Raw genomic sequence first — 57,671 nt, 5'->3', positions numbered from 1 at the left:
GCGTCGTCGCCGACCACCTGCGCGCCGGCACCTTCCTCATGGCCGATGGCGTGCTGCCCTCGAACGAGGGCCGCGGCTACGTGCTTCGCCGCATCCTCCGCCGCGCCATGCGCCACGCCCATATGATGGGCTCGCGCGAGCCGCTGCTGCATCGCCTGGTCCCGGCGCTGATCCGCCAGATGGGCGGCGCCTATCCCGAGATCATCCGCGCCGAGGCGCTGGTGACCGAAACCTTCAAGCTGGAGGAGACCCGCTTCCGCAGCCTGCTGGAACGCGGCCTCGGCCTGCTGGCGGAGGAGACGGCGAAGCTCGGCGACCGCGCCACCCTGCCGGGCGACGTCGCCTTCCGCCTCTATGACACCTACGGCTTCCCGCTCGACCTGACGCAGGATGCGCTCCGCGCCGAGGGCCGCGCCGTCGATACCGCGGGCTTCGACGCCGCCATGGCCGAGCAGAAGCGCCGCGCCCGCTCCGCCTGGGCCGGCAGCGGCGAGGCGGCGACCGATGCCGTCTGGTTCGACCTGAAGGAGAAGCTCGGCGCCACCGAATTCCTCGGCTACAGCACCGAGACGGCGGAGGGCGAGATCCTCGCCATCATCCGCGATGGCCAGGCCGTGGACAGCGCCCCGGTCGGCGCCGAGGTCGCCGTCATCCTCAACCAGACGCCCTTCTACGCCGAAAGCGGCGGCCAGGTCGGCGATGCCGGGCAGATCTCGGCCGGCGACGCCTGCCGCATCACGGTCCGCGACACGCAGAAGAAGCTGGGCGACCTCTTCGTCCATTTCGGCACCGTCGCGCATGGCGAGGCGAAGCTCGGCATGGCCGTCCAGGCCGAGGTCGACCACATCCGCCGCGGCGCCATCCGCGCCCATCACAGCGCCACCCACCTGCTGCATGAGGCGCTGCGCCGCCGCCTCGGCACCCATGTGGCACAGAAGGGCTCGCTGAACGCCCCGGACCGGCTGCGCTTCGACGTCTCCCAGCCGACGCCGATGACCGAGGCCGACCTCGCCTGGACCGAGTCCGAGGTGAATGCCCGCATCCGCGAGAATGCCGAGGTCACCACCCGGCTGATGACCCCGGAACAGGCGGTCGGCGTCGGCGCCATGGCCCTGTTCGGCGAGAAATACGGCGACGAGGTCCGGGTCATCGGCATGGGCCACGACCCCTCGGCCACCGAGAAGCACGGCGTCTATTCGCTGGAGCTCTGCGGCGGCACCCATGTCCGCCGCACCGGCGACATCGGCCTGTTCAAGATCGTCTCGGAAGGCGCCGTCTCCGCCGGCGTCCGCCGGGTCGAGGCGGTCACCGGCGAGGCCGCCCTGGCGCTCATCGAGGACCAGGCCCGCCGCCTGACCGAAGCCGCGCTCATCCTCCGCAGCCCCGCCGCCGAGGTCCCGGCCCGCGTCACCGCGCTGCTGGAGGACCGCCGCCGGCTGGAACGCGAGGTGACCGAGCTGCGCAAGAAGCTGGCGACCGGCGGCGCCGCCACAGAATCCGAGGTCATCGGCGCCTGGCGCGTGGCGCTGCGCAACCTCGGCGACATGCCGCCGCGCGACCTGAAGGGCGTGGCCGAGGCCATCCTGAAGGGCGGCGCCACCGATGTCGTCGCGCTGGTCTCCACCGCGGAGGGCAAGGCCAGCATCGTCGTCGGCATCGGCGAGGCCGCCCGCGGCAAGGTCGATGCCGTGCCGCTGGTGCGCGCCGCCAGCGCCGCGGCCGGCGGCAAGGGCGGCGGCGGCCGGCCGGAGATGGCCCAGGCCGGCGGCCCGGATGCCGCCCTGGCCGATGCCGCGCTGGATGCGGTCCGGGGCGCCCTGGCCGGCTGAGTGCCGGCCAGGTTCTTCCTCCTCTTGGCCGGCTGAATGCCGGCCAGGGCCTTCCCTCAGATCACGAAATCCTCGGCGGTCACCGAGGCGCGCTCGACCCCGATGAGATAGACGTAGTCGAGCCCGTCGCCGAGGATGAAGTAACTGTTGCCCTGGCCGTCATCCACGCCGCGCGCCAGGACCTCCTCGGCCGAGGCATAGTGGAAGTTCGTGACATCGATCCGGTCGTGCCCGGTCTCGAACTCGAAGATGATGTCGTAGGAGAAGGCACCGGTCGTCCGCGGATCGACGATGATGGTGTTGCAGCCATTGGCGACATAGCCATCGGAATCCGGCACGCCCAGGGTCGAGAGCGAGATGTAGTCGATCCCGTCGCCGGCCCGGTAGGTATCCGAGCCGCCCCGGCCAAACAGGATGTTCGTGCCGGAGTTGCCGATCATCATGTTGTCGAAGATCGAGCCGATGGCGGTCGTGCCGGCACCCTCCGGATCGGCGGCGCCCTCGGCGATCACCATCCGCTCGGCGACCGAGTAGACGTCCCAGAACCAGTTGGCGGTGGAGACGATGGTATCGGCGCCGCCGGCGGCCTCGATCACCAGGTCGTAGGTGCTGTCGACATGGTAGGTGTCGTTGCCGGCCCCGCCATACATCGTATCCGCGCCGCCGCGGCCGGCCAGGATGTCGTCATGGTCGCCGCCGATCAGCACCTCGTCCGTCGCACCGCCGACGATCAGCTGCGGTGAGTCCGGCGTCTCGGGCGCCGCATCCGGGGCATGGCGCTCGTAGTAGGTGAACATGTCGCCCTGCAGGTACTGCGTATCCGTGGTGCGCAGGATGATGTCGCTCAGGCTGGTATGCTCGATCTGGTCCAGCGTCTTCGCATCGAAACCCTGGTTCTGGTACCAGAAGCGGTCGCCGTCGCGCAGCGCCTCGAACTGGTCGCCGACGATGCGGGAGAAGGTCTCGCCGAGGAAGGAATTCCCCTTCGCCTGCTCCGCCAGCCCGCCGGTCCAGAGATCGACCTCGGCGACCGAGGCATAGGCCGCCCGCAGCCCGGCCAGCGTCCCGGGATCCGAGGTGATCTGGGCGAAATCGGTATAGGCCTCGAGGCCCAGCGATTCCCGCGTCTGGTTCAGCGTCCCGAGCCCGAGGTCGCGGCCGCGCTGGATGTTGATCGCCGCCAGGTCCTGGCCGACCGGCGGATCAAAGAGGAAGCTGCGCAGGTCCTCGACGATGCGGGCATCCATCGCCTGCGACCGGTCGGAGCCGAGATGCCGCAGGAAGCCATCCGCGCCGCCATCCGCGGCGAAGGCCTCCGGCGTCAGGAAGAAGGTGTCGCGCAGGGTCAGCGCCGGGCCGGTGACATTGCCCTGCTCGTCCTTGCGCTCGGTCTCGGCCGAGACGGTGGAATGGCCCCAGCGATAGGCGGCGCCGGTGAACTCCACGCTGAGCGTCGCATCCACCGTTTCGTCGTAGCCGGCATAGGCGGGCAGGGCATCGGCCCCGAGCAGCTTCGGCAGGAACTCGTTGTAGGTGATATGCGCGATCTCGGCGGTGACGATGGCCCGCGCCAGGTCATAGAGCTGGTCGCCGGTCAGCGAGGGATCCGCCGCGGCCAGGCGGTCCACTTGGTAATTGTGCTCGCGCACGAAGATGGTCTGCAGCGCGGTCAGCGAGGGATTCTCCATCACCCGCACGTCGCCGGCGAAGGAGCCGCCGTTGACCATCGGCAGGTTGGCCCCCTCCGAGGTCGCCATGTGCCCATCCGCCAGCCGCAGCGCCGCGGCGACGGTCGTGGTCGAGCCATAGACCATGGAGCCGTCGAGCCAGCCGGTGTTGGCATTCACGGCGATGGCCGGGGTCCCGGTCCCGGCACCGGTCGTCGGGTCCTGGATCGCCCGGGTGAGGGGGATGAAGGTGCCGTCGGCATAGATCGGGTCGCCGTTCGGCACCGTGATGCTGATGGAATTCTTGCCGTCGCCGGTCGAGCGCGTCAGGTCGTGGTCGATGAACTGGCCCCAGGCATACATCATGCCCGAGAGCCCCGCGGTATTGGCAACCACCGCATCGCCCTCGCCGACGACGAGGTTGCTGATGGTGCGCGGATTGGGCCCGCCGAGCGGGACCGAGATGCCGTCGGCATAATGGGCCTCGCCGATCCGGATGAAATCCGTCCCGGCCATGTTGGTGCCCGGGTCGGCCAGGTTGTTGCCTGACCCGTCGATCGATCGGAACTCCATCAGCGCGCGTCCTTACTGCAACCGATTATCAGTAGCAGACTGGTACCTGATCGTTCGGTGACGGGAAAGTAACTTACCTGAGAATTTTTCAATAACGGATCGGTGAATTCAAGTATAGAAGGCATCAATGAATAGCTGTTCAATCGAGCAGGTCTCGTTTCCGTATCAATATCAGTGCGGGAAATCCGTTGCGATCAATCAACTCTGCAGCGCATCCCGCACCACGGAGCGGAATTCGCGCCGGTACAACTCGCGCAATACCAGCAGGCTCGCCAGGACGAGGGCCAGCGGATGGAGGATCCAGGCCAGGGCGGCCAGCCCGAAGTAGTAGGCGCGCAGCCCGCTGTTGAAATGCCCGGCCGCCCGGTTGGCCACCTTGGCGGCGATCTCGGCATGCGCCTCGCGGCCCGCCGCCGTTGGGTCGTGCGAGATGCCGCCCATCACGATGGAGCAGTAGTTGAACTGGCGCAGCGCCCAGGTCAGCTCGAAGAAGGCCCGCACGAAGATCAGCAGCAGCAGTGCGATCTTCATCTCCCACAGCGCCAGCCCCGGCGGGGTGGCGAAGGGCAGGGCGCCGAAGACCCGCGCCCCCAGTTCCGGGCTGCCCAGCATCGCCACCAGGCCGCCCAGGATGAAGATGGCGGTATTGGCCAGGAAGGAAGTGCTGTTCATCAGGTTGCCGATGATCTGCGTATCCATGATGCGGTTGTCCCGCGTCACCATGGTCTGCATCCAGCGCCGCCGGTGCTCGTCCATCGCGGCGATGACGCTGCGCCGGTGCAGCGCCGGGAGCCGGTCGACCAGCGTCGAGTAGCCGATCCAGCAGCCGGCGAAGACGCCCAGCGCGATCCAGTCGAAAAGGGAGAGCGATTCCATGGCAGCCGCCTGACATAAAAAAGGGGCGGGCCCCGAAGGACCCGCCCCGTGTCTCTGCCGCAGTCGGATGGCTCAGGCCATCGCCTTCTGCAGGTTCTCGTCCAGCTTCGCCAGGAAGGCCTGGGTGCTGAGGTAGGGCTGGTCCTTGGCGATCAGGATCGCCAGGTCCTTGGTCATCGAGCCGCTCTCGACGGTCTCGACGCAGACCTTCTCCAGCGCCTCGGCGAAGGCGGTGACGTCCGGGGTATTGTCGAACTTGCCCCGGTAGGCCAGGCCGCGGGTCCAGGCGAAGATCGAGGCGATCGGGTTGGTCGAGGTCTCCCGCCCTTTCTGGTGCTCGCGGTAGTGCCGGGTCACGGTGCCATGCGCCGCTTCCGACTCGACCGTGTTGCCATCCGGGGAGAGCAGCACCGAGGTCATCAGGCCGAGCGAGCCGAAGCCCTGCGCCACGATGTCGGACTGCACGTCGCCGTCGTAGTTCTTGCAGGCCCAGATGTAGCCGCCTTCCCACTTCAGGGCGGAGGCGACCATGTCGTCGATCAGCCGGTCCTCGTAGACCAGGCCCTTCGCCTTGAAGCGGTCGGCGAATTCGGCGTCGAAGATGGACTTGAAGATGTCCTTGAAGTTGCCGTCGTAGGCCTTGAGGATGGTGTTCTTGTGGCTGAAGTACACGGAATAGCCGCGGGCCAGGCCGTAGTTGAAGCTGGCGCGGGCGAAGCCCTCGATGCTGGCGTTCAGGTTGTGCTGGCCCATGAAGGCGCCGGCGCCCTTGAAGGTGAAGTCGCCGATCTCGACCGGCGCGCCATTCTCCGGCGTGAAGGTCATGGTCACCTTGCCGGCGCCCGGCACCTTCATCTCGACCGCGCGGTAGATGTCGCCATAGGCATGGCGGCCGACCACGATCGGCTTCGACCAATGCGGCACCAGGCGCGGCACGTTGCTGCAGATGATCGGCTCACGGAAGATCGTTCCGTCGAGGATGTTGCGGATCGTGCCGTTCGGGCTCCGCCACATCTTCTTCAGGCCGAATTCGGCGACGCGCGCCTCATCCGGGGTGATGGTCGCGCATTTCACGCCGACGCCATACTGCTTGATGGCATTGGCGGCATCGACGGTCACCTGATCGTCGGTCTGGTCGCGGTATTCGATGCCAAGGTCGTAGTATTTCAGGTCCACGTCCAGGTAGGGGAGGATGAGCTTCTCCTTGATGAACCCCCAGATGATGCGGGTCATCTCGTCTCCGTCGAGCTCGACGACGGGAGTCTTTACCTGGATCTTTGCCATGCCGGTCCTCGTGGTCTCCCGCCGCCGGGCGCTGCGGAGGCGCTGCGCGGGCGCGGAGGGTGGTTTTGGGGCGGGCGGAACATCGCACCCGGCACCCCTGCGGGCAAGGGGTGGGGCGGCCACCCGCGGCGGGGCATGACGTTGCGATTGCGGTACACTTGCCGGTAGTGGCCCCGATGTGTTTAATCGCGTCGCACGTGTTGACGCTTGGTGACTGCTGCGGGAATGTGCCATGGTTTGGGTCGTGATTTCCCGTATCCATCATGACCCCGCCTGATCACTCGCTGCCGTGGTGTGGTCGTGGCAGCCATTGCCAGCCAGGCGCCGCATGGGGCCATCCAGGGAGCTTTCGATGCTTGAGGGTGCAGCGAACCAGGGTGGGGCGAACCAGGGCGATTTCCGTCGCAGCCCGGATCCGGCCATGACCCAGGATTCGCGCGCCTATCTCGCCCGGCGCCATGGGCCGGCGCTGGCGGCGCTCTGCGCGGACGAGCTCCGTGAACGCCATCCCCGGATCGCCGCCGCCGCCGCATCCGGCGACTTCGAGACCCTGAAGGCCGAGGCGCATGCCCTCCGCGGCGTTGCCGCCAATTTCGGCCTCGGCGTCCTGGCCGAGCAACTGCTGGCGGTCGAATCCGCTGCCCGCCGCCAGGATCCCACCGGCCTGACCGGCGCCCTCCGCCTCCTGCCGGCGGAGGTGGCCCAGGCCCTGGTCGCCCTCGGCCAGGGCGACAGCTGACCATCGACAGACCGGGTCAGTAGACCAGGATCTGGGTCAGCCCGTGCCGCGCCGCGGCCCGGGCCAGGGTGCCATCCGCCTTGGCGGCGGTGACGAAGGCATTCACCTCGGTCAGCCAGGCGGTGTCACCCCGCGCGACGGCATAGCCATAGAGCGTATCCCCGAACCGCCCCGGCGGGTCGATCACCCGGGCCCAGTCGTGCATCAGCACCATCCGCCGGGTATAGGGAAAGTCGCTCATGAAGACATCGGCCCGGCCGGACTGGACCTCCGCCTCCCGGGTCCGCGGCGGCCGCACCACCAGCAGCTCGGCCTGCTTCAGCACCTGCCGCATCAGCGGCTCCATCAGCGTCCCCGCCGCCACCGCCACCACCGTGCCGACCGAGTCGATGTCCCGCCAGCCGCCGATCCGCGTGCTCTCCCGCGTCGTCACCGCATAGACCGCGCTGGACAGGTAGGGCTTGGTGAAGGCCAGCCGCTCCTGCCGTGACGGCAGGATGCCGACGCCCATCATGGCCAGGTCGCAGGCGCCGCTCTCCACCCGGTCGGCGAACTCGGCGAAATTGGTCTCGACGAAGCGCAGCGTGACCGAAAGCCGGTTCGCCAGCGCCCGGGCCATGTCGATGTCGATCCCCTCCAGCTCGCTGTTGCGCGGGTTGCGGTAGCTGATGGCGAAGTATTCCGGCCAGATGCAGACCGCCAGCTCGCCGCGGGCGCGGATCGCCGTCAGCCGCTCCGGTGTTGGCGGCGGCGCCGGGGGAGGGGGCGGCAGCTCCACCACGGCCGCCGGCACCTCCGCCGGCGCTGCAGCAACCGGCGGCGTGGCCGGCATGGGCTGGGCCGGCTGGCTGGCGGCCGGGCGACCGGGCGGCTGGCTCCGCCCCGATTGCCCCCAGGCCGGACCTGCAATGATCTCGAAAATAATAACCAATGGTGCAATAAGGAACGCTGCCATGCACCCTCTCGCCAAGCTGGACGCCGCCATCCGCCGTTCCCTCCGCCTTGGCGCGCCCAGGCCGGCGGAGCCGCGCCCCTGGCTGCTGTTCGGGGCGGCGGTCGGGCTGGTCGCGGCCTGTCTCGCGATCATTTACGGTATAGTCCTGGAACGAGGCCAGCGGGATGCCCTGGCCGATGCCGAGAAGCTCACCCAGAGCGTCGCCGCCGCCCTGGCCGACCAGCTCACCCGCGCCACCCAGACCGTCGACCTCGTGCTGAACGACCTGGCCGAGGGCCTGCCCGACCGCACCACCCCCGCCGGTTTCGCCGACCAGATGGCCAACCGCATCCGCGACATCGCCCAGATCCGCGCCCTGCTGGTCACCGATGCCGCCGGCCGGGTCAGCCGGGCGACGGTCGACAGCCTGCGCGACCTCTCGGTGGGGGAGCGCGACTGGTTCCGCGTGCTGCGCTTCGGCGGCCAGCCGCTCCGGCTCGGCGCGCCGGAGGCCGGGCGCTTCCTCGGCAATGGCGGCCGCAGCATCGCCGAGACCCGGCTCTGGTCCATCCCGCTCGCCCGCGCCATCCGCAACCCGCGCGGCGAATTCGAGGGCGCCGCCGTCGCCCTGCTGAACCCGGACTACTTCGTGGGCGTGACCCGCCGCTATGCCGAGGCCTTCGGCGTCACCGTCCGGCTGCATTCCTTCAACGGCCAATTGCTGGGCCGGTCCGACGGCAGCCTCGACGGCATCGGCCAGCTCCATTCCGGCTCCTGGCTCTTCCGGGATTTCCTGCCGCGGCGGGAAGGCGGCACCTTCCAGGGCACCGACGAGGCCGGCACCGAGGTCATCGCCAGCTTCGCCGTGACCCGCCAGGGCACCTTCGTGGTGGAGGTCGCCCGGTCCCGCCAGGATGCCTTCGAGGCCCTGCGCAGCCTGGGCTTCATCCTCGGCGGCGGCGTCGGCGCCGCGGCCGTCGCCACCCTGTTCGCGCTCTGGATGCTGGTCCGCCTGGCCGAGAAGCTGCAGCGCCAGGGCACCCGGCTGGCAATCAGCGAGCAGGAGGCGGTCGCCGCCGGCCGTGCCAAGGAGGATTTCCTGGCGGCGATGAGCCACGAGATCCGCACCCCGATGAACGGCGTCATCGGCATGTCCGGCCTGCTGCTGGATACCGAGCTGGACACCCTCCAGCGCCGCTATGCCGAGACCATCCAGGGCTCGGCCGAGCATCTGCTGATGGTCCTGAACGACATCCTCGACTTCTCCAAGCTCGAGGCCGGGATGGTCGAGCGCGAGGAGGTCGCCTTCGGCATCGAATCCGAGATCTCGACCATCGTCGAACTCTTCGCCCCCAAGGCCGCCGCCAATGGGGTGGAACTCGTCGTCTCCCTCTCCCCCACCATGCCGTCCCGGGTCGTCGGCGACCCCGGCCGGTTCCGCCAGCTGCTTTTCAACCTCGTCGGCAATGCGGTGAAATTCACCGAAAGCGGCTGGATCGAACTCGGCCTCTCGGCCGAGCGGGACGGGGCGGACTGGCGCCTGACCTGCCGCGTCAGCGATACCGGCATCGGCCTCGACCCCGCCAAGATCCCGCTGCTGTTCGAACGCTTCACCCAGGCGGATGCCTCGATCAGCCGGAAATACGGCGGCACCGGCCTCGGCCTCGCCATCTGCCGCAAGCTGGTGGAGGGCATGGGCGGCTCCATCGGCGCCGCCGCCCGGCCCGGCGGCGGCAGCATCTTCCGCTTCGACCTGCTGGTCGGTGCGGCCGCGGAGGCCCCGGAGGCCCGACCGCTGGATCCGCGGCCGCTGACCGGCAGGCGGGTGCTGGTGGTGGACGACCTGGCCCTGAACCGGGAAATCCTGACCCGCCAGCTCATGGTCCTGGGGGCCGAGCCGATGGCCGCCGAGGGCGCCGAGGATGCGCTGGCCGCCCTGCAGGAAGCCCGCGCCGCCGGCCGCCCCTTCGCCGCCGTGGTGCTCGATGCCATACTGCCCGGCCTGGATGGCCAGGAAGCCGCCCGCCGCATCCGGGCCGAGCCGGCCAGCGACCGGCCGGCGATCGTGCTCTGCTCCACCGGTGCCGCGGCGATGCGGGAGCCGCCGGCGCCCGGGCTGGTCGATGCCGTGCTGCTCAAGCCGGCGCTTCCCACCCGCTTCCGCGATGCCGTGCTCCAGGCGCTGGGCGGCGGCGGCCAGGAGGCCCGCCCCACGGCCCCGGCCCCAGCCACGGTCACGGTCCCGGCGGCGGCCCCGGGGGCGGAATTCGCCGAGGGTGCCCGTCTCCGCATCCTGCTGGTCGAGGACAATGCGACCAACCAGCTGGTGATGCGCACCATCCTCCAGCGCGCCGGCTGCCAGGTGGATGTCGCGGCCGATGGCTCGGAGGCGGTCTCCGCCGCCCGCCGCTTCGGCTACGACACCATCCTGATGGACCTGCAGATGCCGGTGATGGACGGGCTGGAGGCCACCCGCCAGATCCGCCGCAGCACCGGCCCCAACCGCCGCACCCGGATCATCGGCCTCACCGCCGCGGTGGGCCCGGTCTTCGAGCAGCAATGCCGGGCCGCCGGCATGGACGAGTACCTCGGCAAGCCGGTGCAGCGTGCGGCGCTGATGCGGATGCTCGGCGTCGTCGAGCCGGCCCGGCCGGCCTGAACCGGACCGGGCCGCCGCCCACTACCCCCGGGCGATCCAGGGCATCTTCGCCGCGGTGATGGTGATGAACTGGATATTCGCATCCAGCGGCAGGTTCGCCATCATCACCACGCTGTTGCCGACATGCGCCACGTCGAAGGTCGGCTCGACCTTCATCTCGCCGGTCGCCTGCTTGACGCCCTTCGCCATGCGCGCGGTCATCGGCGTCGCCGCATTGCCGATATCCACCTGGCCGCTGACGATGTCGTATTTGCGGCCATCCAGCGCCAGGGTCTTGGTCAGCCCGGTGATGGCATGCTTGGTGCTCGTATAGGCGACGCTGTCCGGCCGCGGCACATGCGCGCTGATGCTGCCGTTGTTGACGATGCGGCCGCCCTGCGGATCCTGTTCCTTCATGATGCGGAAGGCCGCCTGGGCACACAGGAAGCTGCCGGTCAGGTTCACCTGCACGACCCGCGCCCAATCCTCGTACTTGAGGTCCTCGATCGGCCCGGCCGGGACATTGCCCCCGGCATTGTTGAACAGGAAGTCGAGCCGGCCCCATTCGGACTTGATCTGCGCGAAGAGCGCATTCACCGCCTCCGGATTGCCGACATCGGTCGAGACCGGCATCGCCCGCGGCCCGGCATTGCCGGCCATGGTCACGGTCTCGGCCAGCGCATCGGCCCGGCGCCCGGCCAGCGCCACGCTCCAGCCATCCGCCAGCAGCGCCAGGGCGGCAGCCCGGCCGACGCCCGATCCGGCGCCGGTCACCACGGCATATTTCGTCGTCATGTCTTGGACTCTCCTAGCTGTTCGGCCCACGGCCCATGCCGACCGGCTGCCAGCGGCGCAAGGCGGTATTCTGCAAGACCGCCGGGTTGACGCAAGACATCGGCCACTTGCCGGACAGCACCAGCGCCAGCTCATTGCCCACGCGACGCTTCCGCGCCTCATCGAACCGGGCGGAGGCGGAGGCGACATGCGCCGTCAGGGTGACGTTTTCCATCCGCAGCAGCGGGTTGTTGTGCGACGGCGGCTCGGTCTCCAGCACGTCGAGCGCCGCATGGGCGATCCAGCCCTCCTGCAGCGCCTTGATCAGCGCCTCCTCCTGCACCGTCGGGCCGCGGCCGGTATTGATGAAGACCGCGCCAGGCTTCATCTGCCGGAAGTGCTCCTCCCGCAGCATGTGATGCACCTCCGGCCGGGCCGGGGCATGCATGGAGAGGAAGTCTGACTGGCTCAGCACCTCGTTCAGGGTCGCCGGTAGCACGCCGGCATCGGAGATCGTCATCTCCTCGATGAAGGGGTCATAGGCCATCATCCTGAGGCCGAAGGGCGCCGCCCGCTTGGCAACCGCCCGCGCCACCCGGCCGAAGGAGATGAAGCCCAGCGTCTGCCCCATCAGCCGGGGGATCTTCAGCAGCGCCGGCCGGCCTTCTTTCCAGCGGCCTTCCCGCACCATCCGGTCCTGCTCCAGCAGCCGGCGGAAGCCGGCGAGCAGCAGCATCATCGCGTGGTCGGCGACTTCCTCGATGAAGGTATCGGGGATGTTGGTCACCGGGATGCCGCGGGCGGTCGCCGCCTTCACGTCGACGCTGTCGACGCCGACGCTGCCGAGGGTGATCACCTTGCAATTCTGCAGCGCATCGATGATCGCCTTCGTGATCGGCATGCCCTTGCCGTAGATCGCATCGGCATCCCGGGCGGCGGCGATGAAGCCGGCCTCGTCCATCGGCGCCTCGACGATCTCGGCATCGAGCCCCGCCAGCGCCTCGTTCTCCAGCGCATAGCCGACCTGGGCGAAGGCCGGCGTGACGATCCTGTACTTGGCCATATCCTAATTCTCCCTACTTCGGCGCCCGCGCGCGGATCGCCGCCTCATTCACCTCGACACCCCAGCCCGGCCCCTTCGGCAGCAGCAGCTCGCCATTCTCGATGACCGGTGCCGGGGTGAATTCGTCGCGCCAGGAGACGCTGTCGATATCGATCTCCATCACCCGGAAATTCGGGATGGTCGCGCTGAAATGCGCGCTGATCATGCTGCACAGGTTGCCGTAGAAATTATGCGGCGCGCAGTTCACCTCATACACATCGCACAGCGAGGCGATCTTCATCGATTCCGCCAGTCCGTTCCAGATGACGTCGACGATGCCGACATCCATGGAATAGGCTTCGAGATACGGCCGGAATTCCCGCCGCCCATGCAGCGTCTCGGCGCTGGCGATGGGGCAGGGGGCCATCCGCTTGATGCTGGCCAGCGCCGGCGCATCATGGATATCGATCTCGAGCCAGGTGAGGTCAAATTCCGCCACCGCCTCCGCCACCCGCTGAAAGCCCTCAGTGCGGAAGTGGAAATTGGTATCGAGGTGGAGGTTGAACTCCGGCCCCACCGCATCGCGGATCACCCGCAAATGTTGCTTGAGCAGCGACAGGGTTCTGTTGTCCCAATTCAGCTCCGGCCAGCCCGCGTGGCGGCCGAAGCCGGGCGAATACTGGAACAGCTTGCCGTCCTCGCCGGGGATCAGGATATTGGTCTTGAGGCCGCGGAAGCCGAGCGCCTTCACCTCCGCCGCATGCCGCCCGACCTCGTCCCAGTCGAGGCAGGCCGGCGTGCCCATGAATTTCGAGTTCCGCACCCGGTAGCTGCCGAAGTGGGACCAGTAGACCGGGATCCGCTCCCGTATCGGCCCGCCGAACAGCGCATAGACCGGGATGTTGCGGGCCCGCGCCGCGATATCGAGCAGCGCATTCTCGATCGCCGCGATCGCCTGCTGGTTCAGCCCGCCGCGCGACTGCCGCGTCATCACATGCAGCCAGGCCGTCACCTCCTCCCACCGGGTCGGGTCGCGGCCGATGATCAGCGGCGACAGCCCCTCGATGACGGCGGACAGGCCCGTGCTGCCGAAGCTCTCGTTGTACTCGGACCAGCCAATCAGGCCGTCGTCCGTGGTGACCTTGAGGAAGGAGAACAGCCGCCAGCCGGCATCCGCGCGCAAGGTCTCGACCCGGGCGATCTTCATCGCTTGCTCCATTTCATCCCTTGGCCGGAGCGAAGCATGGGGAGGGCGCCTCCACAAGACGGCCCCGGGGGGCTAGCCTGCCCCGATCACGCAAGGGGAGGGGTTCCGATGGGCAAGCTCGAGGGCAAGATCGCCTGGGTCACCGGCAGCGGCAGCGGTATTGGCGAGGCGGCCGCCTATGCGCTCGCCGAGGAAGGCGCGACCCTGGTCCTGACCGGCCGCCGGCGCGAGCCGCTGGAGGATGTCGCCGCCCGCATCCGTGCCAAGGGCGGCACCGCCAATGTCGAGCCCTGCGACCTCCGCAACGCCGCCGCGGTGGAGGCGACCGTCGCCCGCATCGTGGCCCAGCACGGCCGGCTCGACATCATGGTGAGCAATGCCGGCGTCAACATCACCGAGCGGAGCTGGAAGGCGATCTCGCCCGAGGGCATCGACGAGCTGATCCAGGGCAACCTTTCCTCCGCCTTCTACTGCGCCCGCGCGGTGCTGCCGCAGATGCGCGCCCAGGGCGGCGGCCAGATGATTCACACCGCCTCCATGGCCGGCCGCAACGTGAGCATCATGAGCGGCCCCGGCTATGGCGCCGCCAAGCACGCGGTGGTGGCGATGAGCCACACCATCAACATGGAGGAATGCGTCAACGGCATCCGCAGCACCGCCTTCTGCCCGGGCGAGGTCAACACCCCGATCATGAAGAAGCGGCCGAACCCGCTGAGCGCCGAGGACCTCGGCCGGATGCTACAGCCCGAGGATTGCGGCGACCTGATCCGCTACGTCGCCTGCTTGCCGCCGAGCGTCACCATGAACGAGATCTGGCTGACGCCGACCCACAACCGCGGCTACGTCGCGGCCCTCGGCCGCAAGCTGTAGTCGCAATTGCGGGGCGGTCTATTCCTTGACCGCCCCGGTCAGCGAGGAGACGTAGTAGTCGACGAAGAAGGAATAAAAGATGGCGACGGGCAGCGAACCCAGCAGCGACCCCGCCATCAGCGCGCCCCACTGGTACACGTCGCCCGAGACCAGCTCCGTCAGGATCGCCACCGGCACCGTCTTCTTCTCGCTGCTCTGGATGAAGGCCAGCGAGTAGATGAACTCGTTCCAGGACAGCGTGAAGCTGAAGATCCCCGCCGAGATCAGCCCCGGCACCGCCAGCGGCAGGGTGATCTGCCGCAGGATCTGCAGCCGGGTCGCGCCGTCGATCAGCGCGCATTCCTCCAGCTCGTAGGGGATCGACTTGAAGTAGCCGATCAGCAGCCAGGTGCAGAAGGGCACCAGGAAGGTCGGATAGACCAGGATCAAGGCCAGCGGGCTGTCGAACAACCCGAGCTGGTAGACCATGGTCGCCAGCGGGATGAAGAGGATGGAGGGCGGCACGAGATAGGCAAGGTAGATCGCCAGCCCGACATACTGGCTGCCCTTGAACCGCAGCCGCTGGATCGCATAGGCCGCCAGGGTGCTGGAGAACAGCGACAGGAAGGTCGAGCAGACGGCGATGGTCATCGTCGTCAGCAGCCACTTCGGATAGGCGGTGTTGAACAGCAGATGCTTAATATGATCGAGCGTCGGCGAGCCGATCCAGAAGGGATTGTACTGCTTGTAGTCGAAGAGCTCGGCATTCGGTTTGAAGGCGGTGATCGTCATCCAGTAGAAGGGGAACAGCAGGATGATGACGAAGCAGGCCAGCGGCACATAGAGCGTGACCGTCCGCCGCGCCCGGCTGTCCCAGGCCATGGTCTCGGCCTGGGCGGTGGAAACATTCGTCTGACCGGGGGTTTCCTGGGGCAGTGCGGCGGCCTCAGTCATTGCCTTCTCCTTGCTGCCACTTGCGCCGCGCCAGGCCGAAGTAGCTGAACAGCGTTGCGAAGACGAGGAACGGGATCATCGAGACCGCGATGGCCGCACCCTCGCCGAGCTGGCCGCCGGGGATGCCGCGCTGGAAGGCCAGGGTCGCCAGAAGATGCGTGGAGTTCACCGGCCCGCCGCGGGTGATGGCATAGACCAGCTGGAAGTCGGTGAAGGTGAAGATGATGCTGAAGGTCATGACGATCGCCAGGATCGGCAGCAGCATCGGGAAGGTGATGAAGCGGAACCGCTGCCAGGCTGAGGACCCGTCCAGCAAGGCCGCCTCATACAATGAAGGCGAGATCGTCTGCAGCCCCGCCAGCAGGGAGATGGCGACGAAGGGAATCCCCCGCCAGATATTCGCCGCGATCAACGAGAACCGCGCCGGCCAGGCACTGCCGAGGAAGTCGATATTCGTCGTCCGCACCCCGAGCACATCCACCGCGAGGTAGGAGATGATCGAGAATTGCGGATCGTAGATCCACCAGAAGGCAATGGCCGAGAGCACCGTCGGCACGATCCAGGGCAGCAGGATGATCGCCCGCAGCAGCGACTTCAGCGGCAGGTTGTTGTTCAGCAGCAGCGCCAGCCAGAGGCCGAGGGCGAATTTCCCGAAGGTCGCCACCCCCGTGTAGAAGACGCTGTAGAAGACCGCGTTCCACCACAGCGGATCCTCCAGCAGGTACTCGAAATTCTCGAGCCCCACCCACTGCCCGCTGCGGCCGATGGTGGTGTCGGTGAAGGCGAGGAAGATGCCGAGGCCCAGCGGATAGGTCAGGAAGACCATCAGCAGCGCCACCGCCGGAAAGAGGCAGGCGAGCACCAGCACCGCCTTGATCTCGAAGACCCGGGCAAGCCAGCCAGGCTCCTGGCGGACCCGGTTCCAGGCCGGGGCAGTCGTCGTCGCGGACATGGCCGGCCCCTCCGCTCAGCGGCGGAAGTAGCGGCGGGCGCGGCGCTCGGCCTCGCGCGCCGCGGCTTCCGGCGTGGACTGGCCGGAGGCGACCGCGGCGCACATCTGCACCATGACGTAATCCGCCGTCGCCGCGCCGGTCGCCTCGCTGAGCGGCCCCTTGTAGCCGTTCCAGAACTCGCTCTTCATCGTGTCGCGGAAGATCTCGACCTTGGGGTCGCTGCTCCAGACCGCGCTGGTCGCGTAATTCGCCAGCGGATGCGCCCAGTAGCCGAGGTTGGCATTCAGCCAGGGATCATACTGCTCGTGCTCCAGCATGAACTGCAGGAAGGCCTTGGAGGCATTGGGATAGCGGCTGTGCTTGAACAGCATGGCATTCAGGGTCAGCCCCGCCATCGGCGCGCTGCTCGCCACGCCCTTCGGCAGCAGCTGATGCTCGGTATCCGCCGCGATCGGCGCCGTCGCCGGGTCGTTCTTCAGCGAGAAATACAGCGAGACGCCGTTCGAGGTCATCCAGCACTCGCTCGCTGCATAGGCGCGGTTGTTGCTGATGTCGCCCCAGGCCAGCGTGCCCTGGGCGAAGGTCGGGTAGAGCTCCTTCAGGTAGTTGAGGGAGGCGATCGTTTCCTTGCTGTTGATGGCGACCTTGCCGTCCCCGTCCACCAAGTAGCCGCCATGCGACCAGACCAGCCAATTGGCGAAGCCGTTGCCGTCGCCGACCGCATTGCCCAGCGCATAGCCGGCCGGCTTGTTCGCCGCCTTCAGCTTCTTGCAGAGATCGAGGAAGCCGGCATGGTCCTCGGGGATGGCGTTGAAGCCCGCCGCATTGACCGCGGATTTCCGATAGACCGTCGGGCCGGAGGAGGCGCCGAAGGGCAGGCCGATCCAGTTGTTGGTGCCGTGCCGCTTGCCGTATTTCTGCGCCAGCGCCAGCCAGCCGCCATAGCGCTGGCCGAGGTAGTCGGCGACATCCGTGGTCTCCACCAGCTTGTCCGCGTAGATATGCGGCGCATCGCCGAAGCCGATGATCATGTCCGGCCCGGCGCCGGTATTCGCCGTCACCGCGGTCTGCTGGGTGATGTCCTCCCAGCCGACGAAGTCGATCCGCACCTGCACGCCGGTCTTCTGGGTGAATTTCGCCGCATTGGCGCGGAACACCTCCTCGTCCGGCTGCACGAAGCGCACCGGCCGCAGCATCCGCAGGGTGGCGCCGCTCTCGATCGGCAGGGTCGGCGCGGTGGCGCTGGCGGCCGCGATCGGCGCCTGCGCCGAGGCCTGGGTCGCGGCCAGCGCCGCGGCGGAAAGCCCGAGCTGGAGCGCCGACCGGCGCGTGATGATGTGCATGTCCTGGATCTCCCCGTGGTTTCTTATTTTATGCGGCGAGGCGACGGCCGGAGCCTTCCTCGAACAGATGCACCAGGCCCATCTCCGGCATGATGTGGATGGTCTCGCCCGGCCGCGCGACCACCCGCTCGCGGAAGGCGCAGGTCAGCGACGTCTCGCCGATGCGCGCGATCACCTGGGTCTCCGAGCCGGTCGGCTCCACCAGCATGACGGTCGCGGGAATGCCGTCCGGGCGCAGCTGGATATGCTCGGGGCGGATGCCATAGACGCCGGCCTTGGCGCTGGCGCCCTGCGGCAGCGGCAGCACCGCGCCGCCCTCGGCGGTGAAGCCGCCGCCGCCGACGCCGCCCTTCACCAGGTTCATCGCCGGCGAGCCGATGAAGCCCGCGACGAACAGGTTCGCCGGCCGGTCGTAGAGCTCGAGCGGCGGCCCCGCCTGCTCCACGTTGCCGCTGTTCATCACCACGATCTTGTCGGCCATGGTCATGGCCTCGATCTGGTCGTGCGTCACATAGACGGTGGTGACCTTCAGGCGCTGGTGTAGCTCCTTGATCTCCGCCCGCATCTGCACCCGCAGCTTGGCGTCGAGGTTGGACAGCGGCTCGTCAAACAGGAAGACCTGCGGGTTGCGCACGATGGCCCGCCCCATCGCCACCCGCTGCCGCTGCCCGCCGGACAACTGCCGCGGATAGCGCTGCAGCAGCGCCTCCAGCCCGAGGATCTTGGCGGCCCGGCCGACCTCCTGCTCCATCACCTCGCGCGGCGCCTTGGCCAGCTTCATCGAGAAGGCCATGTTCTCGAAGACGGTCATATGCGGATAGAGCGCGTAGTTCTGGAACACCATGGCGATGTCCCGGTCCTTCGGCGGCACGTTGTTCACCACGCGCGGGCCGATCGCGATCTCCCCGGCGGTGATGTTCTCGAGCCCCGCCAGCATCCGCAGCAGCGTGGATTTCCCGCAGCCGGAAGGGCCGACCAGCACGACGAACTCGCCATCCGCGATATCGACGCTGACACCGTGCAACACCTTCACGGCGCCGAAGGCTTTCATGACATTGCGGATATCGACGGTCGCCATTGTGTCTCCCTCATCGGCCTCTGACGGGCCTTATTGATCTGGCAGGCTGTCTGGTCAGGCGAAGCGGGAAACGTTGGTCTCCTTCGAGGTGATGAACTCGAGCAGCACCGGAATCCCCTGCTGGGTTTTCTCGATCCCCCGCTTGATCGCCGGGATGATCTCGGCCGGGTCCGTCACCCTTTCGCCATAGCCGCCGAAGGCCCGGGCCATGGCGGCATAGTCGCCCGAGATATCCGTGCTGCGGTACTTCTCCGTGCTGACCGGCATCACCTTCAGCTCGATCGCCATGGAGAAATTGTTCAGCAGGATGGACATGATCGGGATGCGCTCGCGCACGCAGGTCTCGAAGTCCATGCCCGTGAAGCCGATCGCCGCATCGCCCCAGACATTGATGCAGAGCTTGTCGGGCGCCGCCAGCTTCGCCCCCATCGCCAGCCCGAGCCCGTAGCCCAACTGCGTCGTCTTGCCCCAGCCAAGGTAGGAGAGGGGCGTCGTCGACTTCCAGAAGGGCGAGAGCTGGTCGCGCGGGCTGCCGGCATCATGGGTGATGATGGTGTTGTCGCGGTCCACCGTATGCTGCAGGTCCCAGAGCACGCGGTAGGGATTGAGCGGCGCATCCGGGTGCGTCAGCTTCGGCATCCACTCGGCCAGCCAGGGTTCCCGCTGCGCCTGGATCTCCGCCTGCACCGGCGCCGGGTCGCGCGGCGCGGTCACCAGGCCGCGCAGCTCCTCCAGCAGCGCATCCAGCATCAGCCCGGCATCGCCGATCAGCCCGATATCCGCCCGCAGGTCCTTGTTGAGATGCATGGGATCGAGCGTCGCATGGATGTACTTCGGCCCTTTCGGCATCCGCACGCCGAAATTGGTCTCGGTGAAGGAACAGCCGATGCCGAAGATCACGTCGGCATTGTCGAGGAAATGCCGCACCGGCTTCGGCACCGCAAGGCCGCCCGAGCCGAGGCTCAGCGGATGATCCTCGTTGAAGCTCGACTTGCCGCCGAGGCTGCTGGTCACCGGCGCCGCCAGCAGCTCCGCCAGCGCCTTCAGCTGCGGCCAGGCCTGCGCCCAATGCACGCCGGTCCCGGCATAGAGCACCGGCCGCTTCGCCGCCGCCAGCATCGCCGCGGCCTTCCGCACCTCGGCCGGGTCGGGGCCGTAGCGGGTCACCAGCGCCGGCTGGTAGTCCAGCGGCTCCGGCACCTCCTCGTTCCACATGTCGGTCGGGATCTCGACCAGCACCGGCCCGCCGCGCCCGTTCCGCAGCCGGGTGAAGGCGCGGCGCAGGATGTTCGGCACCTCGGCGGCCAGGGTGATCGGCTCGGCGCTTTTGGTGATGCCGCGCATCGCACTGGTCGAGTTGAAGTTCGGGTCCACATGCGCCAGCCGCCGGGCATAGCCCATCGGCATCACCAGGATCGGCACGCTCTCGCCGTAAGCCTGGGCCACGCCGCCATAGGCATTCTCCGAGCCCGGCCCATGCTGCATGCAGAAGGCGCCGATCTTGCGGCCCGAGGTGACGCGGGAGATCGCATCCGCCATGTGCAGCCCGATCCGCTCCTGGCGGACCATCACCGGCCGGATATCCTTGGCCGCCGCATATTCGATGAGGTGATTGACCGGATAGCCCGTGAGGATCTCGATCCCCTCGCGCTTCATGATCTCCGCAATGGCCTCGCCGAGCTTCATGGCCGACTCTCCCGATCCGGGCTTGTGCCCTTGTCGCGCGCCGGCAGCCCGGCCACGCATCCGTTTCCCAGGTGAGCCTAGCCCCCGCCGCCCGCCGGGCGCAACCGCCAGCGCCGACCGTCCCGTGGGAGGTTCACGCGAAGGCGAAACCCGCCATACTGCACCGCAGCCATCCGTCGCCCGGGGGATTCCGCGATGCCGCCGACCATGACCGAGACCGAGTTCGAGGCGCTGCTGGCCCGCGCCGGCATACCCCTCAGCGCCGCCCAGAAGGCCGGCATTTATCCCGCGCTGGGCGGGCTGGAGGCGATGCAGGCCCTGATCCGCACCCCCTTGCCCGAGGCCGCCGCCGAGCCCGCCAATACCTTTTCCGCGGAGCCCGGCCGATGATCCCGAGCATCGCCGAAGCCGCGGCCCTCATCGCCGCCCGCAAGCTCTCCCCGGTCGAGCTGACGCAGGCCTGCCTCGCCCGCATCGAGGCGATGGACGGCACCCTGCACGCCTTCATCCGGCTGGAGGCGGATAGCGCCCTGGCCACCGCCCGCGCCGCCGAGGCCCGCATCACGGCCTCCGGCCCGCGCGGCCCGCTGGACGGCATCCCCTTCGCCCACAAGGACATCTACTGCACCGCCGGCATCCCGACGACGGCGCATTCCAAGGTGCTGCAGGACCATGTCCCGGCGGCCGATGCGACAACCGTGGCGAAGCTGGCCGCGGCCGGCGTGGTCATGCTGGGCAAGCTCGCCACCCATGAATTCGCCTTCGGCGGCCCGAGCTTCGACCTGCCCTGGCCGCCCGTCCGCAATCCCTGGAACCCGGACCACTTCACCGCCGGCTCCTCCTCCGGCACCGGCGCCGCCGTTGCCGCGGGGATGATCCTCGGCGGCACGGGGTCCGATACCGGCGGCTCCATCCGCGGCCCGGCGGCGCTCTGCGGCATCACCGGCATCAAGCCGACCTATGGGCTCTGCTCCCGCGCCGGCATCCTGCCGCTGGCCCAGTCGCTGGACCACGCGGGCCCGATGGCCTGGACGGTGGAGGATTGCGCCATCCTCCTCCAGGCCATGGCCGGCTACGACGCCGCCGACCCGGCCAGCGCCAACCGCCCGGTGCCCGACTTCCGTGCCGAACTGGGGAAGGGCGTGAAGGGCCTCCGCATCGGCCTGATCCGCCACTTCCACGAAACCGACCACCCCGTCAGCCCCGCGACCCTGGCCGGCATCGACGCCGCCGCCGATTTCTTCCGCGCCGAGGGTGCCACGGTCCGCGACGTCACCATCCCCTCGCTCGCCGCCTTCAACGCCTGCGGCTGGATCATCCTGCTGGCCGAGGCCTTCGCCGTGCACGAGACCTGGATGCGCCGCGACCCCAACCTCTACGGCGAGCTGATGCGGGACCGCCTGGTGCTCGGCGGGTTGCTCTCCGCCGCCGATGTCATGCAGGCGCAGAAGCAGCGCCGCGCGCTGATCGCCGCGACCGAGGCCGCGACCGCCGATTGCGACATCCTGCTGACCGCCGCCCAGCCCGGCGAGGCCCCGCGCATCGACGCCGTCCCCAAATGGGGCTTCCTCGAGAAGCCCAATTTCACCATCCCCTTCAACGTCACCGGCTGGCCCGGCATCACGGTGCCGACCGGCCATGGCGAGGGCGGCCTGCCCGTCGCCATGCAACTCGTCGCCAGGCCCTTCGCCGAGCCGACCCTGTTCCGCGCGGCGGATGCCTATGAGAAGGCCCATGCTTGGCGGGCCAGGCGCCCCTCGATGGTGCCGGCATGAGCCCGCTGCTCGCCGCCCCCGCGGCCCGCCCCCCGGCCCTGATGGCCGGCGGCCGCATGCCCGTGCTGGGCGCCGCCCCCTTCCTCCGCGGCGAGGCCGGCGCGCTGGAGGCGCTCGCCGCCGAGCTGCGCTTCGCGCTGGAGAACGTCGGCTTCTACCTGCTGACGGGCCATGGCATCGAGCCCGCTCTCATCCAGCGGACCTATGCCGCCGCCGAGCGTTTCCATGCCCAGCCGCTCGAGGCCAAGCTGGCGGTGAAGATCAACGAGCACAACCTCGGCTATATGCCGATGAAGGGCTCGCTGAACCGCACCAGCATCTACAACACCAATGCCAAGCCCAGCGTGAACGAGGCCTTCTTCCTCCGCCGCCAGCGCGCCCCGGACGATCCCGACGTCCTCGCCAACAAGCCACTGCGCGGCCTCAACCAATGGCCGGCCGACCTGCCCGGCTTCCGCGAGGATGCCCTGGCCTACATGGATAGGATGAAGGCGCTCGGGCAGGGCCTGGCCCCGGTCTATGCCCGCGCCCTCGGCCTGGTGCCCGACTACTTCGAACAGGCCTTCGCCACCCCCAACCTCATCCTCCGCCTGACCCACTACCCCGCGGTCGAGGGCTTCGAGGAGGGCGAGTTCAGCATCGCGCCCCATACCGACAGCGGCTTCCTGACCATGCTGCCGCCCAATCCGGTCGATGGCCTCTCGGTCCGGCTGCCGGACGGCACCTGGTTCGACGTGCCCCAGGTCCCCGGCGCCTTCACCGTGAACAGCGGCGACATGCTCGCCCGCTGGACCAACGAGGTCTTCCTCTCGACCCCGCACCGGGTCCGCAACCTCTCGCCGGCCGCCCGCTACGCCATCCCCTTCTTCTTCGACCCGCATCCGGACACGATGATCGAGGCGCTGCCGAGCTGCACCGGCCCCGAGCGGCCGGCGAAGCACCCGCCCATCCTCTTCGACGACTACATCATCTGGTTCGCGCGCAAGAACTACGTCCACCAGAAGAAGGACGCCGCCGCCTGACCCTCGCCGCGCCTCCATGACCCGGATCGAAGGCGAATGGGAGGGCTGGATGGCCGCCGCCCAGGCCGGCGATGCCCGCGCCTATGACCGGCTGCTGCGCGCCGCCCTGCCCATGCTGCGCGCCATCGCCCGCCGCCGCATCCAGAATGCGGCGGAGGCCGAGGATGCGGTGCAGGACGCGCTGCTGACCATCCATACCCTGCGCCATACCTACGAGCCCGACCGCCCCATCCGCCCCTGGCTGGTGGCGATCTGCGAGCGCCGGGCCATCGACCGCCTCCGCCGCCACGGCCGGCGCGGCGGCCGCGAGACGCCGATCGACGATTTCCGCGAAACCTTGGCGGCCCCTGGAGCGAACCAGGGGGAGGCGAAGGTGGCATCCGCCGAGTTGCGGGCCGCAGTCGCCGAATTGTCGGAGGCCCAGCGCACCGCGCTCGGCCTGGCGAAGCTGCAGGACCTGCCGCTGGCGGAGGCCAGCGCCCGGTCCGGCATGTCCGTCGGCGCTCTCAAGGTGGCGACCCATCGGGCCATGAAGGCGCTGCGCAAGCGCCTGGGGGCGGAGGACTAGAGGTGCGGAACGAGGAGCTGATCGCCCAATTGGCCACCGGGCTGAAGCCGGTGCCGCGCATGGCCCGGCCGGGCCGGCAGGCGGCGCTCTGGCTCGGCCTCGCCGTGGCCGCCATCGGCATCGCGGTCCTGGCGCATGGGCTCCGCCACGACATGCACGAGCGGATGCTGCTGCCGCAGGAGGTCGCGCAGTGGCTGGCCTCCATCGCCGCCGGCGGCACCGCGGCGCTGGCCGCCGCCATGCTGGCCCGGCCGGACCGCTCCTGGCGCTGGGCGCTGCTGCCGCTGCCGCCGCTGGTGCTCTGGCTCGGCAGCCTCGGCTGGGGCTGCATGGCGGACCTGCAGCGGCTGGGGCCGATGTCCGACCAGCTCGGCACCAGCTGGGGCTGCCTGAAATTCATCCTCGGCCTCGGCATCCCGCTCGCCGCGGCGCAATTCTGGCTGCTGCGGCATGCCGGCCCGGTGCGGCCCGGGCCGGTGCTGCTGCTGGGCGGCCTCGCCTCGGCGGCGCTCTGCTCCGCCGGGCTCAGCCTGTTCCATCACCTGGATGCGGCGGTGATGATCCTGCTCTGGCACGGCGGCGGCGTCGCCCTGCTGATGCTGCTGGGCTGGCTGCTCGGCCGGCCCTTCATGCGCCGGCGCCCCATCCGGTAGCGCCGGCCGCCGCGGGCCTCCCCTCAGGCAGACAGCCCCTCAGGCGAACAGGAAGTCCGCCGCCGTCAGGCCGGCCTTCGCCACCCCGTTGAGCAGCACCAGGTCGCCGAGCCCCAGGTCGATGGTCGTCGTCCCGGCCGCCTCGGTCATATGCGCCTGGACATCGGCGAAGCTGGCGAAGCCCAGCCCCTGCAGCCGGATATGGTCGATGCCGGCCTGGAAGTCGCCGATCACGTCGCTGCCGGTGCCGCGCCCGAAGACGAAGGTATCCGCCCCCGCCTCGCCGAAGAGCTGGTCATTGCCCTCCTTGCCGTTCAGCGTGTCATTGCCGGCTCCGCCCAGCAGCCAGTTGGCCTGCGCATTGCCGGTCAGCTGGTTGTCCAGCGCATTGCCCACGCCGAAGGGCGTGATGCCGCGCAGGACCAGGTTCTCCAGGTTCGCCCCGAGGGTATAGCCCGAGCCGAAATCGACCACGACGGTATCGATGCCGCCGGTCGCCGATTCGAAGATCAGGTCGGCGAGGCTGTCGACGACATAGGTATCGCGGCCGTTGCCGCCGTCCATCAGGTCGCTCTCGCCGAAGCCGGAGGCGCCGTCGAGGGTATCGTTGCCCTCGCCGCCCATCAGGATGTCGCCGGCCGCGCCCGCACCGCCTTCCAGGCTGTCGTCGCCGTCGCCACCCTGCAGCGAGTCGGCGCCCGACCCGCCGTTCAGCGTGTCGTTGCCGGCGTCGCCGTTGAGGGTATCGGCCCCGGCATCGCCGTTGAGGCTGTCGTTCCCCTCCATGCCGAAGATGATGTCGTTGCCGCCGCCGCCGGAGACGACATCGTCGCCCTGGTAGCCGAGCAGGACATTGGCGCCCTCGTTGCCGATCAGCACGTTGCCCAGCGCATTGCCGAAGCCGTTGATGGCGCCGGCCCCGGCCGCCAGGGTCAGGTTCTCGACATTGGCGAAGAGCGAGTAGCTCACCGCCGCGATGACCATGTCCTGGCCGCCGCCCGCCGCCTCGGTGATCGATTCGAAGGCATTCTCGACGTAGTAGGTGTCGTCGCCGCTGCCGCCGAAGAAGACATCGGCGCCGCCGTTGCCGATCATCGTCGTATTGCCGGTGCCGCCATGGAAGGTATCGGCCCCGGCGCCGCCGATCAGCAGGTTGTCGCCGCCGCCGGCCCGGAAGGTGGTGGCGCTGTCCGATCCGATGGCGATGTCGTCGCCCTGGGTGCCGGCGAACTCGGTCACCGAGGCGGCGAGCTTCACCGGCGGCAGCGGCATGAAGTGGCCGAAGGCGCCGGAGATGCCGTCCTGGTGCGCGAAGTAGGTGACGTTGTCGGTCGGCGCCGCGCTGTTGAACAGCAGCGCCTCGTTCGGCCCGAAGTAGAGCACGGTGAAGCCATCCACCGTGCCGGTCGCCAGCGGCTTGCCGTAGCCGTAGATCTGCAGGCTATCGCCCTCGGCCGGCTTGTAGTTCTCGATCCACTGGACGCCGTCGCCCTTCTGGTAGACGAAGGTATCCGCCTGGCCGCCGGCATTCAGGTGGTCGCCGATCCGCAGGTTGGAGAAGACGCCGCCGGCATAGCTGATCGTGCCGGCGTTGCTGCCGCCGATCAGCGTGCCGTCGCCGTGGATCTCGTCGTTGCCGGCCCCGCCGAAGATCACCGTCGTGCTGTTGTTGCCCTCGATCGTATCGCCCGAGGGGCCGCCGACCAGGATGTCGAAGCCGCCCAGCCCATGCGGCGCCGTCGCCGCGACCGAGCCCAGCCCCTGCATCACGTTGTTGCCGCAGCCGCCGATGATGATGTCGTTGCCGCTGGTGCCCTCGAAGACGTTGTCGCCGGCGCCGCCCACCAGGATGCTGCCGCCGAGCGCCGACCCGTTCGAGCCGCCGTGCAGCACGTTGAAGCCGATGCCGCCGATGATGTACTGGTCGGCATGGTTGCTGCTGGCGGTCAGTCCGCCGGTGCCGCCGAGGATGTAGCTGCCCGGCGCATTCAGGTTGACCTGCCCGGCCCCGCTGAAGGCGACGTGGGACGCGGTATTCACGTCCAGCGCATTGCCGTTCGGCGGCACCAGCGGCGCGGTGTCGAGGATCGTGCCGGTCAGGTGGTCCAGCCCGGCGTCGAGGCCGCTGACGGCATCGCCGCTCACCAGGGTCATGGCTTGGTTCGGCGCGCTGCCGACCCGCATCCCCGCCGGCGCCACGAACTGCACCGCATAGGTGCCGGGCACCAGCCCCTCGAAGTGGTAGGTGCCGTCGGCGGCTGTGCTGGTGGTGGCGACCACCGCGCCCAGCCCGTCCAGCAGCTTCACCACGATGCCGGCGAAGACCGCATCCGGCCGCTTGGTGTCGCAGATGCCCGGCGGCAGCACCAGCGTCACCGTGCCGCCGATCTTCGGCGGGACATAGAGGCCGGCATCCCGCGTCAGGTCGGCCTGGCCGCTGCCGATGCTGAAGCCTGGGCCTACGCCCGAGGCATTCGGGTCGCTGTCGGTCGCCGCGGTGCCCGCGCCGGTCCGGGTGAAGACAGTGCCGGCCGGGGCGCCGAAGACCTCGTGGTAGCTGCCCGGCGGCAGGCCGGTGAAGAGGTAGTTGCCGGAAGCATCCGTCAGCCTGCTCGCGGTCGCGCCGGTCGCGTCGTTGATCAGCGTGACGGTGACGCCGGCAAGCCCCGGCTCGCCCAGGCCCTGGATGCCGTCGCCGTTCACGTCGATCCAGGCGCGGTCGCCGATGCTCACCGGCTGGTACAGCCCGGCATCCACGCTGTTGTCGATCTGGCCGGAGACCAGGGTATAGGTGCCGGTGATGCCGGTGGCCGGATTGGCATCGCTATCCGCCAGGTCGCTGCCCTGGTCGCGGGCGGTGAAGGCATAGCCGCCGGGCGCGGTGAACTGCACCTTGTAGTCGCCCGGCACCAGCCCGGTGAAGCGATAGGCACCGCCACCCGCGGTCGTGGTCACCCGCCCCGGCAGCGCGATGCCGCTGCCGTCCAGCAGGGTGACCGTGACGCCGTCGATGCCCTGCTCGCCGCCGTCCTGGATGCCGTTGCCGTTGGTGTCGAGGAAGACGCGGTCGCCGAGCCCGGTGGGCACGTAGAAGCCGGCATCGACCGAGTTGTCCACGTCGCCCGAGACATAGGCCTTGACCGGCGTCTTGCCGGTGCCGACGCTGGCATCGCTATCGAGGTCATCCGCCGCCGCATCGGCCGGGGAGGGGACCATGCCGCTCGGCGTCACGAATTGCACGCCATAGCTGCCCGGCGCGAGGCCGGTGAAGCGATAGGCGCCATCCGCGCCGGTGATCGCCGACTTGCCCGGGATCGCCGTGCCGCCGGCATCCAGCAGCCGCACCGTCACCCCGGCCAGCGCCGTATCGCCGGCATCCTGCAGGCCATTGGCATTCAGGTCGGTGAAGACGCGGTCGCCGATGCTGATCGGCCGGTACAGCCCGACGTCGTGCGAGAGGTCGGTCTGGCCGGAGGTGATGCTGAAGGCCGGGGCGATGCCCGTCGCCGGATTGGGGTCGCTGTCGCTGGCCGCGGTCCCGGCGCCGTTCGGCGTGAAGACCCAGCCCGCGGGCCTGGTGAATTCCTCATGGTAGGTGCCCGGCGGCAGGCCGGCGAAGCTGTAGCTGCCATCGGCCAGGGTCGTGGTGGTGTAGATCTGGCCCGTCAGGTCGTTGACCAGCTTCACCCCGACGCCGCCGACCCCGGCCTCGCCGGTCTCCTGCACGCCGTTGCCGTTGCGGTCCTCGAAGGCGACGTTGCCGATCGTCACCGGCGCATAGACCCCGGCATCGGCCGTGGCATTGGTCTGCCCGGCCGAGAGGCTATAGGTCCCGGTCAGACCGGTCGCCGGATCGGCGTCGCTGTCCCTGGCGTCGTCGGCGCCTTGGTCCTGCCGCGTCAGCACGAGGCCGCCGGCGGCGACGAATTTCACCTGGTAGTCGCCCGGGACCAGCCCGCTGAAGCCATAGGCGCCGCCGCCCGTGGTGGTGGTGGTGGCGACCAGGCCGCCGGCATTGCGCAGCTCGACGGCGATGCCATCGACCCCGGCCTCGCCGCTGTCCTGGATGCCGTTGCCATTGGCATCGAGGAAGACCTTGTCGCCGATCGCCGCCGGCCGCCAATAGCCCGCATCCACCGTGCCGTCCTGCGTGCCGGAGGCATAGGTCCTGGTCGGCGTCAGCCCGGTGGCATCGATGTCGCTGTCGGCGGCATCGTCGCCGCCGGCATCCTTCGCGGTGATGGTATAGCCCGCGGGTGTCGCGAAGCGGACCGCGTAGTCGCCCGGCGCCAGCCCGCCGAAGCTGTAGGCGCCACCGCCCGCCGTGGTGGTGGTGGCGAGGGTCGCGCCGCTGCCGTTGAGCAGGGTCACGCCGACGCCGTCGATGCCGGGCTCGCCCGAGCCCTGCCTGCCGTCGCCGTTCAGGTCGTAGAAGACCTTGTCGCCGATGGTGATGGGCGCATAGAAGCCGGCGTCATGCGTGGTGTCGTTGTCGCCCGAGACCAGGGTGATCTTCGGCCCGGTGCCGCTGGTGGTGCCCACCCCGCCGGGGTCGCTGTCCGTCGCCGCGGTGCCGGCGCCGCTCTTCGTCAGCCGGTAGCCGGCCGGCGCCTGGAAGGTCTCGTAGTAGTCGCCCGGCTTCAGCCCGGTGAAGCCATAGGCGCCATTCGCATCGGTGGTCGCCGTGCCGACCACGGTGGTCGTGCCGAACCTGTAGAGCGTGACGACGACGCCGGCGAGGCCGGCCTCGCCGCCATCCTGCACGCCGTTGCCATTGGCATCGACGAAGGCGAGGTCGCCCAGCTTCGCCGGCACGTAGAAGCCGGCATCCACCGAGTTGTCGACCGCGCCGGAGACATAGGCCTTCACCACGGTCTTGCCGGTCGTCGGATCGGCGTCGCTGTCGCGGGCGTCGTCGCTGCCCTGGTCGCGGGCGGTGAGGATATAGCCGCCGGCCGCGGGCGTCACGAATTTCACGCCGTAGCTGCCGGGCAGCAGGTCGGTGAAGGCATAGGCGCCATTGGCCCCGGTGGTGACCACCGCACCCGCCACCGGATTGCCGCCGGCATCCAGCAGCTGCACCGTCACCCCGGCGAGGCCCGCCTCGCCGCTGTCCTGCAGGCCATTGGCATTGGCATCAACGAAGGCGACGTCGCCCAGGCTGACCTTGCGGAAGAAGCCGGCGTCATGCGTCTGGTCGGACTGGCTGTCGGTCAGGGTGAAGGTGGCGCCCTGGCCGCTCGCATTCGGGTCGCTGTCGGTCGCCGCCGTGCCGGCCCCCTGCGGGGAGGCATACCAGGTGCCGGTCGTGGGCGCGGTGAAGACCTCCCGGTAGCTGCCCGGCACCAGGTTGGTGAAGCTGTAGAGCCCGGTGCCCGTGGTGGTCGCGGAAGCGACGACCAGGCCGCTGGCGGTACTGATCAGCTCCACCTTCACTCCGGCGAGGCCGGTCTCGCCGCTGTCCTGCACGCCATTGGCGTTCAGGTCCTCGAAGACGAAATTGCCGACCTGCGCCGCGACGACCGGGCTGCCCACGCTCGCCGTCTTCACCGCCATCGCGGCATTCGGATCGATCCCCGCGCCATTGGGGCCGACCAGCGGCGCCAGGGTCGCGGTATTGGTCAGGGTGGTGCCCGCCGCGGTCCCGGCCGCCACCTTCGCCACCACCTGCACGGTGACGGTGCCGGTCAGCGGGTCGTTGTCGCCCGCATTGACCACATTGCCGAAGTCGAAGCTCAGCGCGCCGCCGCTGACGCTGCCCGCCGCCCCGACGCCGAGGCTGGAGCCGGTGATGCCGCCGAGCGAGAGCACCTGCGAGGAGACATAGCTGAGCCCGGTCGGCAGCGCATCCCGCAGCACCAAGTGCTGGCTGCCCTCGCCGAGGGTCGCCGTCAGCAGGTAGGTGACCGTCTCGCCCACCGCGAGGTTGCTGCCGGTGGTGAAGGCATTGTCGGTGCCGGTGATGGTCTTGGTCAGCGTATCCGGGATGGCCACGTCGATCTGCGCGGTATCGCTGGTGAGAAGCTGCCGCCCCGGCGCATCCGCCTGGCCTGGTGCATGGGTCTGGTAGTCGAGCGTCGCGGTATTGAGGATGCCCTGGCCGTTCACCACGGTATCGAGCAGCTTCACCCGGTAGCTGAGGGTCACCGCCGCGGCGCCCAGCGCCAGCTCGTCCAGGTGGAAGCTCAGCGTATTGCCGCTGATCGTGGCGGTCGCCCCCGGGCTGGTCAGGCTGCCCGCGACATATTGCACGCCCGGCTGCAGCACGTCCGAGAGATCGAGGTCATAGGCCTTGGCGGTGCTGTCCGAGGCGTGGCGGATCGTCACCGTATAGGTGGCGATGTCGCCGGCATCGCCGGTGGTGCCGCCGCCGCTGAAGGCGACGGTCTTGTCCACCGTCAGGTGCGCCTGGACGAAATCGGTGGTGACGGTCGCGATATTGGAATTCGCGTTGTTGTCGGCCTTGGCCTGGACCTTGTTGGTCAGCAGGTCGCCGCTCTGGTTGGCGGTGACATCCGCCGCCTTGGCCTGGATCTCGAGCGTGATCTTGTCGGCGCCGGTGGCGGCGCCGTGGTCGGAATCCGGCTTGTTGTAGATGGTGCCGAAGGTCCAGGTGACCGTCTCCAGCGCCGCCGAGCCGCCGCCGTTGGTATTGGTGACGACCGCATCGGCCGCGGTCAGCTGGGTCGCGTAGCCGGCGTCCTTGTACAGGTTGGCGCCGACGCCGGTCACCTTCGCCGAGCCCGGCACATAGAGCAGCTGCCCGGTGTTGTCGCCCGTCGTCAGCAGGTCCATCAGCTGGTCGATGACCCGGAAGTTGACGCTCACGCCCTCCGGGATGGTGACGGTGATGGTATAGGTCGCGACCTCATCCACCTTGAGGTCGCCATTCGCCGCGACCAGCTGGTTCCCGGTCGCCGAGGGCATCGCCGTATCGGCATAGCTGGTCGCCGTCAGCGCCTTGGTGACGGAAGACGCCGTCATGGTGACCGAGGCGGTGGCGCTGCCGCTATAGGCCCGCTCCTGCGCATCGACGCCGGGCAGGGACCCGGCGGCATAGGTCGCGGTATTGGCCACGGTCTGGCCGCTGACCGCGGTATCGATCACCTTGGCCTTGAACTGGATCCGCACCGACTGGCCCGGGTCCAGCTGCGGCACGGAGACGCTGAGACTGGTATCGCCCGCGGCATTGCCGCTGGTGACGGAACCGGGCCCGCTGAGGATGCTGGCGCTGCCGAACTGGTACTGCGCATTGGGCCCGACCTGGCTGAGCAGGTCGTTGATCAGCACGTCGAAGGCGGGGGCATTAAAGGTGGTGGCGTTGCTGTTGGTCAGCACCACCGTATAGGTCAGGGTATCCGAGGCATCCACGACGCTGTTCGGGCTGACCGTCTTGGTGATGCCGAGGTGCGGCTCCACCACCTCGACGCTCGCCGTGGCGCTCTGGCTGATCCGGCCGGAGGCATCGGCCGGATTGGCGGCGCTGACCGTCGCGGTATTCACCAGGACGTCGCCGGCGGTGTTGGTCGCCGCCTTGGTCAGCTGCCCGACCACGGTGATGGTCACCGTGTCGTTCGCGTCGTTCAGGTTGTCGACCGCATTCGTCACGGTGCCGAAGTCGAAGCTCAGCTTGTCGGCGACGCCGTCGCTGTTGGTATCGGCCAGCGCCGCGGTCTGCCCGATCGCCAGCGCCGCATTGCCGCTGAGGTTGGCGCCGAGCTGCGTCACGGTCGCCGAGATCGCCTTGATCTGGCCGTTCGCCGTCGGCAGGAAGTCGTCGACATGCACCGCGCCCTGCACGCCTTCCGGCATGCGGACCGTGATGGTGTAGGTCACCGTCTCGCCGATCGCCAGGTCGTCGATCGTGGCATCGCCCTGCGCCTTGGCCGTCGCGGACAGGCTGGTGGCGCTGACCAGCTTGGTGATGGTCGGCATCACGGTGATGCTGGCGATGTCGCTATCGGCCAGGTTGTCGTAGGCGTTGCGGTCGATGCCGCCTTCCTGCGCCGCGTAGGACGCGATGGTGGCGGTATTGGTCAGCGCCAGGTCCGGCACCGCCAGGGTATTGGCCAGCTGCAGGTCATAGGTGATGACCACGATGTTCTTGCCGCTGGTCGCGTCGTAGCTGCCGATGCCGCCCTGGTTCACGCCGGGGTCGTCGATCCGGATGCCGGTGGTGAAGAGGTTCGCGGCGCTGCCGCTGTAGCTCAGCGTCGCGCCGGTGCCGTCGGTGACGGTCAGGTGCAGCCCGCCCGGCGGCAGGACGAAGCCGGCCGGGACCTGGTCCTTGATCAGCGCGTCGAAGGCGCCCTTCCAGCCCTGGCCCTTGTTCTCGACGATGATGGCGAAGGAGACGATATCGCCGGCATCGGCCTGGCGGAGATTGGCATCGACCGGATGGGCGGCGAGATTGGTGCTGTTGATCGTGCCGCTGAAGCGCACGCCGTTGCTGCCCGGCGCGGTGAAGCTCACCGGCCCGGTGCTGGCATCGCCCGTCGTCGCGTTGAGATAGCTGCCGAGCGGATTGTCGACGCCGATCACCCCCTTGGTGATCCTCAGCGCCGGCTCGCCCAGCACGAACTGGATGATCGCATTGTCCTCGGAGGGGAGGAGGAAGGAATTCGTCTCCGAGGAGGTCACCTGGTTGGTCAGCAGCAGCCCGTCGCCGAAGGGCCGGTCGTTCACCCGGAGCGTCACCAGCAGGTCGAGATGCGTCGCCGGATAGCTGCCGTTGACCGCGCCGCCGAAGTCGAGGGTCAGCGAATTGCCGCTGGCATCGGCCAGCAGCGTCGGCGTCACGCCCGGCACCTGGAGGTGGAAGGTATCGCCCGGCCCATACTTCACCACGCCGGCGCCGGGGGATGCCGCATCCGAGACGCCGATGAAGCTGAAGCCGCTCGGCGTGCCGTCGCCATCCGGATCCGCCGCGGTCAGCACCGGCAGCGGCAGGTAGTCCTTCAGGTTGACGGCATGGGAGGAGGTGAGGGGGATATCGAGGCCGAGGCGGAAGGTGACCAGGTCGCCCGCCTGCACCTTCGACGGCGTGGCGAAGCTCGTCGTGCCCTTGGTCGTGTCGCCGTTGATCGCGTAGATGGACTTGGAGACGGCATTGACCGGCAGGGTCACGCCGGCCGCGCTGTTGTCCTCCGTGGTAGTGCCCGTGGCGAGGACGTTGCCGTCGTACAGCACGGTGTTGCGGACGCTGTCGCCCTGGTCCACGTAGGGGTCGCCCGGCACCGCGGCGGCACCCGTCGCCGTCCAGGTCTCGTCGAGCCGGGTGTGGAACACCACCTGGATCGTCGCCTGGTTGTAGCTGGTCGCATGCTGCGCCGCCAGCAACCCGCCGCCGTTGCCGTCCAGCACCGCGTCGCGGCCGCCATTCAGCATGGTCTGGGAGATGTCGAAGCTCACCGGCGTGGTGCCGGCCGAGGTCTTGGCGCCGAGGGTATAGAGCACCGGGCCGCTGTAGATGATGGCCCCGCCCTCGCGGATGACCACCGTCGGGGCGAAGCCGGCATCGAAGGTCTGCCCGTCGCCGAGCGTATCCTTCACCAGCAGCCCGCCCAGCTCGAAGTAGTTCGAGACCTGGCCGTTCAGGGTGTATTCCAGCACGCCATGCGGCTGCCAGTCCGGCACGCCGTTGTGGTCCTGGTCACCGCTGACGAGGGCCACGCCCTTCTGGATGGCGATGGACTTGGCGGTGACGATATCCTCGGCCCCGGCCGGGTTGATGTCGATCAGGGTCGGCGCCGTGTCGCGCGTATCGGTCGGCGTCCAGCTCGCCTGCAGCCGCGCATTGTCGGCCAGCGGCCGGAAGCTGCCTGTCGCCGGGTCCAGCACCGGCGTCCCGTCATGCAGGAACTCGGTCGCGTACCAGTCGATGACCATCGTCGGCACCTGGGTGCCGCCGGTGATGCTGCCGGGGAACTGGCCCACCAGGCTGGTGGTGCCATCGGCATTCTGGGTGATGGTGACCGGCGTGGCGATGGTGACGCCATTGATCTCGAGATGCGCGCCCAGCACCACCACGCCATCCGGCGTCGTGTCGCTCAGGGTGAAATTCTGGAAGACCTGGCCCGCCGCCAGCTCCCCCTTCACCGTCCAGGCGCGCGCATAGGACGGCCCGGTGGCGGTCTCCTGCTCCGGCCCGTTGTAGATGACGTCGAGCTTGGCGACGACCGGGGCGATGGCCAGCGTGGCGCTCGGCCCGGCGATCGGCGGGTCGGTCGCCGGGTTGTTGAAGGGATCGGCGCCATAGGCGAAGCCGCCCGTTGCCGTCACCGCCAGCGGCTGCCCGACATCGGCGAGGTTCGAGACGCGCAGCGTCAGCGCGATATCCGCCGCGGTCTGGGTCGTGGTGAAACTGCCGAAGGGCAGCTTCAGCACCAGCAGCGTATCGCCCGGCGTGCCGGTGACGATCAGCGCCGCCCCCGCCGCATCCTTGGCGAAGGGATGCGTCGCATGGCCGAACTGGTCGAATTCGATCTGCGTCGCCTGCAGGTCGACGCCGAGGTAATTGGCCGAGACGAAGGTGACGCCGTCGTTCTGCTTCGGCGCGATGCTGCCGACGCCGGCACCGTCCATCCCATTGGTCGGCAGCACCACGTCGACATAGGGCGCATAGCCGACATCGGCGCCGGCGGCGGCATTGTCGAACCGCAGGGTCAGCGTCTGGTTGGTCCCGAGGAAGGCGTCCTGGGCGCTGCCATTCAGGAAGCTGACGATCGGCTGCGCGGTCATGGGAGGCTCCTGCGGACGGATGGGCGAAGTCGGGACGGACTCATCAACTTATGGGCCATGCACCCTGCGACGAACCCGGCGCGGCCAGCCGCCTGGGCGCCGCGAAAGCCGGGGCTTGTTGCAGGATGCGAGGCATATCGCGGCCTGTGGGGGGAGGGGGCGTGGCAGCCATGGCGGCATTCCATCCAGGGCTGTTGTCCGCCCGTCAGTGACCAGCGCCTGTGACGAGACCTCGACACAGAAGACGGTTCGAAAATGAGACAAAAGTCTAATTCAGGACATTTCCGGCCGTACCCATGCAATAGCCTGAAAATGAATTCAACAGAAGGTTAAAATCAACCGTCCATTGAGCTAGGGGGCAAATAGTTGCCGGATGTCGCCTGGCGGCGGCGGATCGCAGCGCGGACCGCGATCCGCCCGTCCCCCGCATCCCGGGCGCTGGCAGGACGCCACCGCCCACGGCTTGACGCCCGCCCCGGCTTGGCGATGGACTGCACCCGCAAAGCCCGGCCCGCGCAGGCCGGACGTCCAGGGGAAAACGCCCATCATGCCGGATCACGCCAAGCCCCAAGCCAAGCCCACAAACGCCACCGTCGCCCTGCGCCTGGCGGAGGCCTTCGCCCGCCACGGCGTGACCCTGACCTTCGGCCAGAGCCTGCCCTCCGCCTTCCACCTCGCCGCGCCGCATGCCGGCATCGACCAGAAGGTCTACCGGCAGGAGAATGCCGGCGGCTCGATGGCGGATGGCTATGCCCGCATCTCCCGCAAGGTCGGCATCGTCACCGCCCAGAACGGCCCCGCCGCCACCCTGCTGGTGGCCCCGCTGGCGGAAGCCCTGAAAGCCAGCATCCCCATCCTCGCCCTCGTGCAGGAAGTCACCCGGGATGCCATGGACCGCAACGCTTTCCAGGACCTTGACCACCTCAACATGTTCGCCCCGGTGGCGAAGTGGGTGCGCCGGCTGGAGCGCGCCGACCGGCTCGACGACTACGTCGACATGGCCTTCACCGCCGCCACCTCCGGCCGCCCCGGCCCGGCCGTGCTGCTGGTCCCGGCCGACCTGCTGACCGAATCGGCCGCCCCCGTCTCCGCCCTGCTGCGGCCGCGGAGCATGTCGCTCGGCCAGGCGCCGCTCGACCGGACGCTGGCCGACCCCGCCGCCATCGCCGCCGCGGCCGATGCCCTGGCCACCGCCCGCCACCCGCTGGTGGTCGCGGGGGGCGGCATCCACCTCTCGGATGCCGCCGCCGAGCTCGCCGCCCTGCAGCAGACAGCCCACCTGCCGGTCGGCACCACCGTCATGGGCAAGGGCGCGGTGGATGAGGGCCATCCGCTGACCCTCGGCGTCATCGGCTACATCATGGGGCAGGGGTCCCGCACCGCGGCGATGCGCCCCATCGTCGACCGTGCCGATGTCGTGCTGCTGATCGGCAGCCGCACCAACCAGAACGGCACGGATAGCTGGAAGCTCTTCGGCCCGAAGACCCGCTTCATCCACCTCGATGCCGACCCGATGGAGGTCGGCCGCAACTATGAATCGCGGCGCTTGGTCGGCGACGCCAAGCTGACCCTCACGGCGCTGGCGGCCGAGATGGGCAAGCGCGACCTGACCATCCGCGCCGCCGCCCGCGCCGCGCTGGAGACCGAGATCGCCGATGCCGTCGCCGGCTGGCGCAGCACAATCGCCGATATCACCACCCGCGACGCCGAGCTCTGCCGCCCCGAACGGCTGATGGCCGAGCTCGACCAGCTCATCGGCCCCGACGACATCGTCGTCGCCGACGCCTCCTACAGCTCCATCTGGGTCGCCAATTACCTGACGGCGAAGCGCCCCGGGCAGCGCTTCCTGACCCCGCGCGGCATCGCCGGCCTCGGCTGGGGCCTGCCCATGGCGATCGGCGCCCGGATCGCCGCCCAGGAATCCGCCACGCCGGATGCCAAGGTCGTCTGCCTCTGCGGCGACGGCGGCTTCGGCCATAGCTGGGCCGAGCTCGAGACCCTCCGCCGGATGGAGCTGCCGATCACCCTGCTGGTGCTGAACAACGGCATCCTCGGCTACCAGAAGCACGCCGAGGAGGTGAAATTCGGCGAGCATACCAAGGCGGTGAACTTCACCGCGGTCGACCACGCCGCCATCGCCCGCGCCTGCGGCGTCGAGGGCATTCGCGTCGCGCATTCCAGCCAGATCCGCTCGGCGCTCGCCGCCGCGCTCGCCGCCCCCGGCCCGGTGCTGCTGGACGTCATCACCGACCCCGACGCCAAGCCGCCGATCTCCTTCTACGCCGGCCACTACCCGGAGCCCTTCTGATGCTCGCCCTCAGGAAGACCGCCGCCCGCTTCGGCCTGGAATTCGCCGAGGTCCCGGAGGCGCCGCCGCCCGGCCCCGGCGACGTGGTGGTCGAGGTCGACGCCGTCGGCATCTGCGGCTCCGATGTCCATGCCTACGAATGGACCGGCGGCTACGAGATGATGGTCCCGCATTTCCCGCTGATCATGGGCCATGAATTCGCCGGCCGGGTCTGGCGCACCGGCACCGGCTCCGGCTGGCAGAACCAGGCGCGCGTCGCCGTCATCCCCTTCGTCGCCTGCGGCCATTGCGCCGCCTGCCGCGCCGACGACGCGCGCAACTGCACCCGGCGCCAGGGCATCGGCCTGACCCGGGACGGCGGCTTCGCCCGCCAGGTCCGCATCCCCGCCCGCTGCTGCGTCGCCGTCCCGGACAACGTGGACATGGAACTGGCCGCGCTCGCCGAGCCCCTGGGCGTCGGCGCCGAGGCGGTGCTGACCGGCGAGGTCCGGCTCGGCGATACCGTGCTGGTGCTCGGCCCCGGCACCATCGGCCAGGCGATCGCCCTGATGGCCCGGCTCGCCGGGGCGGCCCGCGTCATCGTCGCCGGCCGCGCCGATGCCCCGCGCTTCGACGTCCTCCGCGCCCTCGGCTTCACCGAGATCGTCGACGTCGCCGAAGCCCCGCTGCGCGAGCAGGTCATGGCGCTGACCGGCGGCCGCGCGGTCGACGTGGTGCTGGAGGCCACCGGCGTCCCCAGCACCCTGAACGACGGCCTCTCCGTCCTCAAGCGGGGCGGCATCATCGTCGCCGCCGGCATCCATGCGGATGCGGTGGTGCTGCCGCTGACCGATTTCGTCCGCCAGCGCCACCAGCTCCGCGCCACCCATGGCGCCGCCCGCCGCACCTGGGACCGGGTCATGGCCCAGCTCAGCCGGGATCCGGAGGCCTTCCGCCCGATGATCACCCACCGCCTGCCGCTCTCCCGCGGCCTCGAGGGTTTCGAGCTCGCCCGCCAGCGCGCCGCCAGCAAGGTCATCCTCACGCCATGACGAATACCGACCGCGTCGCCCTGGTCACCGGCGCCGCCCGCGGCATCGGCGCCGCCTGCGCGGCGAAGCTCGCCGGCCTCGGCCACCCCGTGGTCCTGGCCGACGTCATCGATGAGGTGGAGGCGACCGCCGCCGCCCTCCGCGCCGCCGGCCACCAGGCCCGCGCCATCCGGCTGGACGTGGCCGACGAAGCCGCCGTCGCCGCGCTGCCCGAGGCGCTCGCCGACTGGTGGCCCCGCCTCGGCATCCTGGTGAACAATGCCGGGATTTCCCCCAAGGGCCCGGATGGCCGCGCCCGCCCGGTCGCCGCCATGCCGGCCGAGGAATGGCGCCGGGTGCTGGCGGTCAACCTCACCGGCGCCTTCCTCGTCTCCCAGGCCTGCATCCCGCCGCTCGCCGCCCGCCGCTGGGGCCGCATCATCATGATGACCAGCCAGGCCGCCCGGGCCAAAAGCCAGATCGCCGGCGCCCACTACGCCGCGGCCAAGACCGGGCTCATGGGCTTCGCCCGCAGCCTCGCCACCCAGCTCGGCCCGGAGGGCATCACCGTGAACAGCATCGCCCCCGGCCGGATCGACACGCCCATGGCCCGCGGCACCACCGCCGATGCCAATGCCGCCTTCGCCGCCAATATCCCGCTCGGCCGGCTCGGCACGCCGGAGGACGTGGCCGAGGTGGTCGCCTTCCTCGCCTCCGACGCCGCCGGCTACCTGACCGGCGCGACCCTCGATGTCGGCGGCGGCAGCTACATGCCGTAACCCTTGGCGAGGGCCCGTCACCGGCGCTTCCTTGACACCCCACCCCCCGCCGGGCTTCATCCCGCCGCCTGATGCCGTCTCCCCACCCGACTCTCCCGGGCTGGGGACCCGACCCGCGGGCGTCACCCTTGCCCGATGGGTCCCACCTTGAGCACCTCCATGGCGAAGAAGAAGACCGGCGGCTGGCTCGAAAGCATCAAGACCGTGGTCTATGCCGGGCTCATCGCCATCGGCATCCGCACCATCGCCTTCGAGCCCTTCAACATCCCCTCCGGCTCGATGATCCCGACCCTGCTGGTCGGCGACTACCTGTTCGTCTCGAAGTATTCCTACGGCTATTCGCGCTACTCGATGCCCTTCGGCCCGAACCTCTTCCAGGGCCGCATCTTCGGCTCGCTGCCGGCCCGCGGCGACGTCGCCGTCTTCAAGCTGCCGCGCGACCCGAGCCAGGACTACATCAAGCGCATCATCGGCCTGCCCGGGGACCGCATCCAGGTCCGCGCCGGCCAGCTCTACATCAACGGCACCCTGGTCCCGCGCGAGGTCGTCGGCCCCTACGTGGTCGACGGCGACGGCCCGCGCATGAGCGTGCGCCTCTACCGCGAGAGCCTGCCCGGCGTGGCCGGCGGCCCCGGCCGCACCCACCAGATCATCGAGCAGTCGGACGACGGCCCGCTCGACAACACCAACGAGTACCGGGTCCCCGAGAATCACGTCTTCGCCATGGGCGACAACCGCGACAACAGCCTGGACAGCCGGGTGCAGAATGCGGTCGGCTTCATCCCGGTGGACAACCTGGTCGGCCGGGCGGAATTCATCTTCTTCTCGGTCGATGGCTCCGCCGCCTGGTGGGAGGTTTGGGCATGGCCCTTCGCGATCCGCTGGAGCCGGCTGATCTCGGTCATCCGGTGATGCCGTGACCACCGGGGGCGACCTCACGGTCTTCGCCGCCCGCCTCGGCCATGCCTTCGCCCAGCCGGAATTGCTCGTCCAGGCGCTGACCCACCGCTCCGCCGCCGATCCCCGCCGCTCCCAGCTCGACAGCAACGAGCGGCTGGAATTCCTCGGCGACCGGGTCCTCGCCCTGCTGATCGCCGAATGGCTGGCCGAGCGCTTCCCCGAGGAACGCGAGGGCGACCTCGGCAAGCGGCTCGGCGTGCTCGTCGCCCGGGACACGCTGGCCCGCGTCGCCGAGAACCTCGGCCTCGCCGGCGTCATCCGCGTCCCGACCTCCGAGGGCAAGGCCGGCCTGCGCGAGCGCGCCAATGTCCTGGCCGATGCGGTCGAGGCGCTGCTCGGCGCGCTCTACATGGATGCCGGCCTGCCCGCCGCCCGCGCCCTGGTGCGGCGCGAGTGGGAGGCGCATATGGGTGCCGAGGCGCGGCCGCCCATGTCGGCGAAGAGCCGCCTGCAGGAATATACCCTGGGCCGCGGCCTGGGCCTCCCCGAATACCGCCTCGTCTCGACCACCGGCCCCTCCCACCAGCCGATCTTCGTCGTCGCCGTCGCGGCGGCGGGGCGGGAGGCGGAGGGCCTGGGCGAATCGAAACGCGCCGCGGAACAATTGGCCGCCGAAGCCTGGCTGGCCGGATTAGGCCGAAAATGAACGAAGTCCCGAATACCGAAACCCCCGTTGCCCCCTCGCAGCCCCGCTGCGGCCTGGTCGCCGTGGTCGGCGCACCGAACGCCGGCAAGTCCACCCTGGTGAATGCCCTGGCCGGCTCCAAGGTCACCATCGTCTCGCCCAAGCCGCAGACCACGCGCTTCCGCATCCGCGCGGTGGTGATGCATGCCGGCGCCCAGCTCATCCTGGTCGATACCCCCGGCATCTTCGCCCCCCGCCGCCGGCTGGACCGCGCCATGGTCGCCGCCGCCTGGGGCGGGGCGCAGGACGCCGACCGCACCCTGCTGATCGTCGATGCCCGCGCCGGCCTGACCGATGCCGTCCGCGCCATCACCGACCGCCTGGCGAAATCGACCAAGCCGGTCTGGCTGGCGCTGAACAAGGTCGACCTCATCGACCCGACCCGGCTGCTGCCGCTGGCCCAGGAGCTGAACGCCCTGCTGCCGGTGGAGGAGACCTTCATGATCTCCGCCGAGAAGAAGCGCGGCCTGGACAAGGTGCTGGACCGGCTGGCCGCCGACATGCCCGCCGGCCCCTTCCTCTTCCCCGAGGACGAGCTGTCCGACCTGCCCAACCGCATGCTGGTCGCCGAGATCGTGCGCGAGCAGATCCTCCGCCAGACGCATGAGGAAGTGCCGCACCACGCGACGGTCGAGACCGAGAGCTGGACCGAGAAGAAGGACGGCAGCGTCCGCGTCGACTGCACCATCTACGTCGGCCGCGCGACCCAGAAGGCCATCCTGATCGGCGACGGCGGCGCCCGCATCAAGGAGATCGGCCAGAAGGCGCGGAAGGAGCTGGAGGCGCTGCTGGAACGCCGGGTGCACCTGTTCCTGAACGTCAAGGATCGGCCCGGCTGGGACGAGGAGCGGGGGCGGATCCGGGCGCTGGGGCTGGAGGACGAGGGGTAGTGGGCCTTCCCCCGCCCGCCCTCATCGCAACCAAGCCCACCCACCGCCAAGCCCGGGCCTACCCGTCGCCAATAGCGGGCCTATCCACCGTCATGCCAGGGCTTGACCCAGGCACCAGCCGGTTACGAAACAAGGCAAGAAAGGCTGGGAGAAGGTATTCTCCCAGACCCTCATCTATTTTCGTATTTAAGATCTTGACCCTGAGTAAAAATGCCGAAATCAGAAATACAACGTTAGTTGAAAAATCGTTCCAAAAATAGATTGATGGTTTTCAATCCGTGGCGTATTTGGCGCAACGGAGTACGGTTTCATGAGAGCGTGTGCTCCGCGATCAGCATAGGCTTATGTGCCTCAATATAAATTCAGATAGACAAGAATGGATGCTACAGCGCAGATGCAAAGCAATGCTGGGCCTAAGCGCCACCATTACGTACCAAGGATGATGCAAAAACGCTTCGTGAATGAGCGGGGCAATTTATATTGTGTTCGGCGGGAAAGTCCTACCAAAATATTTGAAGTTGGTCCCAATCAATTATTTGCTGAAACTCATTTGTACTCGATGATTAAAGAAAATAACTCTAAAGACCTAACTTTGGAAAAATATTATTCAGAACTTGAAAGCGACCTTGATCCTGTTTTTCAGCAGATATGTGCTGCGGCACAGCCTGGGATGAGGCTCGACTGGGAACCTGATGTGAAGGGCATGGTCGCTGAGTTCGTCTACAACCAACTTAGAAGGTGTCCAGATTATCATGAACGAATCGCATCGAACGATGCGGTTCAAAACGCTTTACACGAGTCTGCCACTAAGTTAACGGCCGAATTCCCTCATAAATCTGCCGAAATAATAGATTTTTTAGACGAAAAACGCTTGCCGAGAATGGTTCATAACGTTAGGGTTGGTGCTCTTAGCTTGCGATCTGAAAAAATACTTTCAGTATTTGAGAAAATGTCAATCTGCGTTATTAGTATTACAAACAAAAATAAATCTTTTATTGTGGGGAGTATACCAGTTGTTAAGGTCGGCGCTAGCGGGCTGCAGGATAAAAAATGCGAAATTTGGATGCCGATTTCTTCTAAAGTAGCCGTTGGATTTGTATGGGGAAACCCTCATAATGGTCACGTTCTTGATTTAATCCCAGCGGAAGTGCGCCAATTAAATATTGCAATCTCACAGCAGAGCTCTGCTTTCGCCGCGGCATCGCCTGAATTAGTGCAGTCTTTAATAAAGCCAGCTTAGTGGAACTATAATAAGTTATTTTTAGCTTTTTAAATTTCGTCAGAATAAATAACTGTTTTCCCAATCAACCGCAATAGGCAAGTAACATACATTATTTTTGAATTCATAATAAATAAGAAAGAATAGGTTTATTATTCCCAATAAAACAGTAAATTTAAAAAAATATCGCTGAATGTAAAATAACAAAAATAGATGAGGTAAGGTCGGGGAGAATACTTTCTCCCCGACCTTACCTCAAATCACCTTCGCCTCCCGAAACGCCGCGATCGTCTCGGCTGAATACCCCGCGGCCGCCAGCACCTCCTCCGAATGCGCCCCGAGCGCCGGTGCCGGCCGCTCCAGCCGCGCCCCGCCATGCGCCATCCGGAATCCCGTGGTCGCGAAGCGCAGCCGCCCCCAGGGCGTCTCAACCTCCTGCAGCGCGTCGCGGGCCAGCACCTGCCGGTGGTCGATCACCTCGTCCACCCGCCAGATCCGCGCGCAGGGCACCCCGGCGGCATTCAGCCTTTCCTCCCAGGTCGCGGCATCCTCCGAGGCCAGCGCGCCCTCGATCACCTCCCGCAGCACCGCCATGTTCTCCAGCCGCAGGAACCAGTCCGCCAGCCGCGGGTCCTCCAGCGCATCCGCCCGGCCGATCGCCACCATCAGCTTGCGGTACTGCGCGTCGGTATTGCAGGCCAGCAGCAGGTGCCCGTCGCGCGCCAGGAACAGGTTGGCCGTCGCCCGCCGGCTGACCGCCTGGTTGCCCCACTGCTTCTGCTTGTGCCCCGCCACCGTCCAATCCGCGACCTGGCCGCTGAGGAAGGCGAGCGTCGATTCCAGCATCGACACATCCAGCTTCTGCCCGCGCCCGGTATGCGTCCGCTGGAACAGCGCGGAGGAGACCGCGAAGGCCGCCGTCATGCCCGACAACTGGTCGCAGATGGCGAAGCCCGCCCGCAGCGGATCGGCGCCCGGATGCCCGGTCATCGCCATGATGCCCGACATCGCCTGGATCCGCCCGTCGTAGCCCGCCTCGTTCCTGTCCGGTCCGGTCTGCCCGAAGCCGGAGACGCTGCACCAGATCAGCTTCGGATTGATCGCCGACAGGTCCTCGTAGCCCAGCCCCAGCCGCCCCATCACCCCGGGGCGGAAATTCTCCATCACCACGTCGGCGTCCTGCACCAGGCGCTTGACGATCGCCTGCGCCTCCGGATTCTGCAGGTCGAGCGTCAGGCTGCGCTTGTTGCCGTTCACCGCCTGCCAGGCCGGCGCCATGCCCCGCTCGGCCCATTCGCGGGAGAGGGGGGTACGGCGCATGTCCTCACCCTCCCGCCGCTCCACCTTGATGACCTCGGCCCCCAACAACGAAAGCTGGTAACTCGCGAAGGGCCCCGCCAGCACCTGGGTGAAGTCGAGGATGCGGATGCCCTCGAAGGGCCGTGCCCCTTCGCCCATGCTTTCCTCTGGGGTCACGCCGCCTTCTCCCGCAGGCCCTTGGCGATCGCCTTCTGCCGCAGGAATTCCTGCGCCCGCCGCTCCAGCTCCTCCGCCCCGATCTGCTCGAGGTTCAGGTAGTCCTGCTTCCATTCCCCCGTGGCATCCCAGCGCTGCGGCGACTGCACCGTGGTGCGCGGCCCGAAGGCGCTCTCCAGCAGCCGGAAGCCCAGCTCCAGCGTCGCCGCCTGGCTGGCCTCGTCATGCGGCTTGCCCGCGGCATTGCCGAGCGGGAAGTCGCTGAAGACGAAGCGCGGCACGCCACAATGCTCGACGATATCCTTGGCGCAGCCGAGCACCACGGTCGGGATGCCATGCTCCTCGAGGTATCGCGCCGTCAGGCTGACCGTCTGGTGGCAGACCGGGCAATTGGGCACCAGCACCGCCACGTCGGCCTTCTCCTGCAGGCAGCGCGACAGCACCTCGGGGCAGTCGATCTCGACCGTATGCCGGTGGCTGCGGTTGGTCGGGGCGCCGAGGAAATGCTTCGTCAGCTCGCCGATCCGCCCGGCCGCCGCCGCATCCCGCATCGCCTGCAACGGGAACCAGGCCTTGGCATCCGTCGCCGGGCTGTGCTTGCGGTCATAGGCGATGTGGGAGACGCGGAGGTCGTGCTCCTCGGCGGTGTCGCCGGCATAGACCTCGTAGAATTTCGCCCCCGAATTATACGGCGCCCCGGGTCCCTGGTCGCCCTTGGCCGGGTCGTAGGGCGCGGCCGTCGTGATCAGCATCACCCGGCTCTCCGCCAGCGGCTGCCGCAGCGGGGAGAAGGGGACCTCCCGGTAATGCGCCCATCGATAGGGGTCGTAGCCGATCGCCTTATAGTATTCGCGGGTCCGCTGCATGTAGGGCACCGGGCTGTCGTAGTCCGGCGCGAAGCCCATTGCCCGATCGATCTCGGCGGTCATGCTCATCCTCCCCAGGCGGCCATTCGGTCCATCGGGCCATAGGGTGCGACCGCCCGGCCGATCCATCAAGAGACCCCATGCGCCCGCCACAGCCCAGCCCCGCAGCACGCAGCCCCTCCCTCCCGGCCGCCCGGCCTGCCATGCTGTGAAAAATGTCAGGAGGAAACCGCGTGTCCCCAACGCCTGAAGGCGGCGTGGAATCGGGCTATGCCTGGGTCCGCCTCGTCGCCGCGGTCTGCCTCAGCACCCTGGGCGGGGTCGGGCTCTGGTCCATCGTCGTCGCCCTGCCGGCGGTGCAGCAGGAATTCGGCACCCTCCGGGCCGGCGCCTCGCTGCCCTACACCCTCACCACCATCGGCTTCGCCATCGGCGGCGTCGCCATGGGCCGGGCGGCGGACCGCTTCGGCGTGATGGTCCCGATCATCTTCGGCACCCTGATGCTCAGCGCCGGCTATATCGCCACCGCCTTCGCCACCAGCATGCTGGCCTTCGCGCTGATCTACGGCGGGCTGATCGGCCTGCTCGGCAGCTGCGCCATGTTCGGCCCGCTGGTCGCCGATACCTCGCTCTGGTTCAGCCGCCGGCGGGGGCTCGCGGTCTCGCTCTGCGCCAGCGGCAACTACTTCGCCGGCGCCTTCTGGCCGCCCATCCTGCAGCATTTCATCGAGACGGTGGGCTGGCGCCAGACCCACATCGGCATCGGGATCGTCTGCCTCGTCACCATGCTGCCGCTGGCGCTGGTCCTGCGCCGCCGCCCGCCGCTCCAGGCGGCCAGCACCGCGCCGCTGCCCGGCGGCCGCCAGCGCGGCACCTTCGGCCTGCGCCCGAATACCCTCCAGGCCATCCTGATGTTCGCCGGCGTCTCCTGCTGCGTCGCCATGGCCATGCCGCAGGTCCATATCGTCGCCTATTGCGTGGACCTCGGCTATGGCGCGGCCCGCGGCGCCGAGATGCTTTCCCTCATGCTCGCCTGCGGCGTCGTCAGCCGCCTCGCCTCCGGCTGGATCCTCGACCGGATCGGCAGCCTCGCCACCCTGCTGATGGGCGCGACCCTGCAGGCGGTGGCGCTGGCGCTGTTCCTGCCCTTCGACGGCCTCGTCTCGCTCTATGTCGTCTCCGCGGTCTTCGGCCTGTTCCAGGGCGGCATCGTCCCGAGCTACGCCATCATCGTCCGGGAATCCTTCCCCGCGGAACAGGCCGGCTTCCGGGTCGGCCTGGTGCTCTCCTCGACGCTGATCGGCATGGCGATCGGCGGCTGGATGTCGGGCGCCATCTTCGATGCCACCGGCTCCTACCAGGCCGCCGTCCTCAACGGCCTCGCCTGGAACGCGCTCACCATGGCCATTGCCCTCTGGCTCATCCTCCGCGCCCGCCCGGCCTTTCGGGCGCCCAAGGCCCGACCCATATGGCAGGCATGATCCCCCTCTCGATCCTCGACCTCTCCCCCATCCCGGAAGGCTCGGACGCCGGTCAGGCGCTGCGCAACTCCGCGGACCTCGCCCGCCATGCGGAGGCGCTGGGCTACCGGCGCTACTGGATGGCCGAGCACCACAACATGCCCGGCATCGCCAGCGCGGCGACCGCGGTGGCGCTGGCCCATGTGGCCGCCGGCACCAGCACCATCCGGCTCGGGGCAGGGGGCATCATGCTGCCCAACCACGCCCCGCTGATGGTGGCCGAGCAATTCGGCACCCTGGCCGCGCTGCACCCCGGCCGGATCGACCTCGGCCTCGGCCGCGCCCCCGGCTCGGACCAGGTCGCAGCCCGCGCCATGCGCCGCAACCTCGGCGGCGACGTGGACGACTTCCCGCGCGACGTCATGGAGCTGATGCGCTACTTCGAGCCGGCCCAGCCCGGCCAGCAGCTCCAGGCGGTGCCCGGCGCCGGGCTCGAGGTCCCGGTCTGGATCCTCGGCTCCTCCACCTACGGCGCCCAGCTCGCGGCGGCCCTCGGCCTGCCCTATGCCTTCGCCAGCCATTTCGCCCCGCAGCAGATGATGGAGGCGATCGAGATCTACCGCGCCGGCTTCCGCCCCAGTGCCAAGCTGGCCGCGCCGCATGTCATGCTGGGCGTGAACATCGTTGCCGCCGATAGCGATGCCGAGGCGCGCCGCCTCTTCTCCTCGCACCAGCAGTCCTTCCTGAACCTCCGCCGCGGCCGCCCCGGCAAGCTGCCCCGGCCGGTGGACGACATGGAGGCCCGCATGGACCCGCATGGCCGCGCCATGCTGGAACATTCGCTGGCCTGCTCCGTCGTCGGCGGTCCCGAGACCGTCCGGCAGGGCCTCGCCGAGTTCATCCGCACCACCGGCGCCGACGAGCTGATGGTGACCGGCCAGATCCACGACCACGCTGCCCGGAAGCGGTCCTACGAGATCCTTGCCGGGGTGCATGACAGCATGGCGCTGGCGGCCTGAAGGGAAGGCCAGGGAGGAAGTATCCTCCCTGGACCCTCCTCTATTTCTATGAGTTGGCACGCGCCGCGCGGCGCGTGCCAACTCACGAAAAACAAAGGTGGGGCTTGGGGAGGAAATGCTTTTTCCTCCCCGACCTTGCTGCCTACCCCATCACCGCCCGGATGCCGGCCACCGCCGCTTCCGCCGGCCCCACCGTCACCAGCTTGCCGCCCTGCCACTGCGCCAGGTAGGGCCGCGCCCGCAGGTTCTGCCCCTTCTCGTCGAAGCGCGCTCCCCAGCCGGTCGCCGTCGTCCCCTCCGCCACGTCGGTCGCCAGCATTGCCGCCCGCAGCTTGTCGCGCTCCAGGCTCCCGGCCCGTTGCAACGCCTCCAGCACCAGCCGCGCACCGACGTAATTCGCCAGCGAATGCCCGGACCGCGGGTCGCTGCCGTAGCGCTTCTTGTACAGCTCGACGAAGGCCGGCAGCCCCGGCGCCACCGCCTCGTTCACCGCGAATTGGGTGAAGTCCACGTCCAGCGTGCCCTCGAAATCCGGCCCGACGGAGCGCGCGGTATCGGTCAGGCTATAGCCGGCGCCCGAGCCGATCACCATGCGCGGCCGCCAGCCCGCCTCCTTCATGCCGCGGTAGAACAGCACGATGTCGTTCTGGTAGCCGGTATGCAGCACCACGTCGGCGCCCACCGCCCGCAGCCGCTGCAGCACCGGGGACAGCTCCACGCTGCGCGCCGAATAGCCCAGCCGTTCCACCTGGGTCAGCCCGCGCGCCCGGAGCTGGCTTTCCTGCAGCCCGCTCACCGTCTGCCCATAGAGCCCGTCCTCATGCAGGATCGCCACCCGCAGGACGTCGGCCGGCGTCGACCAGGCGCCGGCCAGCAGCTCCGGGATCGCCGCCACGGAGTCGCGGGCGAAGTCGCTCGCCCTGGGGCACAGCCGATACAGGTTGCGGAAGCCGCGCTCGGTGATCGGGTCGGCGATCGCCCCCAACTCGAAATAGGGCAGGCCCTGCAGCTCGGCCACCTGGCTCGCCGCGAAGGCGAGGTGGGAGGCGAAGGTGCCGAAGCCCGCCGCCACCTTCTCCACCGTCATCAGCCGGCGCAGCTCGGCGATCGCCTGGTCCTGCCCGGTCGCATCGCCCTTCACCAGCCGGATCGGCCGCCCGAGCAGCCCGCCGGCGGCATTCCGCTCCTCCGCCGCCAGCTCCAGCCCGCGGAAGCTCTCGTCGCCCAGCAGCGCCAGCCCGCCCGAGAAGGGGAACAGCGCGCCGAGCCGCAGCTCGTTCGCCGCCGCCGGGGCAACGGCCTGGGCCATGGCTCGTCCAGCGGGCGCCGCCAAGGCAGCAAGGCCGCCGAACAGCGGGCGACGGGCAATCCTCGACATCAGCATCCTCCCGCGGCGGACGCGCGGTCGCCTTGAGTCTTCGCATGCCCGCCGCCGCTGGCAACCCCATTCGGCGCGATCCTGCCCTGCCGCCCCCGCACATGCCCCCCCGCATATGCTTGACGCCGCGCCGCGCCGCGCGGAAACCTCCCCGCCGCATTCCGAAGGGAAACCACGCCATGGCCACGCTGCCCGAGACGATGATTGCCATCCAGCATGGCGCCGGCGGCGGCCCCGAGGTGCTGGTCCCCGGCACCGCCCCGGTCCCGACCCCGAAGCCGGACGAGGTGCTGATCCGCGTCGAGGCCACCGGCGTGAACCGCCCCGACGTCGCCCAGCGCAAGGGCGAATACCCGCCGCCTCCCGGCGCCAGCCCGCTCATCGGCCTCGAGACCGCCGGCGAGGTGGTCGCCCTCGGCGCCGAGGTCACTGCCTACAGGATCGGCGACAAGGTCTGCGCCCTGACCAATGGCGGCGCCTATGCCGAATACTGCACCGCGCCGGCCAGCCAGTGCCTGCCCTGGCCGAAGGGCTATGACGCCATCCGCGCCGCCGCCCTGCCGGAGACCGCCTTCACCGTCTGGGCCAACCTCTTCGGCCACGGCCGGCTCGCCGCCGGGGAGACGGTGCTGATCCATGGCGGCACCTCCGGCATCGGCGTCACCGCGATCCAGTTCGCCAAGGCCTTCGGCGCGACGGTCATCGCCACCGCCGGCAGCGCCGACAAGTGCAAGGCCTGCCTCGACCTCGGCGCCGATGCGGCGATCGACTACCGCGCCCAGGATTTCGTCGCGGAGGTGAAGCGCATCACCGGCGGCAAGCTGGCGAATGTCGTGCTCGACATGGTCGGCGCCGACTACTTCAACCGCAACCTGAAGTGCCTGGCGATGGACGGGCGGCTCGTCATCATCGCCTTCCTCGGCGGCTTCGAGGTGGGCAAGGCCGACCTCCGCCCGGTCATGACCCGCCGCCTGACCGTCACCGGCAGCACCATGCGCCCCCGCACCACGGCGCAGAAGGCCGAACTCGCCACCGCGCTGCGCGAGAAGGTCTGGCCGCTGCTCGATGCCGGCCGCTGCGCCCCGCCGATCTTCAAGGTCTTCCCGCTGAAGGAGGCCGCGGCCGCCCATGCGCTGATGGAAAGCAGCACGCATATCGGCAAGATCGTGCTGAAGGTCGCGGACTAGGGCAAACCCCGGACGGATGCCTGCATCCGGAAGGGGTCACTTGCCCGCACGATCGATACGCCAGAGAGGTTGCAGTGAGCATGGCGAACGGAAACCTCTCTGAGCGCTTGTCCGCCACGGCAAGGCCGGTTTCGCCCACCGCGACGATAGGGCAGGGGCTGCGCTACCTCGCGGTCTCGGTCTGCCTCTTCGGCGGCATCTGGCCGGTCACCAAGGCGGCGCTGGCCACCTCCACGCCGCTCTGGTTCGCGGTCAACCGCTGCGCCATGGCGATGGCAGTCTGCGCCCTGCTGCTCGCGGCGATGCGCCGGCTCAGCCTGCCGGCGCGGGGCGACCTGCCCTGCATCCTGGCGATCGGGCTGCTGCAGCTGGGCGGCTTCTTCGCGCTCACCCATGTGGCGCTGTCCTGGATTCCCGCCGGGCGGATGGCGATCCTCACCAACGTCACCGTCTTCTGGCTGATCCCGCTCTCGGTCCTCGTGCTGGGGGAGCGGGTCTCCCGCAACCAGTGGTGGGCGGTCGCGGTCGGTCTGCTCGGCGTCGGCGTGCTGATGCAGCCCTGGACCCTGGTCTCTCCGGCGCCCGGTGCAACCCCCTTCCTCGCCCTGCTGCCCGGCTACCTCATGCTGCTCTGCGCCTCGCTGTTCTGGAGCCTGGCCATCCTCGTCACCCGCAAGCTGCCGCCGCGCCGCCCGGTGCTGGAGCTGCTGCCCTGGTGCTTCGGCGTCGCCACCCTGCTGCTGCTGCCGCTGGCCCTGCTGCGGGAGCCTGCAGGCGGCATCCATGGCCAGGCCTGGCCCTATGCCATCTTCGTCGGTGCCGTCGCCGCGCCGATCGGCACCTGGGCCACCATCGAGGCCGGCCGTCGCCTCTCGGGCATCCTCGCCTCGGTCGGCTTCCTGGTGGTGCCGGCGCTCGGCGTGCTCATCTCGACGCTCTGGCTGGGCGAGAGCCTGGGCTGGGACGTCCTCGCCGGCGGCGGGCTGATCGCCGCCAGCGTCATCCTCGCCGCCCGCGGCTGAAGGGAGCATCCATGCGGCTGAATCTGATCGAGGCGGGGCAAGGCGCCGACCACAAGCCCCCGGTCGTCCTGCTGCATGGCCTGTTCGGCGCGGCGCAGAACTGGGGCGCCATCCAGCGCAAGCTCGCCACCCGCCACCGGGTCCTGGCGATCGACCTGCGCAACCACGGCGCCTCGCCCCATGCCGAGGCCATGGACTACCCGGCCATGGCCGCGGACGTGGCCGAGACCATCGCCGGCGTCACCGCCGCCCCCGCCGCCGTGCTCGGCCATTCCATGGGCGGCAAGGTCGCCATGGCGCTGGCGCTCGCCGAGCCGCAGCTCGTCTCCCGCCTCGTCGTCGCGGATATCGCCCCGGTGGCCTATCCCCCGGCGCTGCGCGGCTATGTCGAGGCGCTCCAGGCCATCGCCCTCCGCCCCGGCCTGACCCGGCGGGAGGCGGAAGCGGCGCTGGCCGAGACCATCCCCGAGCCCGGCATCCGCGCCTTCCTCGCCCAGAACCTGATCATGCCAAAGGAGTTGGCGCAGGAGGACCCGCCGCGCTGGCGCCTCGGCCTGGAGGAGATCGCCGCCGCCATGCCGGTGCTGGAGGATTTCCCCGCGCTGCCCGGCCGCTACGACGGCCCGGTGCTGGTCCTGGCCGGGGAACGCTCGGGCTATGTCCGCCCGGTCCATCGCCCGGCCTTCGCGGCGCATTTCCCGGCCGCCGCCTTCGTCACCATCCCCGGCGCCGGCCACTGGCTGCATGCCGAGAACCCCGCCGGCTTCCTCGCCGCGCTGGAGCCCTTCCTCGACGAGGGCTAGGCCAGCTCCAGCATCGTCACTTCCGGCGGCATCCCGAGCCGCACCGGCAGCATCGAGTTGCCGATCCCGCCGGAGACCACCAGGTGCCGTCCGTCCTCCTCCACCGCGCCATAGGCATAGCGGTTGCCGAATCGGCTCGGCACCAGCGGCGAATAGTTGAAGACCCGCACCTGCCCGCCATGGGTATGGCCGGAGATGGTCACCGCGACGCTGTCCGGCACCTCGGGGAAGATGTCCGGCTCATGCGCCAGCAGGATGGTCGGCGCTCCGGCGGGGATCTCGCCCAGGGTGCCGGCCAGGTCGTCGGCGCCCTGCACCTGCCGCCCGCGCCGATAGGCCCACTGGCTGCCGAGCCCGGCCAGGAAGATCTCCCGCCCCTGGTGGACCAGCGGCCGGACCTCGTTGTGCATGATGGGCAGGCCGGCGGCGGCGAAGGCATCGGCCGCCTCGGGCATCGGCCGCAGCCCGGCCTGGGCCCCCCCGCATTCCCACCAGTCGTGGTTGCCCAGCACCGCATGGACGCCGAGCGGCGCGGACAGCCCGGCCAGGATATCCGCCACATCGCGGAAGCTCGGCCGGCCGGTGGCGAAGCGGTGATCGGCGAGGTAGTCACCCATCAGCACCGCCAGGTCGGGCCTTTCCGCATTGGCCATGGCGACGGCGCGGGCCAAGCGTTCCGGCCCGGAATGCGGTCCGCCGGTATGCGGATCGGCGATGATGGCGATGCGCAGCGGCAGGTCGCGCGGCCAGCTGGCCGGGGTGATCCGGTGATGCACCAGCCGCAGCTGCCGACGGGGCTCCAGGCCAGCGCCATAGGCGCCGGGTCCGGTCCCGCCGGCGCCCGCATTGCCCAGCCAGCGCAGCAGCCGTCGCCGGCCGCGCGTCCCCGGCCCGTCAAACCCGGCCTCCCGCAGGCTCGCCGACTGGGTCTCGGCCAGCCTTGCGGCCCTGATCCGTGCCGCCAAATCACCGTCCATGCCTGACCCTATCCCGTCCACCCGTACCGCCGCCCTGTCGCGGCTGGCGGCGTTTGCCCCGCGCATGGGGCGTCACTATGCCGAGGGGCGGAACCACGATCCCGGCCCGAATGCACCGCCCGGGTCATCGCCCGAGGATGCGGCCGTCTCCGGCCTCAGCCCTTATCTAAGGCACCGCCTGCTTCTGGAAAGTGAAGTCGTGGCAATCGCGGTCGCATCGCACAACGCGGCAGCGGCGGAAAGCTTCATTCGTGAAGTTCTCTGGCGAAGTTACTGGAAAGGCTGGCTGGAGCTGCGCCCCGCCATCTGGGACGACTACCGCGCCGATGTCGCCGCGGCTCCCCGGACCCTGGCGCTGGAAGCCGCCCTGGCCGGCCGCACCGGCCTCGACTGCTTCGATTCCTGGACCCATGAGTTGGCGACGACCGGCACGCTGCACAACCACGCACGGATGTGGTTTGCCAGCATCTGGATCTTCACCCTGAAGCTGCCCTGGGTGCTCGGCGCCGATTTCTTCCTGCGGCACCTGCGGGACGGCGATGCCGCCTCCAATACCCTGTCCTGGCGCTGGGTCGCCGGCATCCAGACGCCCGGCAAGGCCTATGCCGCCCGCGCCGAGAACATCGCCCGCTTCACCGGCGGCCGATTCGACCCGGTGGGCTTGCTCGATGAGACTCCGACCCCGCTCGCCGCGCCCGAGCCGCCGCCGCCCCGGCCGTTGCCCCCGGCGCAGCGGGCAGCCAGCCGCATCGCCCTGCTGCTGCACGAGGATGATCTGAACGCGGAGTCGCTCGACCTCGCCGGGGCGGAGGTTGTCGCCCTGGCCGGCATCGCCACGCCGGAGGCCCTCTCCCCCGCCGGCTGCGCCCCCCTGGTCAGGGACTGGGTGGAAGGCGCCCTGGCCGATGGCCTCGCCCGCGCCGGCGCCCACCTCCGCCTGACGCCCCGCCGACTCCATCCGGCCGAGGTCCCCGACTGGGCCGCCGCCACGGGCTGCACCGCCGTCGCCACGCCCTGGGCCCCGGTCGGCTGGACCGCCGAGACGCTGGCCGGAATCGAGACCGGCCTCGCCGCCCGCGGCCTGCCGCTGCTCCGCCTCCGCCGTCCCTGGGACGAGGCCTGCTGGCCGCTGGCGACCCGCGGCTACTTCGCCTTCCGTAAGCACATCCCCCGGCTGCTGGAGGAATTGCTGCCCGCTACTGCGGCTTGAACCGGCTCGCCTTGGCCGCATCCGCCGCCCGCCACAGGTACCAGGCGGCGATGCTGCGCCAGGGCGCCCAGGCGGCGCCGCGCTCGGCCAGCGCCTTGGGCTTCGGCTGCGCCTCGAGGCCCGCCGCGACCTTCCAGCCCTCCCGCACCCCGAAATCGTCCACCGGCAGCACGTCCGGCCGGCCGAGGGTGAAGATCAGCAGCATCTCCACCGTCCAGCGCCCGACCCCGCGGATCGCCACCAGCCGCTCGATCAGCGCCGCATCGTCCAGCCGGGCGCAGCCCTCCCGCGTCGGCACCAGCCCGCCCGCCGCCTTCTCCGCGATGTCCCGGATGGCCGCGACCTTGGAGCCGGAGAAGCCGCAGCCCCGCATCGCCTCCGGCTCCATCGCCAGGATCGCCTCCGGCGGCGGGAAGGCATGGCCCGGATGCAGCGCCAGCAGCCGGCCGAGGATCGCCTCCGCCGCCCGGCCATGCACCTGCTGGTGGGCGATGGCGCGGACCAGCGCCTCATAGGGCTCCCGCTCCACCGGCTGCAGGGTGCAGGGGCCGATCGCCTTGATGACTGTCTTGAAGACCGGGTCGCGCTTCAGCGCCCGCTCCGCCTTCGCCCAATCGGGGGAGGCCACCACCTTCGCGCTGTCGCCGGCCATGTCGCTCATGCCGCCGAGCCTAGGGCAAAGCGGCGCCGGGCGGAATCGCCCCAGCCGGATGTTTCGCCGAGGCGCGAAGCCTCGCTTGCCCCCGGCCCGGCTCCCCGCGATCCTGCCGGCCGATGAGCGATCTCTATGCCGCCTACGGCAGCAACCTCTCGGCCGCGCAGATGCAGCGCCGCTGCCCCGGCGCCAGCATCGCCGGGCAGTGCCTATTGCCCGGCTGGCGCCTGGTGCTGCGGCGCTACGCCCGGCTGGAGCCCGACCCCGCCGCCCGCTGCCCCATCGGCCTCTGGCGCATCACCCCGGCGCATCTGGCGGCGCTGGACCGCGCCGAGGGCGCCCCCGCCATCTACCGACGCCGGCTGGAGCCGACGCCTCTCGGCCCCGCCTGGATCTACCACGAGGTGGTGGACCGCGCCGGCCCGCCCACCGCCGCCTACGTCGCCATCATCCGCGCCGGCTATGCCGAATTCGGCTTCGACCCGGCGCCGCTGCTGGCCGCCCTGGCCGAATGGCCGCACCTCGCCTGAAAGGTCCCCGTCCCATGGACATCCGCTTCGACGGCACCACGGTCGCCGTCACCGGCGCCGGCCACGGCTTCGGCCGGGAGATCGCCCGCCGCTTCGCCGGGCTCGGCGCCCGGGTCTTCGCCTGCGACCTCGCGGCCGCGGAGCTGGCCGAGACCGCCGCCGGCACCTCCATCGTCACCGAGGCCTTCGACCTCACCGCCCCCGGCGCCGCCGCCGCCTGGATCGCCGGCATCGAGCGCGCGACCGGCGGCCCCATCGGCGTGCTGGCCAGCAACGCCGGCGGCGTCCGCGGCCAGGTGATGCGCCCGATTGAGCAGGTGCCGGAGCCCGACTGGCACGCCATCCTGGCGATCAACCTGCATGCCCATTTCACCCTGGCCCAGGCGGTGGCGCCGGGGATGAAGCAGGCGGGGCAGGGGGCCATCGTCACCACCAGCAGCGGCGCCGGCCTCGGCCCGAGCATGACCGGCATCCAGGCCTATACCGCGGCGAAGCACGGCCTCATCGGCCTGACGCGGCAGTTGGCGCATGAGCTCGGCCCGCATGGCATCCGCGCCAACAGCGTCGCGCCGGGGCTGATCCTCTCGAACCGCGCCAGCATCGCGCAGTGGGAGGCCTATGGCCCGGAGAAGCAGCAGGCGACCATCGGGGGGATCGCGCTGCGCCGCCTCGGCACGGCGAAGGACATCGCCGATGCCGTCATCTTCCTCGCCAGCGATTATGCCGCCTTCATCAACGGCCAGGTGCTGAGCATCGACGGCGGCAAATAGGCGGCGTCACAGCACCTGCAGCAGCCCGGCCATCAGCTTCGCCCGCGGCACCAGGCTGTCCAGCAGCAGGTGCTCCTCCAGCGTATGCCCGCCCGCCCCCTGCACGCCGAGGCCATCGAGCGTCGGGATCCCCATCGCCCCGGTGAAATTCCCGTCCGAGCCGCCGCCCGCGCTCTGCGGGTTGATGTCGAAGCCGATGCTCCGCGCGATGTCCCGCGCCACGCCATACAGCGCCATGCCCTGCGCATCCGGCTCCCAGACCGGCCGCGTCACGCCGCGGGTCACCGCGAGCTGCACGTCGTTGCCGGTCGGCCGCAGCGACAGCATGGTCTCGACCGCCGCATCCAGGTCCTCCTGCCGCTTGGCCATGGACAGGCTCTCGGCATCGCAATGCGTCGCCACGCAGTTGACCCATTGCCCGCCGGAGATGACGCCGACGGAGTAGGTCACCGCATCCGTGGTCAGCGCCTCGATCGCCACCACCTGGCGGCAGATCTCGCGGATCGCGCTGCGGCCATCGCCCAGCCGCGCGCCGGCGTGGCTCGGCTTGCCGGTGGCCCGCAGGTTGAAGCGGGCGATGGCGTAGCGCCCGGTCACCACGCCGCCATCCGGCCGCGCCGGCTCCGGCACCAGCACGAAGGCATGCCGCGCCGCCTCCGCCTCGATCAGGTCCCGCGTCGAGGGGCTGCCGATCTCCTCGTCGCTGGTCAGCAGCACCGTCACCGGCCGGCTGGTGGCGATGCCGGCCTTCAGCAGCTGGCGGATCGCCTCGATGGCGATGAAATTGCCGCCCTTCATGTCGTAGACCCCGGGGCCGTAGACCCGGTTGCCCTCCACCCGCCAGGGCAGCGGCGCCAGGGTGCCGATCGGATGCACCGTGTCCATGTGCCCCATCACCAGAATGCCCGGCCCCGTCCCGGCATGCGGGAAGGTCGCCCGCACGCAGGGGCCGTAGCCCATCCGGCCGGGGATCATCTCGATCCGCGCGCCCAGCAACGCCAGGTCGCGCGCCGCCATCTCCATCACCCGGCCGACCGCCGGGGCATCGAAGGTCGGGCTCTCGCATTCGACCCAGGCGCGCAGTCCGGGCAGCATGGCCTGGGCATCGAAGGGCAGGTCGAGGGCGGGCTGGTCCATGGGTCGCTTGCTCCGGTTCGTGGCGGCCAGCCTGCTGCCCAACCGTGCCGCCGGCAACCCCACCCCGGGGGCGCAAGCCGGGCTTTCCTTCCCGCCGCCCGGTCCTGCTACACTCGGTGACATGACCCCACCCCCCCGCCTCGTCC

43 protein-coding genes (1 of these 43 running past the window's edge) are annotated in these 57,671 nt (G+C 69.3%); 24 read left to right on the top strand and 19 right to left on the bottom strand.

Going from position 1 to position 57,671, the window contains the following annotated elements:
• Window positions 1-1,829 carry the 3' portion of an alanine--tRNA ligase gene (alaS, locus tag AC0IW9_RS05710; protein WP_471647245.1) on the top strand. It extends 820 nt beyond the left edge of the window, so 1,829 of the gene's 2,649 nt are visible here — the last part of the coding sequence; the start codon falls outside the window, past its left edge; the stop codon is at window positions 1,827-1,829.
• A 56-nt stretch (window positions 1,830-1,885) separates the two neighbouring features.
• On the opposite strand, the gene AC0IW9_RS05705 is transcribed toward alaS, so the two are convergent.
• The 3 genes from AC0IW9_RS05705 to AC0IW9_RS05695 all read right to left on the bottom strand — a co-directional run bounded on the left by AC0IW9_RS05705 (window position 1,886) and on the right by AC0IW9_RS05695 (window position 6,229).
• The gene (locus tag AC0IW9_RS05705) at window positions 1,886-4,069 is read right to left on the bottom strand and encodes a peroxidase family protein (protein WP_471647244.1); all 2,184 of its coding nucleotides are present in this window, start codon (window positions 4,067-4,069) and stop codon (window positions 1,886-1,888) included.
• Window positions 4,070-4,267: 198 nt separating this feature from the next.
• Window positions 4,268-4,945, bottom strand: a complete 678-nt coding sequence (locus tag AC0IW9_RS05700) for a DUF599 domain-containing protein (protein WP_471647243.1) — start codon at window positions 4,943-4,945, stop codon at window positions 4,268-4,270.
• A gap of 72 nt (window positions 4,946-5,017) precedes the next feature.
• Window positions 5,018-6,229 carry an NADP-dependent isocitrate dehydrogenase gene (locus tag AC0IW9_RS05695; RefSeq protein ID WP_471647242.1) on the bottom strand — a complete coding sequence of 404 codons (1,212 nt, stop codon included), beginning with the start codon at window positions 6,227-6,229 and terminating at the stop codon, window positions 5,018-5,020.
• 421 nt (window positions 6,230-6,650) lie between these two features.
• Between AC0IW9_RS05695 and AC0IW9_RS05690 the strand changes: the two genes are divergently transcribed.
• Window positions 6,651-6,968: an Hpt domain-containing protein gene (locus AC0IW9_RS05690; RefSeq protein WP_471647241.1), complete on the top strand. Its 318-nt coding sequence runs from the start codon at window positions 6,651-6,653 to the stop codon at window positions 6,966-6,968.
• A gap of 16 nt (window positions 6,969-6,984) precedes the next feature.
• Here AC0IW9_RS05690 and AC0IW9_RS05685 read toward each other — a convergent pair whose 3' ends face one another.
• Window positions 6,985-7,800, bottom strand: a complete 816-nt coding sequence (locus AC0IW9_RS05685; RefSeq protein ID WP_471647240.1) for a substrate-binding periplasmic protein — start codon at window positions 7,798-7,800, stop codon at window positions 6,985-6,987.
• 121 nt (window positions 7,801-7,921) lie between these two features.
• On the opposite strand from AC0IW9_RS05685, the gene AC0IW9_RS05680 reads away from it, so the two are divergent.
• Window positions 7,922-10,561, top strand: a complete 2,640-nt coding sequence (locus AC0IW9_RS05680) for a hybrid sensor histidine kinase/response regulator (RefSeq protein ID WP_471647239.1) — start codon at window positions 7,922-7,924, stop codon at window positions 10,559-10,561.
• Between the two features lie 21 nt (window positions 10,562-10,582).
• On the opposite strand, the gene AC0IW9_RS05675 is transcribed toward AC0IW9_RS05680, so the two are convergent.
• Genes AC0IW9_RS05675 through AC0IW9_RS05665 form a run of 3 tightly spaced genes read right to left on the bottom strand, consistent with a single transcriptional unit; the run spans window position 10,583 to window position 13,563 of the window.
• Window positions 10,583-11,335: an SDR family oxidoreductase gene (locus AC0IW9_RS05675; protein WP_471647238.1), complete on the bottom strand. Its 753-nt coding sequence runs from the start codon at window positions 11,333-11,335 to the stop codon at window positions 10,583-10,585.
• Between the two features lie 13 nt (window positions 11,336-11,348).
• A complete protein-coding gene (locus AC0IW9_RS05670; protein WP_471647237.1) occupies window positions 11,349-12,377 on the bottom strand; it encodes a C-terminal binding protein in 1,029 nt (342 codons plus the stop codon).
• Between the two features lie 13 nt (window positions 12,378-12,390).
• Complete coding sequence (locus AC0IW9_RS05665; protein ID WP_471647236.1) at window positions 12,391-13,563, bottom strand: mandelate racemase/muconate lactonizing enzyme family protein; 1,173 nt, start codon at window positions 13,561-13,563, stop codon at window positions 12,391-12,393.
• A 108-nt stretch (window positions 13,564-13,671) separates the two neighbouring features.
• Here AC0IW9_RS05665 and AC0IW9_RS05660 point away from each other — a divergent pair, with 108 nt between their 5' ends.
• Window positions 13,672-14,433, top strand: coding sequence for an SDR family oxidoreductase (locus tag AC0IW9_RS05660; RefSeq protein WP_471647235.1), 762 nt, complete (start codon window positions 13,672-13,674; stop codon window positions 14,431-14,433).
• An 18-nt stretch (window positions 14,434-14,451) separates the two neighbouring features.
• Here the strand turns inward: AC0IW9_RS05660 and AC0IW9_RS05655 are convergent, their stop codons facing one another.
• The 5 genes from AC0IW9_RS05655 to AC0IW9_RS05635 are packed head-to-tail and all read right to left on the bottom strand — an operon-like array spanning window position 14,452 to window position 20,486.
• Window positions 14,452-15,366, bottom strand: a complete 915-nt coding sequence (locus tag AC0IW9_RS05655; RefSeq protein WP_471647234.1) for a carbohydrate ABC transporter permease — start codon at window positions 15,364-15,366, stop codon at window positions 14,452-14,454.
• Window positions 15,359-16,318 (bottom strand): carbohydrate ABC transporter permease, encoded by a 960-nt coding sequence (locus AC0IW9_RS05650; protein ID WP_471647233.1) that lies wholly within the window; start codon window positions 16,316-16,318, stop codon window positions 15,359-15,361. The genes AC0IW9_RS05655 and AC0IW9_RS05650 overlap by 8 nt, the downstream gene beginning before the upstream one ends.
• 15 nt (window positions 16,319-16,333) lie before the next feature.
• Entirely contained in the window at window positions 16,334-17,662 is a 1,329-nt protein-coding gene (locus AC0IW9_RS05645; protein ID WP_471647232.1) for an ABC transporter substrate-binding protein, read from the bottom strand.
• A gap of 28 nt (window positions 17,663-17,690) precedes the next feature.
• Window positions 17,691-18,740 carry an ABC transporter ATP-binding protein gene (locus AC0IW9_RS05640; RefSeq protein ID WP_471647231.1) on the bottom strand — a complete coding sequence of 350 codons (1,050 nt, stop codon included), beginning with the start codon at window positions 18,738-18,740 and terminating at the stop codon, window positions 17,691-17,693.
• A gap of 54 nt (window positions 18,741-18,794) precedes the next feature.
• Window positions 18,795-20,486 carry a thiamine pyrophosphate-requiring protein gene (locus AC0IW9_RS05635; RefSeq protein WP_471647230.1) on the bottom strand — a complete coding sequence of 564 codons (1,692 nt, stop codon included), beginning with the start codon at window positions 20,484-20,486 and terminating at the stop codon, window positions 18,795-18,797.
• A gap of 135 nt (window positions 20,487-20,621) precedes the next feature.
• On the opposite strand from AC0IW9_RS05635, the gene AC0IW9_RS05630 reads away from it, so the two are divergent.
• The 5 genes from AC0IW9_RS05630 to AC0IW9_RS05610 are packed head-to-tail and all read left to right on the top strand — an operon-like array spanning window position 20,622 to window position 24,444.
• Entirely contained in the window at window positions 20,622-20,816 is a 195-nt protein-coding gene (locus AC0IW9_RS05630; protein WP_471647229.1) for a hypothetical protein, read from the top strand.
• Window positions 20,813-22,201, top strand: coding sequence for an amidase (locus tag AC0IW9_RS05625; RefSeq protein ID WP_471647228.1), 1,389 nt, complete (start codon window positions 20,813-20,815; stop codon window positions 22,199-22,201). Before AC0IW9_RS05630 ends, AC0IW9_RS05625 begins: the two co-directional genes overlap by 4 nt.
• Window positions 22,198-23,223 carry an isopenicillin N synthase family dioxygenase gene (locus AC0IW9_RS05620; protein WP_471647227.1) on the top strand — a complete coding sequence of 342 codons (1,026 nt, stop codon included), beginning with the start codon at window positions 22,198-22,200 and terminating at the stop codon, window positions 23,221-23,223. Before AC0IW9_RS05625 ends, AC0IW9_RS05620 begins: the two co-directional genes overlap by 4 nt.
• Window positions 23,224-23,239: 16 nt before the next feature.
• Window positions 23,240-23,791, top strand: a complete 552-nt coding sequence (locus AC0IW9_RS05615; RefSeq protein WP_471647226.1) for a sigma-70 family RNA polymerase sigma factor — start codon at window positions 23,240-23,242, stop codon at window positions 23,789-23,791.
• A 2-nt stretch (window positions 23,792-23,793) separates the two neighbouring features.
• Window positions 23,794-24,444, top strand: a complete 651-nt coding sequence (locus AC0IW9_RS05610; RefSeq protein WP_471647225.1) for an NrsF family protein — start codon at window positions 23,794-23,796, stop codon at window positions 24,442-24,444.
• A gap of 39 nt (window positions 24,445-24,483) precedes the next feature.
• Here the strand turns inward: AC0IW9_RS05610 and AC0IW9_RS05605 are convergent, their stop codons facing one another.
• On the bottom strand, window positions 24,484-35,184 hold the full coding sequence (locus tag AC0IW9_RS05605) for an SdrD B-like domain-containing protein (protein ID WP_471647224.1): 10,701 nt from the start codon (window positions 35,182-35,184) through the stop codon (window positions 24,484-24,486).
• Between the two features lie 547 nt (window positions 35,185-35,731).
• Between AC0IW9_RS05605 and AC0IW9_RS05600 the strand changes: the two genes are divergently transcribed.
• From AC0IW9_RS05600 to AC0IW9_RS05570, 7 genes are all read left to right on the top strand, one after another.
• Window positions 35,732-37,492: an acetolactate synthase catalytic subunit gene (locus AC0IW9_RS05600; RefSeq protein WP_471647223.1), complete on the top strand. Its 1,761-nt coding sequence runs from the start codon at window positions 35,732-35,734 to the stop codon at window positions 37,490-37,492.
• Window positions 37,492-38,523 carry a zinc-dependent alcohol dehydrogenase gene (locus AC0IW9_RS05595; protein ID WP_471647222.1) on the top strand — a complete coding sequence of 344 codons (1,032 nt, stop codon included), beginning with the start codon at window positions 37,492-37,494 and terminating at the stop codon, window positions 38,521-38,523. Before AC0IW9_RS05600 ends, AC0IW9_RS05595 begins: the two co-directional genes overlap by 1 nt.
• Window positions 38,520-39,281 carry an SDR family oxidoreductase gene (locus tag AC0IW9_RS05590; RefSeq protein ID WP_471647221.1) on the top strand — a complete coding sequence of 254 codons (762 nt, stop codon included), beginning with the start codon at window positions 38,520-38,522 and terminating at the stop codon, window positions 39,279-39,281. Before AC0IW9_RS05595 ends, AC0IW9_RS05590 begins: the two co-directional genes overlap by 4 nt.
• A 159-nt stretch (window positions 39,282-39,440) precedes the next feature.
• Entirely contained in the window at window positions 39,441-40,193 is a 753-nt protein-coding gene (lepB, locus tag AC0IW9_RS05585) for a signal peptidase I (RefSeq protein WP_471647220.1), read from the top strand.
• A gap of 4 nt (window positions 40,194-40,197) precedes the next feature.
• On the top strand, window positions 40,198-40,887 hold the full coding sequence (gene rnc / locus AC0IW9_RS05580; RefSeq protein WP_471647219.1) for a ribonuclease III: 690 nt from the start codon (window positions 40,198-40,200) through the stop codon (window positions 40,885-40,887).
• Complete coding sequence (gene era / locus AC0IW9_RS05575) at window positions 40,884-41,816, top strand: GTPase Era (protein ID WP_471647218.1); 933 nt, start codon at window positions 40,884-40,886, stop codon at window positions 41,814-41,816. Before rnc ends, era begins: the two co-directional genes overlap by 4 nt.
• Before the next feature lie 376 nt (window positions 41,817-42,192).
• The gene (locus tag AC0IW9_RS05570; protein WP_471647217.1) at window positions 42,193-43,056 is read left to right on the top strand and encodes a DUF4238 domain-containing protein; all 864 of its coding nucleotides are present in this window, start codon (window positions 42,193-42,195) and stop codon (window positions 43,054-43,056) included.
• A gap of 234 nt (window positions 43,057-43,290) precedes the next feature.
• Here the strand turns inward: AC0IW9_RS05570 and AC0IW9_RS05565 are convergent, their stop codons facing one another.
• Complete coding sequence (locus tag AC0IW9_RS05565) at window positions 43,291-44,511, bottom strand: CaiB/BaiF CoA transferase family protein (protein WP_471647216.1); 1,221 nt, start codon at window positions 44,509-44,511, stop codon at window positions 43,291-43,293.
• Window positions 44,508-45,440, bottom strand: coding sequence for a hypothetical protein (locus tag AC0IW9_RS05560; protein ID WP_471647215.1), 933 nt, complete (start codon window positions 45,438-45,440; stop codon window positions 44,508-44,510). The genes AC0IW9_RS05565 and AC0IW9_RS05560 overlap by 4 nt, the downstream gene beginning before the upstream one ends.
• A gap of 170 nt (window positions 45,441-45,610) precedes the next feature.
• Between AC0IW9_RS05560 and AC0IW9_RS05555 the strand changes: the two genes are divergently transcribed.
• Together AC0IW9_RS05555 and AC0IW9_RS05550 are read left to right on the top strand one after the other, a co-directional pair.
• On the top strand, window positions 45,611-46,858 hold the full coding sequence (locus tag AC0IW9_RS05555; protein ID WP_471647214.1) for an MFS transporter: 1,248 nt from the start codon (window positions 45,611-45,613) through the stop codon (window positions 46,856-46,858).
• Window positions 46,855-47,856 carry an LLM class flavin-dependent oxidoreductase gene (locus AC0IW9_RS05550; protein ID WP_471647417.1) on the top strand — a complete coding sequence of 334 codons (1,002 nt, stop codon included), beginning with the start codon at window positions 46,855-46,857 and terminating at the stop codon, window positions 47,854-47,856. The genes AC0IW9_RS05555 and AC0IW9_RS05550 overlap by 4 nt, the downstream gene beginning before the upstream one ends.
• Window positions 47,857-47,998: 142 nt before the next feature.
• On the opposite strand, the gene AC0IW9_RS05545 is transcribed toward AC0IW9_RS05550, so the two are convergent.
• Window positions 47,999-49,234 (bottom strand): ABC transporter substrate-binding protein, encoded by a 1,236-nt coding sequence (locus AC0IW9_RS05545; RefSeq protein WP_471647213.1) that lies wholly within the window; start codon window positions 49,232-49,234, stop codon window positions 47,999-48,001.
• A 179-nt stretch (window positions 49,235-49,413) separates the two neighbouring features.
• On the opposite strand from AC0IW9_RS05545, the gene AC0IW9_RS05540 reads away from it, so the two are divergent.
• The 3 genes from AC0IW9_RS05540 to AC0IW9_RS05530 all read left to right on the top strand — a co-directional run bounded on the left by AC0IW9_RS05540 (window position 49,414) and on the right by AC0IW9_RS05530 (window position 52,246).
• Window positions 49,414-50,421, top strand: coding sequence for an NAD(P)H-quinone oxidoreductase (locus AC0IW9_RS05540; RefSeq protein WP_471647212.1), 1,008 nt, complete (start codon window positions 49,414-49,416; stop codon window positions 50,419-50,421).
• Window positions 50,422-50,528: 107 nt separating this feature from the next.
• Window positions 50,529-51,443, top strand: a complete 915-nt coding sequence (locus AC0IW9_RS05535) for a DMT family transporter (protein ID WP_471647211.1) — start codon at window positions 50,529-50,531, stop codon at window positions 51,441-51,443.
• Between the two features lie 11 nt (window positions 51,444-51,454).
• Complete coding sequence (locus AC0IW9_RS05530; protein WP_471647210.1) at window positions 51,455-52,246, top strand: alpha/beta fold hydrolase; 792 nt, start codon at window positions 51,455-51,457, stop codon at window positions 52,244-52,246.
• On the opposite strand, the gene AC0IW9_RS05525 is transcribed toward AC0IW9_RS05530, so the two are convergent.
• Window positions 52,243-53,223 carry a metallophosphoesterase gene (locus tag AC0IW9_RS05525; protein ID WP_471647209.1) on the bottom strand — a complete coding sequence of 327 codons (981 nt, stop codon included), beginning with the start codon at window positions 53,221-53,223 and terminating at the stop codon, window positions 52,243-52,245. The two genes, AC0IW9_RS05530 and AC0IW9_RS05525, sit on opposite strands and share 4 nt — an antisense overlap.
• 199 nt (window positions 53,224-53,422) lie before the next feature.
• On the opposite strand from AC0IW9_RS05525, the gene AC0IW9_RS05520 reads away from it, so the two are divergent.
• Window positions 53,423-54,433, top strand: coding sequence for an FAD-binding domain-containing protein (locus AC0IW9_RS05520; RefSeq protein ID WP_471647208.1), 1,011 nt, complete (start codon window positions 53,423-53,425; stop codon window positions 54,431-54,433).
• Here the strand turns inward: AC0IW9_RS05520 and AC0IW9_RS05515 are convergent.
• Window positions 54,420-55,085, bottom strand: coding sequence for a DNA-3-methyladenine glycosylase family protein (locus AC0IW9_RS05515; protein ID WP_471647416.1), 666 nt, complete (start codon window positions 55,083-55,085; stop codon window positions 54,420-54,422). The two genes, AC0IW9_RS05520 and AC0IW9_RS05515, sit on opposite strands and share 14 nt — an antisense overlap.
• 122 nt (window positions 55,086-55,207) lie before the next feature.
• Here AC0IW9_RS05515 and AC0IW9_RS05510 point away from each other — a divergent pair, with 122 nt between their 5' ends.
• Complete coding sequence (locus AC0IW9_RS05510) at window positions 55,208-55,618, top strand: gamma-glutamylcyclotransferase family protein (RefSeq protein ID WP_471647207.1); 411 nt, start codon at window positions 55,208-55,210, stop codon at window positions 55,616-55,618.
• A gap of 14 nt (window positions 55,619-55,632) precedes the next feature.
• A complete protein-coding gene (locus AC0IW9_RS05505) occupies window positions 55,633-56,388 on the top strand; it encodes an SDR family NAD(P)-dependent oxidoreductase (RefSeq protein ID WP_471647206.1) in 756 nt (251 codons plus the stop codon).
• Between the two features lie 6 nt (window positions 56,389-56,394).
• Here the strand turns inward: AC0IW9_RS05505 and AC0IW9_RS05500 are convergent, their stop codons facing one another.
• A complete protein-coding gene (locus tag AC0IW9_RS05500; RefSeq protein WP_471647205.1) occupies window positions 56,395-57,525 on the bottom strand; it encodes a M20/M25/M40 family metallo-hydrolase in 1,131 nt (376 codons plus the stop codon).
• Between the last annotated feature and the right edge of the window lie 146 nt (window positions 57,526-57,671).

The sequence above is a fragment of the Belnapia sp. AC561 genome (assembly GCF_979252845.1).
This window is presented reverse-complemented; position numbering and strand designations above follow the sequence as displayed.

Excerpts from the sequence above, each read along its gene's own strand:
- AC0IW9_RS05705 (WP_471647244.1), bottom strand. The coding sequence starts at position 4,069 with ATGGAGTTCCGATCGATCGACGGGTCAGGCAACAACCTGGCCGACCCG.
- AC0IW9_RS05700 (WP_471647243.1), bottom strand. The coding sequence starts at position 4,945 with ATGGAATCGCTCTCCCTTTTCGACTGGATCGCGCTGGGCGTCTTCGCC.
- AC0IW9_RS05695 (WP_471647242.1), bottom strand. The coding sequence starts at position 6,229 with ATGGCAAAGATCCAGGTAAAGACTCCCGTCGTCGAGCTCGACGGAGAC.
- AC0IW9_RS05690 (WP_471647241.1), top strand. The coding sequence starts at position 6,651 with ATGACCCAGGATTCGCGCGCCTATCTCGCCCGGCGCCATGGGCCGGCG.
- AC0IW9_RS05685 (WP_471647240.1), bottom strand. The coding sequence starts at position 7,800 with ATGCCGGCCACGCCGCCGGTTGCTGCAGCGCCGGCGGAGGTGCCGGCG.
- AC0IW9_RS05680 (WP_471647239.1), top strand. The coding sequence starts at position 7,922 with ATGCACCCTCTCGCCAAGCTGGACGCCGCCATCCGCCGTTCCCTCCGC.
- AC0IW9_RS05675 (WP_471647238.1), bottom strand. The coding sequence starts at position 11,335 with ATGACGACGAAATATGCCGTGGTGACCGGCGCCGGATCGGGCGTCGGC.
- AC0IW9_RS05670 (WP_471647237.1), bottom strand. The coding sequence starts at position 12,377 with ATGGCCAAGTACAGGATCGTCACGCCGGCCTTCGCCCAGGTCGGCTAT.
- AC0IW9_RS05665 (WP_471647236.1), bottom strand. The coding sequence starts at position 13,563 with ATGAAGATCGCCCGGGTCGAGACCTTGCGCGCGGATGCCGGCTGGCGG.
- AC0IW9_RS05660 (WP_471647235.1), top strand. The coding sequence starts at position 13,672 with ATGGGCAAGCTCGAGGGCAAGATCGCCTGGGTCACCGGCAGCGGCAGC.
- AC0IW9_RS05655 (WP_471647234.1), bottom strand. The coding sequence starts at position 15,366 with ATGACTGAGGCCGCCGCACTGCCCCAGGAAACCCCCGGTCAGACGAAT.
- AC0IW9_RS05650 (WP_471647233.1), bottom strand. The coding sequence starts at position 16,318 with ATGTCCGCGACGACGACTGCCCCGGCCTGGAACCGGGTCCGCCAGGAG.
- AC0IW9_RS05645 (WP_471647232.1), bottom strand. The coding sequence starts at position 17,662 with ATGCACATCATCACGCGCCGGTCGGCGCTCCAGCTCGGGCTTTCCGCC.
- AC0IW9_RS05640 (WP_471647231.1), bottom strand. The coding sequence starts at position 18,740 with ATGGCGACCGTCGATATCCGCAATGTCATGAAAGCCTTCGGCGCCGTG.
- AC0IW9_RS05635 (WP_471647230.1), bottom strand. The coding sequence starts at position 20,486 with ATGCGTGGCCGGGCTGCCGGCGCGCGACAAGGGCACAAGCCCGGATCG.
- AC0IW9_RS05630 (WP_471647229.1), top strand. The coding sequence starts at position 20,622 with ATGCCGCCGACCATGACCGAGACCGAGTTCGAGGCGCTGCTGGCCCGC.
- AC0IW9_RS05625 (WP_471647228.1), top strand. The coding sequence starts at position 20,813 with ATGATCCCGAGCATCGCCGAAGCCGCGGCCCTCATCGCCGCCCGCAAG.
- AC0IW9_RS05620 (WP_471647227.1), top strand. The coding sequence starts at position 22,198 with ATGAGCCCGCTGCTCGCCGCCCCCGCGGCCCGCCCCCCGGCCCTGATG.
- AC0IW9_RS05615 (WP_471647226.1), top strand. The coding sequence starts at position 23,240 with ATGACCCGGATCGAAGGCGAATGGGAGGGCTGGATGGCCGCCGCCCAG.
- AC0IW9_RS05605 (WP_471647224.1), bottom strand. The coding sequence starts at position 35,184 with ATGACCGCGCAGCCGATCGTCAGCTTCCTGAATGGCAGCGCCCAGGAC.
- AC0IW9_RS05600 (WP_471647223.1), top strand. The coding sequence starts at position 35,732 with ATGCCGGATCACGCCAAGCCCCAAGCCAAGCCCACAAACGCCACCGTC.
- AC0IW9_RS05595 (WP_471647222.1), top strand. The coding sequence starts at position 37,492 with ATGCTCGCCCTCAGGAAGACCGCCGCCCGCTTCGGCCTGGAATTCGCC.
- AC0IW9_RS05590 (WP_471647221.1), top strand. The coding sequence starts at position 38,520 with ATGACGAATACCGACCGCGTCGCCCTGGTCACCGGCGCCGCCCGCGGC.
- lepB (WP_471647220.1), top strand. The coding sequence starts at position 39,441 with ATGGCGAAGAAGAAGACCGGCGGCTGGCTCGAAAGCATCAAGACCGTG.
- era (WP_471647218.1), top strand. The coding sequence starts at position 40,884 with ATGAACGAAGTCCCGAATACCGAAACCCCCGTTGCCCCCTCGCAGCCC.
- AC0IW9_RS05570 (WP_471647217.1), top strand. The coding sequence starts at position 42,193 with ATGGATGCTACAGCGCAGATGCAAAGCAATGCTGGGCCTAAGCGCCAC.
- AC0IW9_RS05560 (WP_471647215.1), bottom strand. The coding sequence starts at position 45,440 with ATGACCGCCGAGATCGATCGGGCAATGGGCTTCGCGCCGGACTACGAC.
- AC0IW9_RS05550 (WP_471647417.1), top strand. The coding sequence starts at position 46,855 with ATGATCCCCCTCTCGATCCTCGACCTCTCCCCCATCCCGGAAGGCTCG.
- AC0IW9_RS05545 (WP_471647213.1), bottom strand. The coding sequence starts at position 49,234 with ATGTCGAGGATTGCCCGTCGCCCGCTGTTCGGCGGCCTTGCTGCCTTG.
- AC0IW9_RS05540 (WP_471647212.1), top strand. The coding sequence starts at position 49,414 with ATGGCCACGCTGCCCGAGACGATGATTGCCATCCAGCATGGCGCCGGC.
- AC0IW9_RS05530 (WP_471647210.1), top strand. The coding sequence starts at position 51,455 with ATGCGGCTGAATCTGATCGAGGCGGGGCAAGGCGCCGACCACAAGCCC.
- AC0IW9_RS05525 (WP_471647209.1), bottom strand. The coding sequence starts at position 53,223 with ATGGACGGTGATTTGGCGGCACGGATCAGGGCCGCAAGGCTGGCCGAG.
- AC0IW9_RS05515 (WP_471647416.1), bottom strand. The coding sequence starts at position 55,085 with ATGGCCGGCGACAGCGCGAAGGTGGTGGCCTCCCCCGATTGGGCGAAG.
- AC0IW9_RS05510 (WP_471647207.1), top strand. The coding sequence starts at position 55,208 with ATGAGCGATCTCTATGCCGCCTACGGCAGCAACCTCTCGGCCGCGCAG.
- AC0IW9_RS05505 (WP_471647206.1), top strand. The coding sequence starts at position 55,633 with ATGGACATCCGCTTCGACGGCACCACGGTCGCCGTCACCGGCGCCGGC.
- AC0IW9_RS05500 (WP_471647205.1), bottom strand. The coding sequence starts at position 57,525 with ATGGACCAGCCCGCCCTCGACCTGCCCTTCGATGCCCAGGCCATGCTG.